This window comes from Dielma fastidiosa (assembly GCF_000313565.1).
Lineage (GTDB): Bacteria > Bacillota_I > Bacilli_A > Erysipelotrichales > Erysipelotrichaceae > Dielma > Dielma fastidiosa.
The window spans coordinates 57132-113852 of the sequence record NZ_HE578933.1 but is presented as its reverse complement, the minus strand read 5'-3'; the positions used below and the strand labels follow the sequence as shown (position 1 = coordinate 113852).

Here is a 56721-nt window from a genome sequence, read left to right as displayed (position 1 = left end):
TGTGAATCAGGATGGTACCGCGTAATTATTACGTTCCTGGACGACAGGAGCGTTTTTTTATGCTTCAATTAAAAGGAGGAAATTTTATGAAAAATTTAACTGGCAGTGAAATTAGACAAATGTTTTTAGATTATTTTAAAAGTAACGGTCATATGGTTGAACCGGGAGCGTCTTTAGTGCCGCATAACGATCCTACGTTGTTATGGATCAATTCAGGGGTTGCCGCTTTAAAGAAATATTTTGACGGCACGATCAAACCAGCCAACAATCGGATTACCAATGCGCAGAAATCAATCCGTACCAATGATATTGAAAATGTCGGCAGAACGGCTCGTCACCATACATTCTTTGAAATGCTCGGCAATTTCTCAATTGGTGATTATTTTAAGCGTGAGGCGATCACTTATGCTTGGACTTTTTTAACAAGTCCTGAATATATCGGTTTTGAAAAGGAAAGAATGTATGTGACGGTACATCCTGATGATACTGAAGCTTATAATATCTGGGTGAATGAAATGGGTGTTGATCCTTCGCATATTTGTAAGACAGAACACAATTTCTGGCAGATTGGTGAAGGTCCGTGCGGTCCGAATACGGAAATGTTCTATGACCGCGGTGAAGCGTATGATCCAGAGCATATCGGTGAACGGCTGTTTTTTGAGGATTTGGACAATGACCGCTATATTGAAATCTGGAATGTGGTTTTCTCACAGTATGACGGCAAAGAGGGCGTTGACCGCAAGGACTATAAGGAATTACCGCAGAAGAATATTGATACCGGGATGGGGCTTGAGCGTTTAGCCTGCATCTTACAAGATGGTGAAACTAACTTTGATACCGATCTCTTCCTGCCGCTGATTCATGCGACTGAAAAGTTTACTTCTATTCCTTATGCTGAGAATAAGATGGCATACCGTGTTATTGCTGACCACATCCGTACAGTGACTTTTGCATTGGCTGACGGTGCGCTGTTTGCCAATGAAGGCCGCGGCTATGTGCTTCGCCGTGTGCTTCGCCGGGCGGTAAGATTCGGCAGAAAGCTGAAGATTGAAGGTGCCTTTATGTATCAGCTGGTACCGGTTGTTTATGAGATCATGAAGGATTACTATCCTTATATCGGTGAAAAGATCGAATATATTCAAAAGCTTGTGAAGGCTGAGGAAGAACGCTTCCATGCTACTTTAGCTGATGGCGAGCGTCTGATGAATGAAGTAATCGCATCTACCAAGGATAAGGTAATCAGCGGGGAAACAGCGTTTAAGCTTTATGATACTTATGGTTTCCCATTTGAATTAACTGTTGAAATGGCTCAGGAGTCAGGCTTTGAAGTAGATAAAGATGGCTTCGACAAGGAAATGGAGAAACAGCGTGAAAGAGCTAGAAACAGCCGTGAAGCGCTGGAATCAATGAACTCGCAGTCAGCCGATTTAATGAACTTTACAGAGGCCAGCAAATTCATCGGCTATGAAGAGACAATTTGTCATGCAAAGGTCATTGCTTGCTTCGTAGACGGTCACCAAGTGGATGTGATTGATGAAGAAGGCGATGTTATCTTATCAGAAACTTGTTTCTATGCGGAAAGCGGCGGACAGGTGGCAGACAGCGGTGTGCTGCTGAACGGCGCGATGAAGGCAAAGGTTAGTGATGTGAAGAAGGCTCCGCATAAGCAGCATCTGCATCATGTTAAGCTTGTGAATGGTACGATTAAATGCGGTGATGATGTTACCGGTCAGATTGATACCGAAAAGCGTTTGATTATCACCAGCAATCACTCTGCCTGTCACTTGCTTCAAAGCGCTTTAAAGGCTGTTGTAGGCAGTCATATCGCGCAAGCCGGATCATTTGTCAGCGATGAATATCTGCGTTTTGACTTCACCCACTTTGAAAAGGTGAGTGAGGAACAGCTCCAGCAGATTGAAGATTTAGTCAATCAATATATCGCTCAGAAAAATCCGGTAATGATTCAGAATATGAATATTGATGAAGCCCGCAAGACAGGCGCGACCGCCTTGTTTGATGAAAAGTACGGCGATGTTGTCCGCGTTGTCAGCATGGGTGATGTTTCTAAAGAATTCTGCGGCGGCTGTCATGTTCACAACACACAGGAAATCGGTGTCTTTAAGATTGAATCTGAAGAGAGTATCGGATCAGGTGTGCGCCGTATCGTAGCCAAGAGCGGTTATGCTGCTTATCGTGATTTTGTCGCATTGGAAAATCAATTGAAGGAGATTGCCGGCATGCTGAAGCTGAACGGTTTAAGCAATGTGGTGGCAAAGAGCACGCAGATGCTTGATGAATTAAATGCCGTGAAGAAAGAAAATGCGGCGCTCAATGCTTCGATGCTTGTCCTTAAGGCTGATGAGCTTGCTAAGAATGCGGTTGATGTAAATGGCACAGCTATGTTAGTTGAACGCATTGATAATGTTGAAGGCAATACGTTAAAGGATATGGTAATGACTTTGCGTGATAAGATCGACGGGGTTGTCTTTATCGGCGGCAGTCATAATGGCAAGGTTGTCTTTGTCAGCGGTGCGAGTCAGAAGGCGGTCAAGGCTGGCTGTCACTGCGGTAATCTGGTTAAGCAGGCAGCGCTGATTTGCGATGGTAAGGGCGGCGGCCGACCAGATCTTGCTCAGGCGGGCGGCAAATCGGATGAGAAGCTTGATGAAGCACTTAAAGATGTTAAAAATAAACTAGGTTTAGGACTTTAATTTTAATATAAATTAAGGTAAAATAAATGAAAAGGAGGTACTCCTATGAAAAAAGATGTTACTGAAACGATGGCCTTTAAATCCGATGATCTAAGACGTGACAACATTCGTCATATTTTAAGAATCGTCGATGAGGCATTAAAAGAAAGAGGTTATAATTCTGTCAATCAATTAGCCGGTTATTTGATTTCTAATGATCCGGCATATATTTCCAGTCATAACAATGCCCGCTCAATCATCCAGAGCGTTGAGCGTTACGAGATCATCGAAGAGATGGTGCGTACATATCTGGAAGATCTTAAGCAATGAAGCGGATCTTAGGACTGGATCTTGGCAGCCGCACCTGCGGGGTAAGTGTCAGCGATGTTATGGGGATGATTGCCCGGCCGGTAGAAACACTGCGTTTTCAGGATGATGATTATGATCAGTGCCTGGTATTGCTTCAGAAGTATATCGATGAATTTCAGATTGAAACGGTAGTTCTCGGACTGCCAAAGCATATGAATGGCGATATAGGCATCCGCGGTGAGGTTTCAATTGCTTTTAAGGAAAAGCTTGAAGCTCAGGGCTTAAAAGTCGTATTATGGGATGAGCGGCTGACCACCGTTGCGGCGGAACGCATTTTGATTGCGGCAGATGTATCGCGTAAAAAGCGCAAGCAGGTCATTGATCAAATGGCGTCGGTGCAGATTCTGCAAGGTTATCTTGATAGTAAAAGTTAAGGGCTGATTGCCCTTTCTTATTAATGGAGGAAAAAGTATGTTGGAATCAAACAGTTTATTTATTACTGATGAAAATGGCAAAGAAGTAGAGATGGAGATTCTTTTTACCTTTGATGATGAAGGCCGCGGAAAGAAGTATGTTGTGTTCTGTGACCCTAAGGATGAAAGCGGTGAAGTCTTCGCTTCCTGCTATGATGATGAGGGCAATCTGCTGCCGATTGAAACGGATGAGGAATGGGCAATGGTAGAAGAAGTGCTTGGCGCTTTTGGCGAAGATGAAGAAGCTTAATAAAAAGGGTCTTGTTCTTGCCTTTGTTCTATTACTGGCAATCCTTGTCGGCTTGGGTGGTTTTATGTATTACCGCTCAGGGCTTGAACCGGTAAGTCATGTAGAAAATCCTATTGAATTTGAGATCAGTGAAGGTGAAAACGCGGATCAGATTCTTAAAAATCTAAAGGATAACTATATCATTAAAAATGAACTTGTTGCGAAGCTGGTGATGAAGCAGAAGGGCCTGAGTGATTTTAAGGCGGGTACTTATACACTTGATAAATCATGGACACCTGAGGAAATACTGACGGTCTTAAATGATCCAAATGCGGCGATGAGCAATCAGGTATTGATCACGATTCCTGAAGGCTATTGGGCTAAGGATATCGCTGAAACAGTGGCTGAGAATACAAATGTAAGCGCCGAGGAGCTGATGGCGCTTTGGAATGATGAAGCCTTTTTGGATGAGATGATCGCAAAGTATGAATTTTTAGATGAAAGCATAAAAAATCCAGAGCTGACAGTAGCACTGGAAGGATACCTTTATCCGGAAACCTATTTCTTTTACCGTGAGACTAATGCCCGGGATGTGACGATGCGTTTCCTTGATGAGTTTGACCGCAATTATCAGATGTTTAAGGGTCAGCTGGAAGGCAGTGAAATGAGCTTCCATGACTTGATAACCTTGGCATCGGTCGTGCAGTTTGAATCGGGGCATCCGGATGATATGAAACTGATTGCCGGTATCTTTGAAAACCGTCTGCGTGACGGCTATCGTCTGCAGTCAAGCGTGACGGTTTGTTATGCCCTCTATGAGTATGACAGCTGGCTGGACTGTGAACAGAATTATGAGGTAGAAAGTCCATATAATACATATATGATCGATGGCCTGCCGATTGGACCGGTATGTAATCCAGGTATCGATGCCATTGAAGCGGTATTGAATCCGACACCTTCCGATTACATGTATTTTATTGCCGATGTTTATGGTGATAAAACAGTTTATTATGCAACTACTTATGAAGAGCATCTAGCGAATATTGAACAGTATCTCAATTACTAAGAGGTGACAGCAGTGAAAAAATCAGTAATTATCGGTATTGCCGGCGGCAGTGCTTCTGGGAAGTCATCGATTTCCCGGCGCTTAAAGGAAAGATATGAAAATACCAATTCAGTAGTTATTATCCGTCAGGATGATTACTATAAGGATCAGAAAAATAAGACGATGGAGGAACGTGTAAAAACGAATTACGATCATCCATTTGCTTTTGATAATGATTTATTTGTAGCCCAGCTGAAACAGCTGATGGCGGGTGTCGCTATTGAAAAGCCGGTTTATGATTTTGTTGTTCATACCCGCAGTGAGGAGACTGAACATATAGAGCCAAGCGATGTAATTGTGATTGAGGGCTTGTTTATTCTTGAGGATGAGCAGCTGCGTGATCTTTGTGATATCAGGATCTTTGTGGATACGGATGATGATATCCGCTTTATCCGGCGTTTGATCCGTGATGTGAAAAAACGCGGCAGAACGATTGATTCAGTGATTGAACAGTATACGACAACCGTAAAAGTAATGCATAATACTTTTATTGAACCGAGCCGAAAATATGCGGATATCATAATTCCGGAGGGCGGTCACAATCAGGTGGCAATCGATCTGCTGACGACAAAAATCAGTAGTATAATACAGGAAAATATGCTATAATAGCCGAGTTAAGGAGTGATAAAATGGCTTCAGAAGATAAGAAGGTACTTGTAACCAAAGAAGGTTATAATGAGTTATTGCAGGAACAGGAAAATTTAATTCATGTAGTTCGACAGGATGTAATCCGTGAATTACAGGAAGCGCGCGCACAGGGTGACTTGAGTGAAAATGCGGACTATGATGCGGCTCGTGACCGTCAGGCACGTGTTGAAGCACGTATTCGTGATTTGGAAGCAATGCTGGCAAATGTTGAAATCATTGATGATGAGGCTGCCAGCCGGAAGAAAAACAGCAAGACGGTAAAGCTGGGTTCAACAGTAAAAATCTTGGATTTGGAATCCAATGAAGAAGAGACTTATACGATCGTCGGTTCAGTAGAATCAGATCCTTTGCAGGGTAAATTATCAAATATCACCCCGCTTGCGGCAGCAATCATCGACAGCAAGGTCGGCGATGTTGTAACGGTGAATCAGGTTGAAGAACCTTATGATGTTAAGATTTTGGAATTGATCGGATAATCAAACAAAATCATATAGATAAGCGTAGATCCAATTGGAATTACGCTTTTTTTCTTGTTCGGCACAGAAAGTGATATTTTGCATTTTCTTGTGCCTTTTTTCTTTTTCTACATAGTATAGGCATGAAAGGATGATAAAGTGATAGGAATTTTTAATTCTGATCAGCGGATGCTTGAAGCACAGCGGTACTTAAGTACATCCACATCGACTTATTTAATTAATAATGTCAATGATGCCTTACCGATATTTGATTATTTGCTGCTGCCGATGAGCGGTATACGTTCTAATCAGGTTAAGCTGCAGAATGCATGGGTGAATCTGCCGGATGATTTTTGGCATCACTGCCGTAAGGATTGCATCATCTTCACGGCTACGGTGAATGAAGAAATCAATCAGCTGCCTTTTAAATGTGTGAACTTATCCGATGATGATCTGTTTCTCAGCGCTAATTCACGGCTGACGGCCGAAGGTGTGCTGTTTTTGCTGCTGGATAACACAACAGTTGGATTGAGTGAATGTAAGGTTGATTTGCTGGGCTTTGGTCACAGCGGTAAAGAAATTTACAATTTGCTGAAGGCATTGGATGTAAAAGTGCGGGTCATTCGCCGAAAGGTGGATCATGAAACAAGTGATTTTATGTCGGTGAGCACATGGAAGCAGCTGCCGGTCAGCGATATAGTTATCAATACCTCATTAACTAATTGGGTCGATGAGAATTTGGTAAATCATTGGCCGAAAGCACCGTTGATTTTGAATATTGTATCAGCCTACCGTATGCCGGAGAGCCGTATAACCTCAAAAGGCGGTCATGTGATTAACGCTGGTGTGCTGCCGGCCTTGATCGCCTCAAAAAGCGCTGGCCGGATACTTGCCGAATGTGTGATGAAGGAGATGGAGCATGGAGAATAGAAAGATATTATTTGGTATTACAGGTTCATTTTGTAATCATCAGGCGATCATTCAGGTTCTGAGAGATTTGGCGGCAGACAATGAAGTACAGGTCGTTTTAACCAAGAATGTGGCAGCTTGTTCAACGCGGTTTTATAACGCGATTGATTTTCAAAATGATTGTGAACACATCACGAATCAGCCATTGATCAAGGATATTGTGGAAGCGGAGAAGGTTGGTCCGCGGAAATATTTTGATTGTATGGTAATCGCACCGATGAGTGCCAACAGTGTTGCTAAGCTGGTAAATGGTGCTTATGACTGTCCGGTTGCCTTAGCGGCTAAGGCAATGCTGCGCAATCAGAAACCGATCATCTGCGGTATCGCAACCAACGATGCATTAGGAATCTCAGGCCGTAATATTTTTAGTTTGCTGGCGCTGAAAAATATATATTTTGTACCGTTTGCACAGGATGATCCCATGAAAAAGCCTAACAGCTTAGTGGCAGATTGGTCTTTGATCGCGCAGACATGCGAGGATGCTTTAATGGGCAGACAGCTTCAGCCAATCCTCAGACAGGTGGTGTTCTATGAAAAGTAAATGTTATGTGGCGATGATAACCCCGTTTACAGAAGCCAATGCAATTGATTATGAAAGTGCTGAACGGATCATTGAAAAGCTGATCAGCGAGGGTGTCAGCGGATTGATGGTATGCGGAACGACCGGGGAATCACCAACTCTTTCAGAAAATGAAAAGCTGGATTTCCTTGAATTTGTCATTAATCAGGTGAATAAGCGCTGTGAGGTATGGTTTGGCGCCGGCAGCAATGCTACCTGCGATTCAGTCCGGTTGATTAAATTAAGTGAACAGCTTGACTTTGACGGCTATCTCATTGTGGTTCCATATTATAATAAACCGTCACAATACGGCTTGTATGAGCATTTTGCGGTCTTAGCGGAAAACGCGCGCAAAAATATCATGCTTTATAATGTGCCGGGCCGCTGCGGAGTAGCGCTGGAAAGTGCGACGGTAATCCGTCTGGCTAAAGATTTTAAGAATATCGTTGCCTTAAAACAAGCGGATCATAATCTTCAGATGGTCAGTGAAATCCTTGCGGAACTCGATGATTTTAATGTTTACAGCGGTGAGGACGGTTATCTGCTCGAAGGGATGATTGCCGGCATGAGCGGCGTTGTCAGTGTGATCGGTCATTTGTATACCCCCGAATTAATTGCTTTTTTTGAGGCGTATGAGCAGGGGGAAGACTGCACCGGCAAAGACATCTTTTTTAAGCTGATCGCTCGTTTGTTTTTCCTTGAAAGCAATCCTTCCTGTGTTAAATATTTATATTCAAAGATGGGGTTATGCAAAAATATTCTGCGGCTGCCCATGAGTACGATTTCTGAAAAGACATGCGCTCAGCTGGATACCTACTTTAAATGACAAAATAATTAAAGGCTTCATGTTAAACTTCAATGGGTGATAAGATGAAGGTAAAGGTTTTTGATGAACAGCATGAGGATGATCTCAGTGATGCAATCAACGAATTTATTGAAAGCAAGCAGCCTAAGATTTTGGATATCCGCTTTGCAACCGCGGCTTTTGAGGGTGAAGATGAACAGATCTTTTGTTTTTCTGCCCTGATTCTCTACGAATAGTTTTGTCCGTGAGGGCTAGACTAAGTTTGGGAGGAAATGACCATGGAAAAGAAAACAAACATCAACTGCCGGGTTGATAACTGTATTTTTAATGAACATCAGTGCTGCTGTGCTCATGAAATTACCGTTGGCTGTCAATGCGGCAAAGCGGATTGCTGTCAGCAGACAGAATGCGATTCATTTAAGCGCAGAGGCTAATGAAAAGGCTGGGTCAAAAGTGATCCGGCCTTTTTATTATTAAATATGAATTCAATTAATTTTATGTTATACTAATTTGTGAGGTGAGTTTATGCATAAAATCATAACCCTTTTATTCTGTCTGTGTCTTATAGGCGGATGCGCTAAATCGAATAATGCGGCTTCCGATACGAATACTAAATATATCGGCTATGTAGAAGCGATTATTAATAATAATTCTACGGTTTCCAGCGAGATTCCTTTTGATTATGATCTTTCAGTTACGAAGGACAGCAAGGGACAGTATGTTTATGAAGTGACAATCAGTAATCCTAAACAGGCAATGTATAATGTTGAAATGATGGTTATCGATGTTTCTAAGGTTGGATCAGAGAATATATTTCCGTCAATTGGTGTCATTGATGAGGAGCAGTTTAATCTGATTCCTTTTCAAAGCAATGCGCAGCGTGGTTTTTATGCGGCTTTGGCATGCAATGGGGTTTCTGATGTACCGCAGTTTACACTCAATGTTTTTGTCGTCTACCGTGATTATTCAGGCTTGAATGAAACACGTATCTTCTTTAATCTCGATGCGGAATACGCAGCGGATGTAGCGGCTCCTGCAGAGGGTAAGGTACTCAATGAAGTCGGTACGGATGAAACGCCGGCAAATGATGAAAATAATGATGAGAATGGTGAAGGCGACGATACCGAGGATTATTCAGAGGATGACTATTATGAGGATGGTTATTATAATGAATATGGTGAATGGGTAGAGGGCGAGAGTTATTAGAATGAAAAATAAGAAGCAATCAATTATTATCGGCGGGCTGATCAGCTCAGCCGGTATCTTTATTTCAAAGCTGCTGGGGCTGCTTTATGTAATTCCACTCAATGCGATTGCCGGCGCGGATAATATGCAGTATTACGGCTTTGCGTATGAGATTTATTCGTATATTCTCAATGTCTCAATTGCCGGTATCCCCTATGCCATCGCAACACTGGTTGCCAAGTATTCAAACATTGGTGATTATCGTACAACGCTGGTAATCAAGCGGATTGCGCAGGGACTGATGGTCGCTTTGGGCTTTATCGGCATGTCTTTTTTAATTTTATTTGCGACCCCGCTGGCCTCAATCGTTTTGGGTGTTAATTCAAGTCCGGAATCGCTGCAGATCACCCGCAATGTGATTGTGCTGATTTCCTTTGCCCTCTTTTTTGTGCCGGTTTTAAGTGCCTTCAGAGGCTTTTACCAAGGCTTGAAGGAAATGGAAATCTATGCATTTTCACAGGTGTTGGAACAGCTCTCAAGGGTCATGTTTTTGCTGGGGGCGGGTGCAATAGCGGTTTATGTATTTAAACAGGATCGCATCTGGGCGGTATATTTTGCTGTATTTTCGACTAGCGTAGCAGCCATCTGCGCGTTGGTGCATATCTTTATATTTGATAAAAAAAATATGCCGGAAATTAAACGGCTTGCGAATGAACAGGAAGTTTATTCGGTGGATGATCATAAGCTGCTGTTTAAGGAATTAGTGCGTATCGCGATTCCTTATCTTTTAGTCGCTATTGTCGGCTTTTCAAATAATATGATTGACTGGCTGTTTTATACGAAGGCATTAGAGGCAACCGGGGTTGCGGCTGATCTTTGCAACTATATCTTTGGTTCAATTATTTCGGTACAGGTGAATAAGGTAACATCGATCCCGCAGATTCTTGCTCCGGGTTTTTCGATTTCGATAATTCCTTATATTACGGTATCAGTCATTGACCGCAAGTGGAAGGAACTGCGCAGACATGTGTATGACTGTGTTGATTCAGTATTATATCTGGCGATCCCGCTTTCATTTTGTCTCTTGTTCTTTTCAAGACCGATTATGTATCTGCTTTATGGCGAGAGCTTGGTAACTTATCCGGGTGCCGGCAATGTGATGCTGATTACATCTTCGCTTGAATTAGGCGGTGTATTGCTGAAATGGCATACGATTGACGCGCTTTTTGGTACGCTGACACCTATTTTTACTTCCTTGCTGATGGCGGTAGGACTGCGTAAACAGAACTTTATCAATTTGATTATCGGCGCGGCTGTAAAGTTGGTTTTTGAAATTCCGTGCATTCATTTCTTTGGTATGCAGGGGGCTTCAATTTCCAATCTGCTTTCAATGCTGACGATTATCTTGTTAGATGCTTATTTCCTGAAACGCAATTACAAGGTGCAGTGGAAATATACGATCCGCAAGATGGTGCTGATGATGCTTGGTGTTGGCGGCATGGCGCTGTTATGTCTGGTATTTAATTTTATCGGCTTTAATGCTGTTGGTCATGGCCGTCTGCTGTGTGTGCTCATATTGGGTATTCAGGGACTGCTGAGTGTCGGTGCTTATTTGGCAATTACGGCATTCCTGCAGCTGCCGCAGACAATTTTTAAGATTGATATTAATAAGATGATGAAACGATTAGTGCGAAGAGGGTAGCTCATGATGCGATTAGATAAATTTTTAGCCCATGCGGGTTTAGGTACGCGCAAGGAGGTTAAGCAGCTGATTCGCAGCAAGCGGATCAAGGTAAATGGTCAGCTGGTGCGTAATGATGATTTGAAAATTGATGAGACAAACGATGTTGTACTGCTGGATGATGAAGCGGTGAGCTATGAGAAATATATTTATATGATGCTGAATAAGCCAGCGGGGGTGATCAGCGCGACCTTTGATGAAAAACAGGCGACGGTCATGGATTGCTTCGATCAGTATATACCGATGGATGCCTTTCCGGTCGGCCGGCTTGATATCGATACTGAAGGACTGTTATTGATTACTAATGACGGTGCGTTGGCGCATGAGCTTTTAGCGCCTAAGAAGCATGTGGATAAGATTTATTATGTAAAGGTGGCAAAAGCGATTACACAGGCCGCTATTGAGGCTTTGGAAGCAGGCATTCAGATTAATGAAGAGGAATGCTGTGAACCGGCAGCGGTGCGGCAAATCAGCGATGATGAGATGGAACTGACGATTCATGAGGGGAAATTTCATCAGATCAAACGGATGATGCATGCTGTTGGCAATGAGGTCGTTTATTTAAAGCGGCTGCAGATGGGCAGCTTAAAGCTTGATGAATCACTGGCTTGCGGTGAATACCGGCCGCTGAGTGAAGCAGAAATACATGCGTTAAAGAACAGGGAGGCAGATTTATGAAACAATATTTAGATTTATGCAGACACATTATGGAGAATGGCGAGCTGCGTCAGGATCGTACCGGTACTGGCACAAAGTCTTGCTTTGGTTATCAAATGCGGATTGATCTGCGTGAGGGATTTCCATTGCTGACCACTAAGAAAGTCTTCTTTAAGGGAATTGCGGAAGAATTGCTTTGGTTTATCAGCGGTTCTACCAACATTCAGCCATTAGTATTAAAAAATGTTAAGATCTGGAATGAATGGCCTTATGAGAAATACACTCAGTCATCCGCTTATCAAAATGAGAGCTTGGAAGAATTTATTGAGCGGATTAAAACTGAGGATGATTTTGCTAAGCAATGGGGTGAGCTGGGACCGGTTTATGGTCATCAATGGCGTGACTTTTTTGGGGTTGATCAATTGGAAAATCTAATTCATGATCTAAAGGAAAATCCTTTCTCAAGACGTCATATCATCAGCGCGTGGAATCCTGCGCAAATCAAGGATATGGCTTTGCCGCCATGTCATGCCTTCATGCAGTTCTATGTATCGGCAGATAAGAAATATCTCTCCTGTCAGCTGTATCAGCGCAGTGCGGATGTATTTTTGGGTGTACCGTTTAATATTGCTTCTTATTCCTTGCTGACGCATATGATCGCTTCAGTGTGCGGCTATGAAGCTAAGGAATTTATCCATACCTTTGGTGATGTACATATTTATCTCGATCATTTTGATCAGGTGGAAACGCAGCTGGCAAGAGAACCTAGAGCTTTGCCGAAGCTGATCATCAATCCGGATGTGAAGAGTATCTATGATTTTAAATATGAGGATTTCAAAATTGAGGGATATGATCCATATCCGGCTATCAAAGCGAAGGTGAGCGTATGATTTCGCTGATTGTAGCTCATGATGAAAAGCTGTGCATCGGCAAGGATGGCTGGATGCCATGGCAGTTAAAAGAAGATTTGAAGCAGTTTAAGGAAAAGACGCTGCATCAGTATATCGTGATGGGCCGGACAACCTTTGAGGCATTAAAAAAGCCGCTGCCGCAGCGTACAACTTATGTTATTACGCACCAGCCGCTGCATTATGAGGCTGAGCATGTTCATGTTATCAATGACTTTAAGGGGTTATTAAAAAAATACCAGCAATGCGACGAATTGCTGATGATCTGCGGCGGCGCTAAAATCTATCAAGCGGCGCTGCCTTATGTGGATGAGATGTGGATTTCATTAGTGCCTGGTGATTATGCCGGCGATACTTATTTTCCAGCCTATGATGTGAATGAATTTATCGTTGTAAGCAAGGAACAGTTTGATGGTTTTCTGTTGATTCATTATCGAAGAAAAGAGGGAACACGATGCGATTTGTAGATATCATTGAAAAGAAACGCGACGGCGGACGATTAAGCCGTGAAGAAATTAATTTTTGGATCAGTGAGTATGTAGCTGAGCGCATTCCTGATTATCAGGTCAGCGCGCTGTGCATGGCCATTTATTTTCAAGGAATGGATGGTGAAGAGATTGCGGATCTGTGCAATGCGATGCTGCACAGCGGTGATATCATTGATTTGTCATCGATTCAGGGTATTAAGGTAGATAAGCATTCTACCGGCGGTGTCGGTGACAAAACGAGTCTTTCCTTAACGCCGATGGTGGCTGCCTGCGGTGCTAAGGTCGCTAAAATGTCAGGCCGCGGCTTAGGCCATACCGGCGGTACACTGGATAAAGTAGAATCTATAAAAGGCTTTAATGTTTTTCTTGATGAAGATGCTTTTGTGAAGCAGGTGAATGATATCGGCATTGCCTTAATCGGTCAGACTAAGAGTCTGGTGCCTGCGGATAAGAAGCTTTATGCGCTGCGTGATGTAACAGCTACCGTTAATTCGATTCCTTTAATTGCGTCAAGCATCATGTCGAAAAAGCTGGCGGCGGGTTCAGACGCCATCCTGCTGGATGTGAAATTTGGTGAAGGCGCCTTTATGCAGAGTGTTGAGGACGCGGAAGAGCTGGCAGCAACGATGATTACGATTGGCAAACATTTAGGCCGTGATACAAGAGCGATGATTTCTAACATGAATCAGCCATTGGGTAATGCGATTGGTAATGCGCTTGAGGTTAAAGAGGCAATCGCTACATTAAAGAACGAAGGCCCGGCTGATTTTACTGAGTTATGTCTGCAGGCCGGCAGTATCATGCTGGTACAGGCTAAAATTGCGGAAAATGAGGAAGCGGCCATGGTCATGCTGAAAAAGAGCATTGAGGATGGCAGTGCATTAGCCAAGCTGATGGAGCTGGTAGCGGCTCAGGGCGGTGATGTCGAACAGATCAAGCATCCTGAATTATTGCCAACGTCAAAAACCGTCGTTGAAATAAAAACGCATAAAAACGGTTGGATTCGTGAGCTTAAAGCGCTGGAATTAGGCACATTAGCAATGCAGATCGGCGCGGGAAGAGCGGTTAAGGAAGATACGATTGATCCGGCTGTCGGTATCGTATTAAATAAAAAAGCCGGCGATGCGATTCATGACGGTGATGTGCTTGCTTATGTTCATATCAATGCGCCATTAAGCGATGAATGGATCAATCATTTCCATGAATGCTTTGTGGTTTCTGATACTGTCTGTGAGAAAATGCCGTTAATTGTAAAGGTTTTATAAAACAAGTCTGAGGGTTCTCAGGCTTTTTTGCATATTTCTGCCTTTGAGTCCATAGAATGCATTGAGGTGAATCAATGAAAAAGGGTTGGATAGCTATCCTGATCTGCATGCTGACCTTAACGCTGAGTCCAATTAAGGCTGAGGAAGAACAGGAACAGCCGGCTTTAGCAAATCAGGCACAGAGCGCTTATGTGATGGAATATTCTACAGGCCAGGTAGTTTTTAAAAAGAATGAAACCGAAAAACTGTTTCCGGCTTCCATGACTAAAATGATGGGGCTGATCCTGATTTTTGAAGCGTTGAATAATGGCAGTTTAAGCATGGAGGATACGGTTACCGTCAGTGAAACGGCGGCTTCTATGGGCGGCTCACAGATATTTTTAGAAGTGAATGAGGTAATGAAGGTTGAGGATATGATTAAATCAATCTGTATCGCATCAGCCAATGACGCAATGGTGGCGATGGCAGAAAAGCTGGGCGGCAGTGTAGAGAATTTTGTGAAGAAAATGAATGATAAAGGAAAGGAAATCGGTTTGGAAAATACCCATTTCGTGAATACGACCGGACTCCATGATCCCGAGCATTATTCCTGTGCCAAGGATATGGCCCGGATTGCCCAAGTGCTGATTCAAACCGGCGGTGATCAGCTGCTGGCCATTACTTCAACTTATGATACGTATATCCGTGAAGACAGCGAAAAGCCGTTCTGGCTTGTGAATACCAACAAGCTGATCAAGCAGATGGAGGGTGTCGACGGCTTAAAAACCGGTTTTACCCAGGAAGCGATGAGCTGTATCACGGTTACCGCAAAACGCGACAATCTTCGACTGATCAGCGTGGTGATGAAGGAGCCTAGCAGTCAGGTAAGAAATGCGGAAACCAAGCAGCTGCTGGACTATGGCTTTGCGATGTTTGATCAGAAAATAATCTATGAAAAGGGCAGTGTGATCGACGCGCTTAACATCGATTTGGCAAAGCCGGAAACGGCTGAGCTGGTTACTTTAAATGAGGTGCCGATTGTCTTTAAAATAGGGGAAGAACCGCAGATTACAGAACAAAAGGTAGTGCTTACTAAAAATGAACTGCCGTATGCCGTTGATGAAAAAATTGCTGAGCTGGTGATCACGCTGGATAATCAAACGACGCTTACGGTTGATTTGGGCGTAAATGTACCGATGGAAAAAGTATCTTATTTTGATCTGTTTTTAAATCTATGGAAACAAGTACTTGCGTAAGGACGCGGTGCTTGTTTTTTTTGTCGAAGCTTAGGAGTGTTTGTCGTAAATCAACTTTCATTTTAAAAGCTGTGATAAGATAAAAAACGAAAGGAAGGTCTTATGCGAACAGAACTAAAAAACAATCGACTGATCATTTATTTCAGCGAAGAATTAGATAACTATGCAATCACTCAGCTTAAGGATGAATGCATAAAGCTTATTGAGAAGGAGAAACCAGCTGCCCTGTGCTTTGACTTCAGGGATGTCACTTTTGTAGACAGCACCGGCATCGGATTTTTATTGGCCCGTTATAAGCAATGTCAAAAACTGGGGATAGCCATGAGTGTTGCTAATCTTTCCAAAAACAACCGTGCTTTATTTGCTATGTCCGGTATCTTCCAGCTGATCCGTGAAGAAAGAAATGAGGGAAACTATGAATAAGATGTGTTTGACTTTTAAAAGCAGAATTGAAAATGAAGCTTTTGCGAGAACATCGGCAATTGCTTTCCTGATGCCGCTCAATCCAAGTGTTGATGAGGTGATGGAAATTAAAACAATTGTCGCGGAGGCAGTTACCAACGCGATCATCCATGGCTATGAAGGCAGCCGGGAGGGAATCGTAAAGCTGGAAATCGGCTATGAGGTAAATTCATTGGTGACGATTATCGTTACTGATAAGGGGTGCGGTATCAATGATATTGATCAGTGTCTGCAGCCTTTGTATACAAGCAAGAGTGAACTTGAACGCTCGGGTATGGGAATGACAATCATGGATACATTCTCAGATTCCTTTGATGTTATATCGACACCGAAAGAAGGTACGACCGTTGTTATCCAGAAACAGCTCCACAAATCCGCTGACAACGCTTGATAATGAAGCGCTGATCAAAGCGGCTCATGAGGGCAATGAGGCGGCCAAGGAAGCCTTTGTGGAAAAGAATCAGGGTTTGGTCTATTCATGTATTCAGCGTTTTGTTTCTAAGAAAATCAGCCGTGAGGATCTTTTTCAAATCGGCTGTGTGGGATTGATGAAGGCGCTGAATAATTTTGATCTCTCAATGAATGTTCAGTTTTCTACTTATGCGGTGCCGATCATCTTTGGTGAAATCAAACGTTTTTTTAGAGATGACGGTTCCATGCGCATCTCACGCTCACTGAAAGAAGGCTTTCTGGTCATGGTGAAGGTCAAGGATGAATTGTTTCAGAAATTGAACCGGGAACCGACGTACAGTGAGATTGCTGCTGCCAGCGGCTATGATGTCAGTGATGTATTGCTGGCTTTTGACGCGAATCAGTTTATCTATTCCTTAGATGAGCCAATCTATGAAAAAGATGGCAATTCATTGTATCTTGAGGATAAGATATCGGATCGTGAGGTGAGTGATATCACACTGCGCTGTGCGATGCAGAAAGAAATTAAGGCTTTGGATGCCCGGGATCAGCTGTTGATTCATTATCGCTATGAATGCGGTCTGAAGCAGGATGAAATTGCCAGAAAGCTGAATATATCTCAGGTACAGGTCTCCCGTTTGGAGAAGAAAATTTTGAAGCAGCTGAAAGAACGTTTTGTCAGTGATTAATTGTTTAAGCATCTCCTTGTCTGCACATACTATGGACAAGGAGGTTTTTTTATGAACGAAATCCATTTAAAAAAGGTTGCTGAACGTCATGAGCCAAAGCGGCATAAGCTTCGCAATGCGCTGCTGGCATTTGTGTTTGGCGGCTTGCTTGCCGTTATTGGTCAGTTTGCGGCAAATTTTTTAGTTGAACAATTTCAGATGAAGGCTGATGAATCGGTAACAGTGGTTGTGTTAGCCGTCATCTTGATTACTGCTTTATGTACTGGCTTAGGTATTTATGATAACCTGGCGCAATGGGTAGGCGCGGGGTTATTTATTCCAATCAGCGGGTTTGCCAATTCATTGGCTTCTGAGGCATTGGAGAGTAAGAGTGAAGGTTTGATCATGGGCATCGGTTCGAATATGTTTAAGCTTGCCGGCTCGGTGCTGACTTATGGCATTGTGGCAGCCATTGTATTCAGCGCGATCCGCTATGGGGTGAGTTTATTATGACAACGCTGCAATTTAAAAATGTTTATGTGCAAAGCAGCGGCTGCGCGGTAGGCCCACTGGAGAAGGCAGGTCCATTGGGCGAATATTTCACGAATGCTTTTAGTGATAACTATTGTGAGGAATCAACCTTTGAAAAAGCTGAACGGCGTCTGATTAAAGAAGCTGTCAGCGATACTTTAAAAAAGGGTAAACTGACAACCCATGACATTGCATTGGCATACGGCGGTGATTTAATCAATCAATGCGCGTCTTCCAATTATTTTGCAAAGGATCTCAAGGTTCCTTTTGTCAGCTTATACGGGGCTTGTTCCACCTCAGCTTTAGCGATGGGACACGCGGCAATTGCTGTTGAGCATTTACAAATGAAGCATGTGCTGGCATTTACTTCATCACATACAGCAACGGCGGAAAGGCAGTTTCGTTATCCCAATGAATATGGCACACAGAAAAAGGAAACGACAACTTCGACGGTTACCGGTGCCGGGGCAGTGGTGTTAGGCAGCAAGCCAGCAGCAATCGCGGTGACTGCTTTTACGATTGGTCAGGTGATCGATTGGAATTTCAGCGATGCCAATGATATGGGCCGTGCCATGGTGCCTGCTGCCTATGATACGCTGATGACTCATTTTAAGGATATGAATCGTACTTTTGATGATTATGATCTTGTTGTAACCGGTGACTTATCGAAGCTTGGTTATGCGATGCTGAGCGACTTGTGTCTGAAACAGCGTTTTCAGCTTGATAATAAGCTGAATGACTGTGGCTTAATGATCTATGATGTCAACAATCAGCCGATTTTCTGCGGCGGCTCAGGCTGTGCCTGTTCAATGGTTGTAACGGTTAGTAAGCTGTTTGAACTGCTGCAGAGTAAGCGGATGAAGCGTATTCTATTGATTGCGACCGGCGCTTTGCTGACACCGGTAATTTTAGCGCAGAAGGAAGCGATCCCTTGTGTCGCTCATGCGATCTGTTTTGAAAGGAAGGATGCTTAATGGTTTACATCTATGCGTTTTTAACGTGCGGCACACTCTGTCTTGCCGGTCAGCTGATCTATGATAATACCAAGCTGACACCCGGTCACATAACCTCGTTATTTGTTGTGCTGGGAGCGTTTTTGGAAAGCTTTAATATTTATGATAAGCTTGTTGATTGGGCAAGTGTCGGAGCCTCACTGCCGATTACCAGCTTTGGTCATTCTTTGGCTCATGGTTCCTTTGCCGGTGCGATGGAGGATGGCTGGCTGGGACTGATTACCGGTGTATTTGATAAATGCAGCGCCGGTATTGCCTTCGCAATCTTCATGGCTTTTATTGTCGCAGTCCTCTTCAAACCTAAATCATGAACGAAGTACGTCTGGCATCCATCAGACAAAAGCTTTCCGCGTCCTTTGATGTATCCTTTACCACCTATGAGCTGCACGGCCGTACAATCAGTATGATTTTTTTATCGAGTCTGTCCGCTCAAAGCGCTGTTAATGCTTTGATTCAAGGCTTTACACAAAGTCCTAAGGAGGACCCTTTAACCTTTTTTAATGGTTCCGTCAGTGCTCTTTTGGATGAACAGGCAGCAATTACTCAGATCTTAAGCGGCCAATGCGTTGTGCTTCTCGATCATGATCCGGCTTATTACAGCGTTGAAACCCGCGGTTATCCGACCCGTTCAGTGCATGCACCGGAAAATGAAAAAAGCATCCGCGGTTCGAATGATGCCTTTGTAGAGAATATCATTCAGAATGTTGGCTTGATCCGCCGCCGTATCCGTGATGAACGGCTGGTGGTGGAGCTGGATAAGGAAGGCAAGCTGACTAAAACAGATTTAGCCCTTGTCTATATGCGCGGGATCGTTGATCAGGATGTGCTTGATGATTTTAAGCATCGCCTGCAGGCAAACAGTCAGGTTGAAATCTACAATGACCGCAATCTGGTAGAAGCGCTTTATGGCAAAACATTGAATCCTTATCCTCATGTCCGTTATACTGAACGCCCTGATCTATGCGCCTTGCATCTGCTGCAGGGAAGCTTAGTCGTATTGGTAGATACGATACCTTCCGCTATTCTGCTGCCAACCACTTTCTTTGAACAGATCCAGCAGGCAGAGGAATACACCCAGACACCGCTGCTGGCATTCTGTACCCGGCTGTCACGCTATATCGGCATCTTCTTATCAATCTACCTGATGCCCTTGTGGATTGCCCTGCGGGTCAGCGAGAATCCAACGATGCTGAATCTGCCGGTACAGGGCGTTCATCCGTTTGAATTTGGCTTCCAGATACTATTTGCTGAGCTGGTCGTTGAATGGATTCGCCAGTCACTGATTCATGCTCCCAATATGCTTTCCGGCATCATGGGCTTTCTTGTCGTCTTTGTGCTTGGTGATTTTGGGATTGAATTCGGAGCATATACCAAAGAAATACTGATTATGATTGCCATCAGCAACCTCGGTAACTTTCTAACCCCCGGTTATGAAATCTCACTGGCAAATAAATTTTCCCGTATCTGTTTGAATTTAATGACATTGTTCTTTAAGATACCCGGTTTCTGTATCGGTATTATCGCACATTTTCTATTGCTGTTATCGACGGATACAATTAAGTATCCTTATCTTTATCCCTTGATTCCTTTTTCCTTCAAGGAGATGCGCCGTCTGCTGTTTGGCTCATTGATCCACTCAACTAAAAAACAAAATGATCAGATGAAAGCGAAATGATTGAATAATTTCGCTTTTTTCCTTTTCATCGGATATAATGGAAATACTTATGATTAGACGGAGGTATTTATGACTAAACAACTATCCGATATGAACCTAGAAGAATTGTGGCACTTATTTCCAATCTCACTGAGCGCTTATCAGCCATGCTGGCAGACATGGTATGAAGAGGAAAGGCAGTTTTTGTGCATGCTTTTACCTGATTTGTCCTTAAGAATCAATCATATCGGCTCTACGGCAATTAAAGGGATATGGGCTAAGCCGATCATCGATATCTTGATTGAAGCGGCTGAACCGTCTGACCTGAAACAGATTAAAACATTGCTGATAAAGAATGGCTATATTTGTATGTCAGAGACAGAAAATCGCATTTCATTAAATAAAGGGTATACAGAGCGTGGCTTTGCGGAAAGAGTCTTTCATATTCATTTAAGACTTAACAATGATCATGATGAAATATATTTTCGTGATTATCTGAATAAACATTTTGAGATTGCGAAAGAGTATGAGCAATTAAAGCTGAAATTATGGAAGCTGTATGAATTTGACCGTGATGGGTATACCTTGGCAAAAACCAGTTTTGTATCTAACTATACCCGATTAGCTAAAGAAGCGGCTATGAATAATGAAAAAGGAGACAAAATGAAAATCGTAGAAATTATGGATCGCAGTGACTTATTAATTGAACAGCTTATGGCTGTTTGGGAAAACTCAGTGTCAGCAACTCACTTATTTTTATCAGCTGCTGAAATATCAAAAATTAAAGAATATGTTCCTCAGGCGCTGCTTTCCGTGCCGCATCTCATCGTGATGATGAATGATTGTAATACTCCCATCGCTTTTATGGGGATTGCGGAAAAGCGGCTTGAAATGCTGTTTATTTTAAATGAAGAGCGCGGCAAAGGCATCGGCAAAAGACTACTTCAGTTTGGCATTGATCACTATGCAGTAAATGAATTGACAGTGAATGAACAAAACCCTCAGGCTGTCGGTTTCTATGAACACATGGGATTTCAAACTTATAAGCGCAGCGAGTGTGATGAGCAGGGGAATCCCTATCCGCTGTTGTATATGCAATTAATTTAAGCTCACAAATGAATCCATCATCACGATCCATACTGTGAGTGTAAGTAAAGTTTAAAATAATTTGATGCAGCTTTTAATTTACATTGAATACGAATGATACCTTGTTCTATGTTAAAATATAAAATAGAAGGCAGGGGTCAGTGATGATAAGAATCGCAATTTGTGATGATGATGTTAAAGTATTAGCAGCTTTAAAAGACTATTTACATTGCTATGCGAAAGAAAAAAATATGCAGCTTAATGTAATATTGTTTCAAAATGGTATAGAACTATTAAAACATGATATTAAAAACATAGATATGATTTTTCTGGATGTAGAAATGCCGGAAATAAACGGAATAGAATTAGCTAGACAGATACGGCAAGTAAATACGCAAGTAATGATTTTATTTGTGACTAATTATATTCAATATGCATTGCAGGGTTATGAAGTACAGGCTTTTCGTTATTTGATTAAGCCAATAAACCAAGCTGAATTTAATCAAACAGTGACAAAGGCATTAGACCAGATTTGGCATCAACAAAATGCTTATCTTGCAGTTAAAACTCGTTTTGAAACCATACGTGTCCGTATTGATACGATTTATTATGTTGAAACTGAAAAAGGACATGTTATGATTCACACTGAAGATGAAAAAATCGAATGCTATTCAACAATGGAAAAAATAGAAACGGTTCTGCGGGAAGAAGGTTTTTTTAGATGTCATAATGCTTTTTTAGTTGCCTTAAAAGCAGTGAAAAAAGTTCAATTAAATGATATCGTTTTAAACAATGGCACGGTAATAGCTCTCAGTAAAAATAGAAAGAAGCAATTTAAACAAGTATACACTGATTTTTTAGGAGGTAATTTCCTATGATTGATTGGTGGGTTTGGTTATTTCAGGCTTTTGTATTTTCATTTAGTTTTGTATATTTGACACGTTCATTGCCAATAAAATATAAAAGAAATATCTGTTTTATTATATTATTTTGCGTTTATTTAGTGTTTTATTATCCCACTTCAAATAATTCATTGCTGGAGCCTGTTTTTCGCTATGGTAAATTTATTTTATTTTACTTTTGCTGGGCTTTATTATTTCTTAAAATTAATCTGAACTATGCTTTGTTTCTAAGTGTTTTTTGTACAGCTTTAATGGGAACTTGGTATAGTTGTTTTCAACTCTTGTTTTGGCTTTTAGGAATACAAAACCGTAATTTACTTGTATTGATATCCGGCATTGCACGGATTCTCTCTGTTGTTTTCTACAAGCAGAAAATCATTCGCATTGAAGAGGACAGAACGATTCCAATACCAGAGTTACTGATTAGTATTCTTCCTGCATTAAGTTGTTTTCTAGCCAATCTAGTGATGTATAGCTTATTGTTGAATACGGTTGCTTTGTCTCAATCGCAAAGCTTTCTTTTCTTTTTATTGGCTGTTTTTTTTGCTGTATCAACCTTGGCTGTTCTTGCATCTACTGAGAGTTACTTTAAGTCAGTCCTGTTACAAGCAGAATCTAAACGTGCTGAGAATCAGCTTTATTTACAATATCAATTGTTTTTAATTGAAAGAGAAAAAGATGAACAGCTTAAGGCACTGCATCATGATATGAAAAATCATTTATCTGTTTTAAATCAACTGTCAGAAATTGAACAAGTGCATGAGTATGTCAATCAGTTAAAAGAGTCTGCGGAAATGGCCATGATGATACCAGACACTGGTAATCCGATTTTAAATGTGATTTTGAATCAGAAAAGTAAATGCTGTGATGAAAAAAAGATTATATTCAAAATGGGTATTCGATTTGATAATTCGGATTTTCTTTCATCAATGGAAATATGCACACTTTTTGTCAATTGCTTGGATAATGCAATTGAAGCGGCAGAGAAGTGTGAAATTAATCAACGTTTTATTGAGATTGCTGGCGGTTGGGTAAATGGGTGTTTGGTTGTGCGTATCCAAAATACATTTCATGATCACCCAATTATAAACGAGAATCAATTACAAACGAGTAAGAAAGATGCTGCGAATCATCGGTATGGATTAAAAAATGTACAAGCTGTATTGAAAAAGCATCAAGGTACATTAACTTTAAAAGAAGAGGATCAACGTTTTGTAGTTACATGGATGATTCCAAGTCCAAGCAATGACTAACTAAAGCTTGAAACTGCCCAGTTATCATTAAGACCTTGTCAGTAAAATCATAGCTTGATAAAGTGTAAGAACAAAGAACTGGATGTTCTTATGCAGGAGGGACAAGATGAAACGATTTTTTAATTTAATACTGACAAGTATATTATGCTTAGCACTGGCAGGCTGTAGTTCAGCCGAACAAACAACCGAAATCCTTGACGAACCAGTGGCAAAAACCAGCGCTGATGTGATTGTTGTTGGCGGCGGCGGCGCAGGTTTGGCAGCTGCTGCAGGTGCAGCTGAAAGCGGTGCGAGTGTCATTATTATAGAGGCAGCTGGTTTTACTGGTGGTGCGGCAATGACTTCCGGCGGTCACATGGCAATGCTTAATGAAGAAATGAATGCGGCTGCTGAAAGAAATGATGAGGACTTATATAAGTATTTAGATTATCAAGAAGAAGATTTTAACGAATGGGCACCTTCATTGACGATATTGAAACAACAAGTTACACAATATTTGGCATCAGATCAAAAAGGACGTTTTGATAGTGTTGAGAGGATGATTGTCGATCACTATATTAAAGGTAAAGGAATGGATTTAGATGGTAATGAAGTAAGTCAAGATTATGAATTAGTGAAAGAAGCACTGGAAAACAATTGGGAAATTTTCACATGGCTGCAAAGCGGCGGTATGGAAATTAAAGATACGTTTTATAATGTGCATGCGAATAATCCGGTAGATGGTGGTGTCGGACTTGCCAATGCATTGAAAAATCTTGCTAATAAAGCTGAAGTGGAAATCATTTTAGAAACACGAGCTATTGAATTAATTGAAGAGGATGGCAAAGTTGTTGGTGTCATCGCTTTGAATAAAGAAGGAAATGAAGTTGAATATCGTGCAGAAAAGGGTGTTGTTTTAGCAACTGGATCTTTTTCAGGAAATACAGAAATGTGTGCTGAATATCAAAGAATCGGTACAGGATTGACGGCTAATAACGCGAGCAATAATTTTGCATCAAATCAAGGTGATGGTATTGTTATGGCACAGCGTTTAGGTGCTGAATTGCGTGATATGCAATTTATGATGACGGTATTAAAAGGGTATCAGGGCGGCTGCACACTCTCTCAATCAGGGATAATCACAGGTAAACAGCAGCTGGTTGTTAATCAAGAAGCAAAACGTTTTGGTGATGAATCAAAAGGAACACTGAGTGCTTTGATAAACAATCAACCAAACGGACTAGCTTATTATGTGGGCGATAGTAAGATGATTGAGGCAATCAATGCTGCTGATGAGGATTTCTTGGAAGAAAAGAAGGATAACGGATTTCTCTTTTTTGGTGATTCATTAGAAGAAGCAGCACAAGCAGCAGGATTGGATAGCGATGTATTTATTGAGACAGTGACACAATTCAATCAAGCAGTTCAAAATGGGAAAGATGAAGAATTTGGCAGAGAAGATTTTAATGGAGAAGTAAACGAAGGACCTTACTTAATTGCTAAAATGGAAATGGCTTATCATTTGACCTATGGCGGCTTAGTCATCGATAATGAGACACATGTATTAAAAGAAGATGGCAGTTGGATACCTGGTTTGTATGCAGCCGGTGATGTTACAAGCGGTTTTGAAGGCGCTGCTCATCAAAGCGGTGATTGCTTATCCATTGTTGTCTATTATGGGAAAGCAGCAGGTCAGAATGCTGCACAGGCCAAATAATTAATGTTTTAAATATAGAAGATTCATATTTGTTTTTTAAGGAACTGCTTTGTTTGGCAGTTCCTTTTCTTGTCTGACAGCTGATATAAGTAAAAAACGAGTGTTTTTGAACTTTAGATTTAGCAGTATTTAAAAAGAGAGTAATCGATCGTATTCATTAATTGATGCAGACCCTGTCTGATTAAAGGGGTGAGTTTTAATTGGAACTTCTTTATTTCAGAAGTGATTTTTGTTATAATTACCCCTAGAGGTGATTCCATGGCATTTGAAGTAACGACCCATTCCTTTGAGGGACCTCTTGATTTGATGCTGCATCTGATCAAGGAAAATAAATTGGATCTTTTTGATTTGGATATGGATATATTAACGGAACAATATCTGACTTATCTGAATGCGATGGAAGCCTACCATCTTGAGATAGCCAGTGAGTATTTATCCGAGCTGGCAGGCTTGATAGAATATAAAAGCAAAAAGCTGCTGCCTCGTGAAAAGGTATTGATTGAAGAGGAGTTTGAAGAGGATCAGCGTGATAAGCTGGTAGCGCGGCTGCTTGAATATCAGCGCTATAAAGAGGTCTGTCAGACATTTGAGGATTATTATAATCAGCGTCAGATGTCTTATACAAAACCGCCGAGTGAAGAGACGAATCAATGGATCACTTTAGTTAGAGAAGAAGAGCTTCAGGGGAATCCTTATGATTTGGTAAAGGCGATGAATAAAATCATCCGCCGTTCATTTTTGCAGCGTCCTCAGCAGACAAGGATGACGATTAAGGAATTATCACTGGATGAGCGTGTCGTACAGATTCAGGATCGTCTGCGGTTTTGGAGCGGTAAAATGAATTTTGAAACATTATGTGAGGATTGTACGGATCTGCATATGGTGATTGTAACGTTCTTGTCAGTATTAGATCTGATTAAGCATGGGGAGATTAACTATGCTGTTGATGACGATGATACGATCTGGATCATTAAAGGAGATGAATAAGATGGAATTAAAGCCAGTCATCGAGGGACTGCTCTTTTTAAGCGGCGATGAGGGATTGACGATTGAACAGCTGAAGGAAAGCTGTGAATGCAGTGAAAATGAGGCACAGCTTCTGCTTGATGAAATGATGAAAGATTATCTTGAGGATCAGCATGGCATTGAGCTTGTATGCTTTGGCGGCTGTTATAAATTTATCTCTAAGGAAAAGATTCATCCTTATGCGGAGAAATTGTTTTCTTCAACTAAGATGGGAACCTTATCTCAGGCAGCGATGGAAACCTTGGCAATCATAGCTTATAAGCAGCCGATCACGCGGGTTGAGATTGAAGAAATCAGAGGCGTCAGCTGTGATATGATGATTCGTAAGCTGTTGGCTCGCTCACTCATTAAAGAGTGCGGGCGTACCGATGCACCGGGCAGACCTTTTCTTTATGAGGTTACTGAAGAATTCATGGATGCTTTTAAATTAAAGAGTTTGAATGAATTGCCGGATCTGCCGGTTATTGAACAGAATATGGATGAGGAGTTATTCAATGAATAAGGATAATTTAAGGAAAGCGCATGACTTTTTAAAAACACATTTATATTCCTTTGAACAGCTTGATATTCTTGATTTAAATTATCGGTATGAGCATTCACTGAGAGTATATCAGCTCGGTTTAAAGCTATGCGCGGCTGAAGCTTATGATGATGAGGTGCTGCCTTTGGCATGTCTGCTGCATGATTATGGTAAATTTGACGCTGAAAAAGAGATTGACCATGGCCGGGTATCCGCCGCGCTGGTACAGCCTTTTTTGAAAACTTTAGCCTTAAGTGAAAAGCAGCAGCATGATATTCTGTATTGTATTGCCATGCATGTAGATGATCAATGTCCGGGCGATTATCCGCATATCCGTGAGGCGGATGCCTTGAGTGACTGTGACAACATTGACCGGCTGGGTGCTTATCGGATTGCAGAGACGTTCTTGTATGAAATGAGCGCGTTCAAATCAATGCCGGCATTGCGGGAAAGGATTGTCTGGCGCTTAGCGAATGTGAATCGAATGCTTGATGAGGGCATGGGCGGCAGCGCGTGTGCTAAAGAGCTGTTTAAAGAACAGCTGACATTGCTGAAAGCTTATAATGAAAAGCTTTTGGAACAAATTGATCTTTCCGTTTTTGAATAATCAGCTTCGGCTGATTTTTTTCTTGTCTGAAATGTGTTGCTGCTGCATACAATGATAAGGGTGAAGCTTATGAAAAAATGTCTGCTGTTGCTATTAGCGTTGAATTTACTGGCGCCAATGCCTATTCGGGCCAGTTATGTAGTGATTAGTTCAGATGGCAGTGTGATTGAAGAAAAGGATAGCCATGATGTACAAAGTGTAGCATCCATCAGCAAAATCATGACCGCGCTGGTGGTTTTGGAACACAGTGAGCTCAATGAGATCGTTACCATCAGCTATGATGCCTCTCATCAGGTCGGCAGCTCAATTTATTTAAAGGAGGGGCAGCAGGTGACCTTGATTACATTGCTGCATGGCTTGATGCTTAGAAGCGGCAATGACGCGGCTTACGCGCTGGCTGAGCATGTCGGCGGCAATGTGGCAACCTTTGTTGACATGATGAATGAGAAAGCCGCTGAATTAGGCATGAAAGACAGTGTGTTCCGCAATCCCAGCGGTTTAGATGAAGAAGACGGCGGCAATCTTTCAACCTGCTATGATATGGCTTTATGCATGAAAGCGGCGATGGCCAACGATGTATTCAGAAAGATTGCCGGCACGCAGAATTATCATGGTGAGCTAGGTGTCTGGAAGAATAAAAATCGTCTGCTTGCGGAATATGACGCGTGTAACGGCGGCAAAACCGGATATACGATGAACTCCGGCAAAACCTTAGTGACCAGTGCTCAGGCAGGGGACAGCGAAAGTATTGTTGTCAGTTTTCGTGAAAGTGAATATTTTGAACTGCATAAAGCCAAACATGAGGCGTTTTTTGAACAATATCAGGAATATGTAATTCTTGATCAGGGACTGTATAAAACGCAGGGAATTGAATTCAGTGTTGCTGAACCGTTTGTCTTTCTTGCTGCCAAAAGTGATCAGCAGCCTTTTAAAATCGTAACCAGTATCGATAAGAATACGGTTACGGTTATGGTCAGCAGCGGCCAAGTAAGCAAGACACAAAGTTATCCAATCATCAAACAATCTTTGTTAAGGAAGGTGTTTTCATGAACAAGCTCTGGAATGTGATGATTTTATGTTCATTGGTCTATGGCATAGCTACCGGCAAAGTTGATGCTTTGTCACAGTCAATGGTTACCGTTGGTGAAGAAACATTAAATTTTGTACTGCCATTATTAGCAATCACTTGCTTTTTCAACGGTATTTTAGAAATTGCTCAGGCTGGCGGCTGTCTGGCTTTTCTGGAACGCTGTCTGCGGCCATTTCTCCGTTTTATCCTGCCTGATATCAAGGATGATACAGAAACTCTCGGTTATGTTGCCAGCAATATTGTAATCAATATGTTTGGCCTTGGCTCAGCAGCAACACCAGTGGGCTTAAAGGCAATCAAGGGAATGCAGAAGCATAATCCGGATAAGGAAACCGCCAGCCGGTCTATGGTTACTTTTCTGGTGCTTAATACTGGCGGCGTAACGATCTTTCCTACCACGATCATCGCGCTGCGGGCGGCCTATGGATCTTTAGATCCTACTACTTTTATTCCCTTTGCCGTCGTATCGACGCTCTTCGCTTCTTTTGTCGGTTTAGTTGTAGACAGGTGGTGGAACCGTGCTTAGCACAAACATCATTCTGCCGGCCTTTTTGGGCATTATTCTGATTGTTGCTATTATTAAGAAAGTAGACGCATACAGTCATTTTGTTCATGGCGTACAGGATGGCTTCGGCTTATTTAATGATGTCTTTCCAGCAATGCTGGGGATGATGTTCTCCATTGCGATGATGAAGGAAAGCGGTCTTTTAGATGCCATTGCCAATCTGTTTACTTCTTTTGCTGGTGTCATACCAAAGGAAATCTTTCCGATGATGCTGTTCAGACCCATCAGCGGCAATGCGTCGCTGGCAGTGATGATCGATATTTTTAAAACCTTGGGTGTCGATTCCTTTGCCGGTCAGATGGCAAGTATCATTCAAGGCTCAACCGATACGACATTATATGTTATTACACTTTATTTTGCCAGCGTCGGCGTGAAAAAGATCAAAAATTCACTGGTAATCGGTTTAATCAGTGATTTAGCCGGTATTACGATGGCAATTCTTTTAACGTTCTATTTCTTTTCATAGCTTTTTAGGGTAAAATAAGGAATAGAGAGGATGATTTTAAATGGAACGCTTACAAAAAGTAATTGCTGCAAGCGGCATCACATCAAGAAGAAAAGCGGAAGTGATGATTAGTGAAGGCAGAGTAACAGTGAATGGTGAAACCATTACTGAACAAGGATATAAAGTAAAACGCGGAGATATTATTGAGGTTGATGGTGAGCAGATTCAAAAGGAGAATAAGGTTTATTTTGTTATGAATAAACCAAAGAAATCCGTCTGCACATTAGATGACGAATTTGACCGCAAAACAGTGGTATCACTGGTTAAATGTGATGAGCGCATTTTTACGGTCGGCCGTCTTGATTACGATACAAGCGGTGTACTTATTTTAACGAATGACGGTGAATTTGCCAATCAGCTGATTCACCCTAAGTATCATATTCCTAAAACCTATGAGGTAATCATTGATGGAATTTTGACAACTGAACAGATTAAAGCCCTTGAAAAGGGTGTTGTACTTGATGACGGCATTCAGACGCTGCCAGCTAAGCTGAGAGTTAAGAACAAGGATTTTGATCATCAAAAGACGCGTTTTGATATTACAATCAAGGAAGGCCGGAACCGCCAGATTAAACGGATGATGGAGGTTTATGGGCATACGGTTACCAGTCTGCATCGAAAATCACTCGGTTTTCTTACGGTCAGCGATATGAGTCAGGGTGAATACCGGATTTTAAAACCGCATGAGGTTAAAATGCTACGCCGTCTTGCTTTAGAGGGTGAACAGAAAACTAAATAGTATTAATTGATTAATCATTCCAAAATATTCAGCGGTATGGCTGCTGAATATGGCAGAGTGATTTTTTCTTATGTCAAAAAATATGAACAAGTGTAAAAAAAATATAACAAAATAATAATTTCACAATGCTAAAATGAAGGTGAAAGAAGAGGGAATCATATGAAAAAATTACTAAGGTGTGTTTTAGCTTTGTGTATGATTGCAACAATTGCTGGCTGCAGTAATAAGCCGGCGGATACCAATATCAGCGATGGTGTCTATACAGAAAGCGCAAAGGGGAATAATGGAGATGTTAAGGTTGAGGTAGAGGTTAAGGATGCGAAAGTAATTCGGGTAGAGGTTGTTGAGCATATGGAAACCGCGGGGATTGCTGATGTGCCGATTCAAAGCATTCCGGAGGCGATTGTTGAGCATCAAAGCTTGAAGATAGATACCATTGCCGGCGCTACTAATACAAGCAAGGCGATTTTGGAAGCTGCTGAGCTGGGACTTATGGCAGCAGGCTTTGATGTTGAAGCAATGAAAAATAAGGAAGTAATTGAAGCGGTGAAATCTGAGGCCGAGGATGTCATTTGTGATACCGTAGTTATTGGCGCCGGCGGTGCTGGTATGACTACTGCCATTGAACTTAAAAAAGGCGGTCAGAATGTGATTCTTGTTGAGAAGCAAGCTATGAATGGCGGTGCTACAAGTCTTGCGGCCACTTACTTTGTAGCTGTTAATACCGAATATCAAAAGCAGGCTGGATTGGGCTTAAGTATTGATGAATACATCGCTGATCAAGTAAGTAAAAATCCAGATATGAATGCTGATAATTGGAAAACGCTGCTTGAACGCTCTGAGGAAAGTGTTGAATGGCTGAATAGTCTGGGAACTAAAATCAACCGTCCGCTCTCAACTTATCAGGTGGCAACTGAGGACGGCAGTTCTCTTGGCGTTGCTATCGTTAAGGCACTGAATGCTGAAATTGAACGCTTGGATGTAGATATGCGTCTGTCAACAAAAGCTGTTGAATTGGTCACTGAGAATGATCAGGTAAAGGGTGTTAAGGTTGAAAGTCAAAATGAGACTTATACAATTTATGCTGACAACATTGTTATTGCGACCGGCGGTTTTGCATCAGGTAAAGAAGCGTTGCTGGAATATGCGCCTGAATGGGCAGATTTACCATCTACATCTGCTGCTGGTTCAACAGGCGATGGCTTTGAATTGGTAAAAGCGGTAGATGCTAATTTGGCTTTTATGGATGTTGTACGTCTGAATCCGTCCGTTCATAGTGAGAATGGTGTGAATTCAAGTCTGAGCGCGGCACGGGCAGAAGGCGGCATCATGGTAAATTTAGAAGGCAAACGTTTCTGTAATGATTATTATCCGGATTATACAACACTTTCTAAATGGATGATGGAACAGGAAGGCGATCATGTGTATATTCTGATCGATCAAAGTGCTATGGATAAGTCAAAACGGCTTCAGGGCTTTAAAGATCAAGGCTATTTTATTGAAGCTGATACAATTGAAGAGCTTGCTGAAAAAATGGGTGTTCCTGCTGATAATCTAACCGCAACGATTGAGAAATACCAGTTGGCTGTAAAGACAGGTATCGACGAGGAATTTGGCCGTTCAGCTAATCTTACGATTGATTTTACGCAAGCCCCTTATTATGCGGTTTCAACAAAACCGGGCTTACAAGTTACTTTGGGCGGTATTGAGGTAGATTCATCCATGCATGTGGTAACCAAAGCAGGTCATGCGATTAATAATCTTTATGCCGTTGGTGAATGCGCGCATGATGGATTATTTGGCGGTGCGCCTACTAATGAAAATGTTACTTTTGGCAAGCTCGTTGCCGAAGATATTTTAAATAAATAAAGCTGAGGCAGTCTGGATAATTTAGACTGCCTGCTTTATAATAAAAAAGAGGTACTTATGGATAATTTCAAGCAGCAGCAAATTGAAACTTGCAAACGATACATTATAAATGAAAGTCTTTTTGGTCAGCAATATGATCAGCTTTTAGAAATGATGCAGGAAATGAATGTTGAGCTGAAAATAGATTTTAATAACTGCTATTTGATTCTTGCCGGTATTGAAAAGCGTTTTTATAATAGTAAATTAAACTTAAACCGTGAAAATTATCTGGATATTTTTGCCGCTGTTAAATACTTGCTGGTATCCCTTGAACAGACTTATGAATTTGAAAAGGAAATGAGTGCGGTCAATTATGACTCATCAAAATTAATTGCGGTCATGATTACACCTAAAACAAGCAAGGAATTGCCAATACCCATCATTGCTGATCAGATTCAAAAAAAGCTGCAGCAGCAATTCATTGAAGCAAGGCAGGTTAAGCATCCATATTTAAGCAGCATAACGCTGTATTCAGAACCAATTGTTTCATATGCGCACTTTCAGTCAGCATTTAAACAGTTAAGGAATAGCCATCGGCTGGCTTTTTATAAAATGCGTCCGTGTTCGATGCAGGCGTCAATGTTTATCAAAGACCGTCAGAATGTGAAATTGATTGATTTGATACCGATGGTTCAGAAGCTGCAGCAAAATCTGCTTGACGGTAAACTTGAAAATATGCGATTCATCGTACATGAAATAATGCTGTCACTGAAAAGAAGCATGGATGTTATCCTGACATATGATATTATTTCTGAACTTAAGAAAATGCTGCTGATTTTGAATTTGCAGTTTCGTCTCGATTTTGAAGAACGGATCAATGAGGTGCTGCGGTTAGAACAATACTGCGCTATTGAAGAATTTGAGGCATCGCTGTTTAATCTGCTGCTTACCTTCTGCCAATTTAAAACAGAACATAAAGCCGCTATCAGCCCGCTGATTATTAACACTATTCAATATGTTAACCGTCATTATCAGGAGAGTATCAGTCTATATGAGATTGCTGATGCAATGAATGTCTCCGCTTCTTACTTAAGCCGTGTCTTTAATGCGGAAATGGGTGTCAGTCTGCCATATTTCATCAATGAGCTTAGGATTCGCAAGGCAAAGCATTTATTATGTGAGACAAATTTAAAAATTGGTGAGATTGCTCTGCAGTGCGGTATGCAGAACGTTCAATATTTCTGTATGAAATTCAAACAGCTGACCGCCATGCGGCCGCAGGAATACCGTCAGATTAATCAAAAATAATAAAAAAATATCTTACGAGACAAATTTATTTGTGTTATACTGACACACATGAAGACTACGACTGCAGCTTATATGCGAGGGTCAATCGCGTGGCAAGCTAAAGCTGTGGTCTTTTTATTATGTGAAAATGGAGGTTTTTATGAAAAATAGTATGAATCATTATTTGGCAGAGGAATCAGTTGTTAAGCTGATGCTGAAGTTTTCTATACCCTGTACAATGTCCTTGTTAGTATCCGCTTTATACAATATCGTGGATCAAATTTTTATCGGTCAAGGCATCGGTTATCTGGGCAATGGTGCGACTAATGTCGTATTCCCGGTAACAATACTAGCCTTATCTATTGCATTGCTCATTGGTGATGGCTGTGCAGCCTATCTGAGTATTTGTCAAGGGAGTAAGGATGAGGAGAATGCACATCGCAGTGTAGGAAATGCGGTTGTGTTTACTTTGATTGTTTCAATCGTTCTTACCACATTATTAATTATTTTCAAGAATCATATTTTAATGAGCTTTGGCGCAACGGCAAATACCCTTGCTTATGCATCAGAATATTACAGCTATATTGTTATCGGTATTCCTTGCTTTATGTTTGCTAATATGATGAATTCAATCATTCGTGCTGACGGCAGTCCGCAATTTGCAATGTTATCAACTTTGGCTGGCTGCATCATTAATGTCATTCTTGATCCAATCGCCATCTTTATTTTTGGCTGGGGTATGATGGGAGCCGCATTAGCTACTATCCTTGGGCAATTTGTTTCCGCAATTTTAGCCTTGTATTACCTAAAGCACACTAAATCAATTCAGTTACACAAGGGCAGCTTTATGCTTCGCACAAAATTACTGAAAAGAATTCTGCCATTAGGTATCAGCAGCTTTCTGACACAGATTTCAATTGTAGTGATTATGGGTGTCATGAATAATGTATTGGTAACTTATGGCGCACAATCAAAATATGGCGCTGATATTCCATTAACGGTAGTGGGCATTGTCATGAAAGTATTCCAGATCGTTATTTCCTTTGTGGTTGGTATTGCGGCAGGTTCACAGCCAATTGTTGGTTATAACTATGGCGCCAAGGAAATGAAACGCGTCAAACAGATATTTAAAACGATGATTCTTGCGGAAATCACCGTCGGAATTATCGCGACAATTTGTTTTGAGTGCTTCCCCTTACAGATCATTCGCATCTTCGGCAGTGAAAATGAATTATACAATGAATTTGCGGTTATGGCCTTTAGGTGCTATCTAGGAACGATTCTTTTATGCTGTATCCAAAAAGCGACCAGCATCTTCCTGCAGTCATTAGGCAAACCGATGTTATCAATGGGCTTATCCTTACTGCGTGATTTTGTTTTAAGTGTACCGTTGGTATTGGTTTTACCGATATCCTTTGGGGTTGAGGGCGTCTTGGTTTCGGCTCCAATTGCCGATGTAATATCATTTATCGTGGTCATCTTCATAAGTACGTATCTTTTAAGGCATTTGGATAAGGAACATGAGACTTCGCTCATTGAACTTCATGAATTGAAAATCCAGGGGGCTTGATTGAACAAGGGCAGAAGCTGCCCTTTTTTCTTGCCTTTAATTGCAGTTTATTGGTAAATACGTTAAAATGGTTGCAGGTGATGTTATGCAGCAGTATTTTGTACAAGGTAAATTAAATATCGATGAACGGTTTGTTTTTAATAAGGAACAGGCACATCATATAAAGAATGTATTGCGGATGAAACAAGGCAGTCAGGTGCGGGTGGTGGATACGTGTGAACAGCCCTATTTGACAGCCATTGAATTCGCCGATGATCAAGTGGCCGGCTTGGTGCTTGAGGCCCTCCCTTTAAATGCTTCAAGGGTTAAAACAACGCTTATTATGGGATTGATTAAGGGGGATAAATGGGATTATCTGCTGCAGAAGGCATGTGAATGCGGTGCCTATGAGATTCAGCCGATGATCAGCAGCCGCTGTGTCGTGAAAGCCAAAGAAGAGAAGGCGGATAAAAAGCTGATGCGTTGGAATAAGATTGCTTTAGAGGCTTGTGAACAATGCAAGCGGGCTCATCAGACACCGGTGCTGGCTAGCGCTGATTTTGATCAGGTACTGGGCGTGCAGGCCGACTTAAAGCTGATAGCCTATGAGGATGCGGATTTAAAAGCCTGCAATCTGGCGGCGGTGTTTAAGGAACATCCGGATATTTCATCCATTGCGGTAATGATTGGACCGGAAGGTGGTTTTAGCTTGGAAGAAGTGGCTAAGGCTGAGGCTTTTGGTTTTGTGCGGGTAAGCTTAGGCACAGCAATTTTCCGTGCTGAGACAGCTGCGTTATTTGCCTTAAACGCCATCAGCTATCATTATGATCTGTCAGGTGAAGTAAAATGAAACAATTGATTAAATTATGTGAAAAGGATCAGCGTGAACCGCTGTTTAAAACTCAGGGCTGCCGAGAACAGCTGCCGCTTATTCAATCACAGTTTAAAGCGGATAAATTAAATCTGCCCATCAAGAGTGATCTTGAATTCTTTTACGCGCAATTTCTGTATCGCTGTATTTTAAGCAAACAGGCGTTTGAAACTGTTTTTTTTAAAGCCTGTTACGAAATGAATGATTATTGGTCAAGCTTAAATTATTTAGAGAAGAAAAGACTGATTAATATTGAAATCGATGCGCTGAAGGCAGCCTTGCCGTATGTGATGCGCAATCATAAGCAGGTGTTCATACCGATGTTTGATGAGCGGATGAATGATATTTACCGTGATGAGATGGTTCTTTTTGAATTAAAACAGTATGCGCAGCTGCGTTATGAGTATGCTTCTTTAATCACTCAGAAAAGCTTAAGCGCGGATGTAATCGCTGCCGGTTTTACTGAGCTTGAACTGATTGGCGAGGCAGAAGAGCAATGTTTCTGTTTTTGTAAACTGAATCATCGGCTATATGTTCTTTCAAATGGGCAGGCATCGTATTCATTGTCTTTATCTCAATGTGCTGAGCCTTCAGAGCTTGCCGAGCTTTTGCCTTATCTGATACAGGCTGATGAGCGTGGGGCACTGCAGCTGATTCTCAGCCGGCAATGGCTTTCGGAAAAGGCCTTGCGCAAGGGTGAGAAGCTGTTAAGTAAATGGCAAAGATGATTGTATTTAAGATGAAATAGTGTATAATAAGTTAGTTTGAGGTGATTAAAATGACTACATTTGCTATGAGTACACTCGGCTGCAAAGTCAATACATACGAATCCCAGGCTTATGTTCAGGGGCTTTTAGAGCTGGGATATACAGAAGTGGATTTTAAAGAAAAAGCGGATATCTACATTATTAATACATGTGCGGTTACCAATACGGCAGGCAGTAAGAGCCGTCAGAAAATTCATCAGGCAATCCGTACAAATCCAGAGGCATTTATTGCTGTGGTAGGCTGTTACGTTCAGACCAGCAGCAAAGAAATCGCTGAGATTGAAGGTGTTGATCTCATTTTAGGCAGTGATGGCAAAGCTGGCTTAGCTTTAGAAGTAGATCAAGCCTATAAACAAAAGAAGCGCTTGAATCTGGTTCATGAGATTGACAATGTTAAGGTGTTTGAGGCGCTGCCAATCCATCGCTTTACGGATCATACGCGGGCTTTTCTTAAGATTCAGGATGGCTGCAATCAGTTTTGTTCCTATTGTATCATTCCTTACGCGAGAGGACGGGAGCGTTCATTGCCGATGGATGATGTGATTAAAACAGCTAAGGAGCTGGTAGCTAATCAGCATTATGAAATCGTCTTATCCGGGATTCATACCGGCCGTTATGGTCATGATTTAGGTACTGATTTGACCGCTTTATTGAGACGGCTGTTAAATGAGGTCGAGGGCTTGCAAAGAATTCGTTTATCTTCTATAGAAATCAATGAGCTGAGTGATGAGTTTCTTACTTTAATGCAGCAGGATGAGCGGATTGCCCGGCATTTACATATTCCGATTCAAAGTGCCAGCAATCATGTGTTAAAGGCCATGAATCGTCCTTATACGATTGAAGCATTTATCGAGCGAATCGATGAGATCCGCGCACTATTGCCTGATTGTTCAATATCTACCGATATTATTGTTGGCTTTCCTGATGAATCAGAAGAAGATTTTAATGAGACGCTGTCAAATCTTGATCGCATTCAGTTCAGCTTTATGCATGTATTTCCATTTTCTAAACGCGATGGTACAAGGGCGGCAGGCATGTCGAATCAAATCAGCGGTTTAGTAAAGAAAGAACGTGCCAAACTATTAAATGTAAAAAGCGGGAATGATTATGCGCTGTACCAGCAAGGCTGGATCGGCAGACGGGTCAGCGTGCTTTTTGAAAAACAGGAGAATCAGCTGGCAATAGGACATGCCAGCCAGTATTTTCCAGTCACTGTCATGTGCGATGCGTCAGTTGTAAATCAATTTCATACGGTTGTCATTACAGGTTATGAAAATGGGATGCTGCAGGGCAAAATCGAGGAGGTAAAAGGATGAAGCTATCAGAGATGTTTGATCACGCACCGGAAATAGAAATCGAAGAACTCAGTTTCGATTCTCGGATCAAGACTAAAAACAGCATCTTTTTCTGTGTTTCAGGAATCAATAGCGATGGCCATGATTTTGTTGATCAGGCAATCGATAACGGTGCTCTCTGCATTGTTCACAGCAAACCAATAGAAAATAAGCGTAAATGTATCGTCTATATCAAGGTTGAAAATGTTTTAGCGACAATGAATCGTCTGGCTAATAAGTTCTATGATTATCCAAGCCGCAAGCTTCAGGTTTACGGCGTAACCGGCACTAACGGCAAGTCAACGATTGCGAAAATCATCCGTGATGTTCACTCCCGGTTTGAGCCATGCGGCTATATGGGGACGATTTCTATTTCTTATGGCGATGTTACTTTACCGCCTTCACTGACAACACCGGATGTCTTGACGATTCATTCAACGCTTAAGGATATGGTGGATCACGGGATGAAGGCAGTGGCCATGGAAGTAAGCAGCCACGGTCTTGAATTAGGCCGGGTGAATACCGTTGATTTTAATACGGTAATCTTTACCAATCTGACCTATGATCATCTTGATTTTCACGGTACTTTTGAGAATTATTTTGAAGCTAAGAAGAAGCTGTTTAAGATGGTAAATAAGAACGGTGTCTGCATATTAAATGCTGATGATGAGTGCTGCCGCGCATTGATGGAAGTATGTAACGCGCGGGTGGTAACTTATGGCGTACAAAATGATGCGGATTATCGGGCCGATGATATTCGCTTGGGCACTCAGCATTCCAGATTTAAGCTGCTGCATCAGGGCCGTGAATATGAAGTGAAAACGAATCTGATCGCTTTGTATAATATTTATAATTTGCTGGCGGCAATCGCAGCCATGCATGAAAGCGGCTTGGAGCTTGAAAAAGTATTGGATTGTCTGGATACGCTGGATCAGGTTGACGGCCGTTTAGAACGCATTGATGAAGGTCAGCCATTTAACGTATTCGTTGACTTTGCGCATACGCCTGACGGCTTACAGAAAGTATTTGAATACGCCAAGCTGATTACTCAGCCGCAGCGTAAGATCATTGCCGTATTTGGCAGCGCCGGCAAGCGTGACCGTCATAAACGCAAAGTTTTCGGTAGTGTTGCCAGTGAATTTTGTGATATGATTATTCTGACAGAGGATGATCCGCGTGATGAAGATCCAAGAGAGATTGCCAATGAAATTAAAGCGGGGATCGTAGATACCAACAATATTTATATTGAAAACCGTTATGACGCTATCAGGCAGGCAATCGAGATGGCCAATGTCGATGATACCGTGCTGATTCTCGGCAAAGGCGATGAAACCTTCATTTACCGTGAAAATGGCCGGGAACCTTATATTGGCGATCATCGGGCGGCACGGGCAATCATCCGCAGATATTACTTGGGCATCGAGGAGGATGGAAAAGATGAATAAGTTAATTGATCATACATTATTGAAGGCTGATTCTACACAGGCACAGATTCAAAAGCTGTGTGAGGAAGCGAGAACCTATGACTTTGCGTCAGTTTGTGTGAATCCGACATGGGTTAAATATTGCGCGGAAGCGCTGAAGGGCAGTGACGTAAAGGTTTGTACGGTCATCGGTTTCCCGTTGGGCGCAGCGACTTCAGCAGTAAAAGCATTTGAGACTAGAGATGCTCTTGCTAACGGCGCGGAAGAATTTGATATGGTCATCAATATCGGCGCTTTAAAAGATCATAACTATGCATTGGTGGAAGAGGATATCCGCAGTGTGGTAGCGGCAGCCGATCATCATTGTGTTAAGGTCATACTTGAAACATGTCTTTTAAGCAAAGAAGAGATTGTCAAGGCTTGTGAATGCTGCGTGAACGCAAAAGCAACCTTCGTTAAAACTTCTACTGGTTTCTCAACAGCGGGTGCTACGGTGGAGAATGTAAAGCTGATGAAAGAAAGTGTTCACGGGGCTTGTAAAGTAAAGGCTGCCGGCGGTGTGAGATGCTATGAAGATCTTCAGGCAATGGTGGAAGCCGGGGCTGATCGTATCGGTACAAGTGCCGGTGTAAAACTTCTTCAAAAAGAAAATGTAAATTCTTCATATTAAGCTTGCAAAATATCACATAATTATGTATAATGTTAATGCTTGCATCAGAAGGGAGGGTAAGTAATGCCAAAAGTAGTAATAAAAGAAAATGAAGTTCTAGATGATGCTTTACGCAGATTCAAACGTCAAGTATCTAGAAATGGAACCCTTGCTGAAGCTCGCAAAAGAGAGTTTTATGTAAAACCAGGCGTACGTCGTAAGCTTAAATCAGAAGCAGCACGTAAGGCTCGCCGCAGTAAATAACTAAATACTTAGGGACACTTCTTAAACGGGGTGTCTTTTTGATTGATAAGAAAGGGGATTGGATATGGATACATATGAGGAACAAAAACGGAATGAAAAGCATAAAAGGATGACGGAAGCACCCGTTGAGCGTTTGATTCTTGCCATGTCAGTCCCAACGATCATCAGTATGCTGGTATCATCTTTTTATAATATGGTTGATTCAGTTTATGTTGGACATCTTGATAATACTGAATCTTCGGCAGCTGTCGGAATCGCTTTTTCAATCATGGTGCTGATTCAGGCGATCGGCTTTTTCTTTGGTCATGGTTCAGGCAATTATATATCCCGTGAGCTGGGCAGCAAGAAGTATGATGAAGCAGAAAAGATGGCAGCGGTCGGCTTTTTTACGCCGATTGGCTTAGGGGCGGTGATTGCCGCGGCAGGGCTGCTTTTTCTGACACCGCTGGCTAAGCTTCTGGGGGCTACCGGCACCGCTCTGCCTTATACTGTTGATTATCTGAAATATATTTTGATCGGCACACCTTTTATGATGTCATCGCTGGTCTTAAATAATCAGCTGCGGCTGCAGGGGAACGCGCAATTTGCGATGATTGGCATAACCGCCGGTGCAATCTTGAATATCTTTTTAGATCCAATCTTTATTTTTACATTAGGTATGGGTGTGGGCGGTGCTGCGCTGGCAACCATTATCGCACAATTCGTCAGCTGGCTGCTCCTGCTTATCGGCAGTATGCAGAAGGGAAATATTCACATACGGTTTAAACATTTTAAGCCGACCTTTGAACGCTATCGTCAAATCACCAAGGGCGGTTTGCCAAGTCTATGCCGGCAAGGCCTTACCAGTGTGGCAGTTATCGCATTAAACTGGGCGGTCAAGGACTATGGTGACAGCGCGATTGCCGCCTTTTCCATCGTATCCAAGATCACAGCGTTTGCCAGCTCAGCGTTAATTGGCTTCGGTCAGGGTTTTCAGCCAGTCTGCGGCTTTAATTATGGCGCCGGTCTTTACCAAAGAGTTAAAGATGCTTTTATTTTCTGCATCAAGGTTTCAACGATCGGCTTGATTATCATATCGATTCTCGGCTATCTGGGGGCGCCGGCATTAGTCGCTTTATTTAGAAGTGAAGATCCGCTGCTGCTTGAAATCGGCGCGCAGACATTGCGCTATCAATGCTTATCCTTTCCTTTTATGGGTGTTGTGATCTTAACGAATATGCTGCTGCAAAACATTGGCAAAACGCTGCCGGCCAGTCTTTTGGCAATGGCACGTCAAGGCTTGTTTTTTATTCCTGCACTCTTCCTTCTGGTTTCATTATTAGGCTTAAAGGGAGCGGAGTGGGCACAGCCGGCGGCGGATATAGCTTCATTTTTGCTTGCGGTACCGCTGTGTCTGCTTGAAATCAGAGAATTGAATCGGCTTACTCAATAATCACAGCTATAAAAGAACTGTTCTATAATAAGATTCACCTCATAAAATAGAATGAGGTGAGTGAATGATTACATATGATGATCGTCAGTTGATGATTGAGAAATATAAAGCCATTCTCAGAGTCAGAAAGAATGAAATCAAGATTCAGTGCGCACACTATACACTGACTATCCAGGGCAGTGATCTGATGATTTCAGCACTGACGCGGGATGAAATATTGATCGGCGGCACGATTGCCACCGTTGTGTTTAATAATGAATAAATTCGGCTTGGATTACTGGTCCCTGGATTTTAATCTGAATGTTTTCCTGCAGACGGTGAAAACCCATAACTGGACCGTTTATGGGATTCGTCAGCAAAAGGATACGATCACTTTTTATGCTTCAGTATTAAACCGCAATGATCTAATCAAGACATATCCGCACATTATCCATCTGAAAACAACCGGTGTCATCGGTATGCTGCTGCGCACATTCAAGCAGCTTGACCGGCTGATTGCCGCCGGTGCGGCTGCGGCTTTGTGGCTCTTATTGTCATCGACGGTTTTTAATATTGAAATCTTAGGTGAGGGAACTGTTAACCGTGCTTTGATTGCAGATACGCTCGTACAGCTTCAGGCTATGCCGCCCTTTCAGCTAACCGATAAAAATGTACTGAAGCAGCAGCTGAATGAGGAATTAAAGAGATCCTTTACTTGGATTGAGGTTGAACAGAACGGCAGCAAGCTGAAGGTGCGCTTTCTGCCTAAGAAAACCGTTGAAAAAGAAGAACTGACGCGGAATGAATTGATTGCCCAAAAAGATGGTGTAATTGCTTCTTTTGATCTTCAGCATGGTGAAAAATGCGTAAAGATTAATGATGTAGTTAAGAAAGGTGATTTATTGGTCAGCAATATTTTGCTGGACAGTATGAATCTGCCCGAGGAAATCTATGTCAAAGGCAGGGTGTTTGCTTATACGTGGTCGGACTTCAGCGTTGAAATGCCTAATAATTCATTGCCTGAGGGTGTGCAGTTTTTCCAGCTGCTGTTTCAGGCACGGCGGATCATCAGTGAAGAGCTGGGTGAGGATGAGAAGATCGTCAGTGAAAATATTTTGCAATTTTCGGTAAATGACGATAAAATAAAAATGGATTTACATTATACATTGCTTGAAGATATTTCAAGCCCAGGAGAATAAAATGTCAAAAGCGTTTTCTATTGATTGCAGTACATGGTCTTATGATGAAATTATGATGTTTTGCGGTACGCATGATAAAAATCTTGATTTGCTGCGTTCAGCCTTTGATGCTGAATTGATTTTTAATAATGGACAGCTTGATGTGCAGTGTGATAACCGGGAAGTGCTTGATTGCATTGAAAAGATTGTCAGGGCTGCCTATACGCTGATTCATGAGCAGAAGCATCTGAATGCGTCGGATTTGAATTATTTAATTCGGCTTGTGAAAGCATCGCCGTCGATTAATCTTGAACGGTTAAACAGTGAGCCGATTGCCAAGACGGTCAGCGGCAAGCTGATTTATCCAAAGACGATTGGTCAGCGGATTCTAATCGATGCGTTAACGCATGATGATATCATCTTCGCGACTGGCGTGGCCGGTACCGGTAAGACCTACCTGGCTGTTGTCTATGCGGTTGCTCAGTTAAAAAAGGGTAATTTTTCACGGATTGTATTAACCCGTCCCGCGGTGGAGGCAGGTGAAAACCTCGGCTTTCTGCCTGGTGATCTGAAGGAAAAGGTTGATCCTTATCTGCGGCCGCTTTACGACGCGCTGTATGATATGCTCGGTGTGGAAACCGTAGAGAAGCTGTTGGAAAAGGAAGTCATCGAAATTGCACCCTTGGCATATATGCGCGGCCGTACTTTAGACAATGCATTTATCATCCTTGATGAAGCACAGAATACGACTAAAAATCAAATGAAAATGTTTCTTACCCGCATGGGCTTTAATTCTAAGGTCGTGATTACCGGTGACGGTACGCAGATCGATTTAGTGAAAAAGCAGGACAGCGGCTTGCTGCATGCCCGTAAAATCTTACAAGGGGTTGATAAGATTGGCTTTGTTGAACTGAGCGGTCTTGATGTCGTGCGTAATCCATTGGTTCAGAAGATTATCGAATGTTATGAGAGGGCAGAGGGAAATGAATAAAATATTAATCATTGAGGATGAAGATAATATCCGTAAGATCATTGCCTATGATTTAAAGCGCGATTATGAGCTGAGTGAAGCTGCCGACGGTGAAACCGCCTTGAATATGGCGCTGAATGAACATTTTGATGTCTTGATCATTGATTGGATGATTCCGCGACTTTCCGGCCTTGAACTGGTCAGCCGCCTGCGTAAGAAGAATATTGACAGCATCATGATCATGCTGACTGCTAAAGATGATGAGGCCGATATCCTGCAGGCCTTTGAAGAGGGCGTCGACGATTACATAACCAAACCTTTTTCACCGCGTGAATTAGTTGCCCGTGTGAATGCTCATATTAAAAGACTGCCGAAGGCAGATCATGAGAAGCTGACTTTCGGCAATGTCAGTATCCATTTAAAAAAACGTGAAGTGCTGATCGGCAATGAGGCTGTGGGCTGCACAAAGAAGGAATTTGATTTGCTTGTTTATCTGATGATGAATCATGAAATCGTGCTGTCCAGAGACCAGATCTGCAGTGAAATCTGGGGTTTTGAATATGACGGTGATACCCGCATCGTCGATGTGCATATCTTTAAGTTAAGGAGTAAATTAGCAAAAAGCAATGTGACCATCCAATCCAACCGCGGTGTCGGCTATTGTATGGAGCTGAAAGATGGACAGGCATAAACTGAGTGCGCTGTTTGCCCTGCTTATTGTTTCGATGGCTTTGGAATCATTATTTAATCTGCCTGTTTATCTGGTAATTCTGCTGCTGATCATTGCCTTTGGCTTTATTTGGTACAGCAGTGAAATCAGGCTGGCGGCGGATGTGCGTAAAAATAATGAGAATCTGCTGCATGAATTAAAAACCAGCAGCTCGGATTCACATTTAAAAACCAAACAGCTGCTGACGATCGTATCATCGATTCCTTTTCCCTTATTGCTGCTTGATGAAATGGGGAAGATTGTAATCTATAATACACAGGCTTTGGCTTTTCGTCATTCTGACGCTAAAATTGAACTGGATTATCTGCGTAATGATTTTGATCCGGCCATTCAAGAGGTTATAAAGGATGCCTTTATTCTTGAAAAAGAACAGGAAGAACGCATCCGTATCGATGATGTAGATTATCAGGCGTATATGGTGCCGGTGACCAGCCATGGCAGATTCAGCGGCTGTTTGATTCTGCTTCAGGATATGACCAAGGCATTGAGCGGTGAGAAAATGCAGAAAAGGTTTATTGCTGATGCGTCCCATGAATTAAAAACTCCTATTTCAGTGATCAAGGGCATGAGCGAGATATTGATTCGGGATGATTTTAATGATCCTGAAGCACAGAAGGATTTTCTGAATCAAATCAACAGTGAGGTGCAGCGCTTAGAGAGTATTGTCAAGGATCTGCTGGAATTAAGTAAATTGTCTGTGGAACAGCCGATTCTGCACCGCACACGCATTGATTTTCATGAACTGGCACAGAATGTATGCAAACCGCTGATGCCGTTGATCAATGAGAAAGGCCTTAAGCTTAATCTGGATTTAAAAGGAGAAGCACGGCTTTTCTGTGATGCCCAAAAGATGTCTCAGGTATTGAATAATTTATTAGTCAATGCGGTGAAGTACAGTGACAGCGGCACGATTACGCTGTGTACTTTCACAACGGATGATGATTATTATATCCAAGTCCAAGATGAGGGCTGCGGCTTTAATGTCAATGAACAGAGCCGGATTTTTGAGCGCTTTTATAGAGTCAATCAGTCAAGGGCAAGGGCTGAGGGCGGCAGCGGTTTAGGCTTAGCGATTGTTAAATCGGTGATTGATGCTCACGGCGGTGTGATTGAGGTACGATCAGAATTAAATGTAGGTACAGTGTTTACGATCAAACTGAATAAACTTTAGGTTTCGCTTGACTTTGATCTGAATAGCGCTTATACTTAAATAGTAATACGAAGCAATAACTATAATTCACATTTAAGGAATTGTATTTATGTCTCAAGGTACAAGGAATTAATGTGATTTTTTTATACCTAATGACTTCAGCTTGTTTACAGACAAAATGGAGGTACTAACAATGAGTACAGGAACAGTTAAATTTTTTAATGCAGAAAAAGGTTACGGATTTATTAAAGCAGAAGATGGCAAAGAAATCTTTATCCATTATTCAGCTATCCAGTCTGATGGATATAAGACTTTAGAAGAAGGCCAAAAGGTTCAATTCGAAATCGTTGAAGGCAACCGCGGTCCTCAAGCTGCTAACGTTAGCTTAATCTAGTTTCTGAAAACACCCACTGGGTGTTTTTTTCTTGCAGGTGCTAGGCATCTGCTTTTTTTTATGCAAATTTTGCTTTTTTAACAGAGAATTAACAAAATCTTTCTATTTCTTTAACAATCACTCTTTATACTGGCAATGTAATAAAACAAGGAGGATTTCTGATATGAAGAAAATCACTGCATTGCTGATAGCATGCTTATTATTAGGAGGATGTACATCAACACCGGCTGCGGATCAAAATAACGGGAATACGGATAATCCGGTAAATACTGGCGTAACAGGACAAATCAATGTCTATACCCGTGATTCATCAAGCGGTACGCGGGAAGCTTATGAAAAGGCATCTGATTTTGTTGATCAATTGCTGGATACAGCTATTGAAGTTTCAAGCAACGGCGATATGGCAGCTAAAGTTGGTGCGGACAAGAATGGAATCGGCTATGTTTCACTAACTACTGACTTTGCGGCAAATGGTGTAACACCAACTCAATTTGAAGGTGTAACACCAAGTGAAGCGGCAGCTTTAGACGGTACTTATAAGTTACAAAGACCTTTTGATTTCGTAACCCGTGCCGCCGGCGATTTTGGCGATGAGGCAAAAGAACAATTAGTCGCAGCCTTTTTAGATTATATGCAAAATTCTGAAGAAGGTATGTTAGTCGTTGAAAAGGCAGGCGGTGTCGTAGATAAATCTAAAGCAAAGCCATGGGCTGAATTAGCTGCAAATCATCCAATCGTGGAACAGGATAATTCCTCAATCACAATTACCACTGCAGGTTCTACTTCGGTTGAAAAGACATTGAAGGCAGCGCTGGAGAGCTTTGTCCCAATGGCTGGCAACTTCCAATTCACAATGAATCAGACAGGTTCAGGCGATGGCTGGAAACGTGTTCTAGGCGGTGAAAAAGACGGCGCTAATAAAGCGGATATCGGTTTTGCTTCACGTGCATTCAATAATGATGAAGATACATCATCAGCCATGATGAGCGGCACTTATTGCTTGGATGCGGTGGTTACGATTGTAAATGCTGAAAATACAGCGGTTACTGATTTGAGCGCGGCACAGATTAAAGCTATTTTCACTGGTGAAACAACAAAGTGGGAAGATATTCAATAAGCTGAAGGTACTTAAAGATGCTAAGCGGTGGCAAGGCATCTTTCTTAATGATAGGATGTGAACAGAATTATGGATAAATTTGTCAGAAAACAAATCAGCACGGAAAAAAATGAACGGAAATTAAGGAATGACAGGATTTCAAAACGATGCTTTATGGCGGCAGCCTTTCTGTCCGCTTCGGCAATCATCGTCATTCTGCTGTTTGTCGGAATTAAAGGAATTGCGCCTTTTCTGCCGGGATACGCGAACGGTCAGGTAAATGCTGTTGATTTCCTGCTAGGTACAACGTGGCGGCAGGATCAGGGAATCTATGGCGTGGGCTATATCATTATCAATACTTTGATTTCATCTTTTGGCGCATTGCTGCTGGCATTTCCAATTTCAGTGCTGACCGCTTTGTTTATTGCCAAGATTGCGCCTAAGTCTATTTCGCAGATCATGAGTACGGTTGTTGAATTGCTCGCGTCAATTCCATCAGTTGTCTATGGAGTATTTGCGGCAGGATCAATTACCGCGTTAGTAAAAATGCTGGCATCGCAATTGGGTATTGTTACAGCCGGCGGCAGCTCGCTGCTGGCAGTGATTCTGCTTTTGGCAATCATGATTTTTCCGACTATCACATCCATGGCAGTCACAGCCATTCGCTCGGTAGACAAAGAGATGGAATTGGGTTCTTTAGCTTTGGGAGCAACCCAGACACAAACCAATTTTAAGGTCATTTTAACCAGTGCCAAATCAGGTATCTTCGCTGGTGCCATTCTTGGTATCGGCAGAGCCTTCGGCGAGGCAACAGCGGTTGCGATGGTAGCTGGTAATAAGCTGATGGGGCCAACCTTTGACCTTTTCGATATTACCCGCACCTTAACCTCAACAATGCTGGCAGGCTTAAAAGAAACGACTGGACTCGATTATGATATTCGTTTCTCAGTAGGTATTGTGCTGATGGCAGTGATTTTAGTTTCTAATTTTGTTTTAAATCAAATGAAGAAAAAGGTAGGGAATCAATCATGATCAGGGAAAACCGACGTTCCAGTAAAGTCAGTGATGGTCTGCTGAATGGCATCACATATCTGTCTTCACTGATCAGTGTGACAGTATTAATCAGCATTTTTATCTTCATCTTTTCAAAAGGCTTTTCATTAATCAGCTTTGATTTATTGAAAAATGATTATTGGTCAAAAAATTACTTGGTGGAAGTAAAAACAGAGGTAAATCATTCAGGAAGCTTTACGGCTCCTGATGACTTAACCCCACAGGCCAGCTTTTCTGAAAAATGGGGAATCGCATTTGTTGATGCGCTGTCCAATGACAAGCATGAGCTTGTGCTAGTCGAATATATTGATCCGCTTTCACCTTTTGCGCATACGATCGATAAGAGTGCGGGGGCAAATAAAGGATTAGATCTAACGCTGGAAGTAGGCGTACAGATTGAAAAAATAGATTTTAAAAGGCTTGATGGCAGCGCTGATTTCGCTGGTAATCTGGCCAGTCAGAACGCGGCTGAAATCGCGGCGGCTTTAGATCAGGACGCGGCATCAATCACCTCAGCCTATGTAAAAACACCGGGCGGCGGTATCCGCGGCAGTTTGCTGACTACCGGTTATTTGATTGTGGTATCCTTGCTGATTGCTTTGCCGATTGGTATCGCGGCGGCAATCTATCTGAATGAATATGCCAATAAATCAAGACTCAACCGAATGATCCGTTCCGGTATTGAAACGCTGACCGGCGTTCCTAGTATTGTCTATGGTTTGATGGGTGTATCGGTACTGTTTCCTATTACGAGAGCCTTTGGGGCGACGACAACTAATATTTTATTAGGTTCATTAACCATGGCAATTATCTTATTGCCGACCATCATTCGTTCTACCGAGGAAGCTTTGCTTGTTGTGCCTAACAGCCTGCGTGATGCGAGCCTGTCGCTAGGTGCCAATCAGTCACAGACGATCTTCAAGGTCGTGCTGCCTTGTGCGGTGCCGGGTATTCTGACCGGCGTACTGCTGAGTATCGGCAGGGTCATCGGTGAGTCAGCAGCACTGATTTATACAATGGGTACGTTTATCAACGATTCACCAACCCTGCTGTCGCAGGGAACTTCCCTGGCCGTTCATATCTGGTCAGTGATGAGCGGTGAACAGCCTAATTTTGAGCTGGCATCCGCTATTTCAATTATTATATTGATTTTTGTTCTTTGTTTAAATATTATCGTCAAGCTGCTGAGCAAGCGGCTGAATAAAGCGTGGTATTAGGAGGTACTTATGGAAGAAACGATTTTTAAGATCAAGGATCTTGATCTGTACTATGGTGAGAAACAGGCTTTGAAAAAAGTAACGATGGATATTAATAAAAATCGAGTAACTGCTTTTATCGGCCCTTCCGGATGTGGTAAGTCTACTTTTCTGCGCTGCTTAAACAGAATGAATGATTTAATTGAAGGCTGCCGGATTGAGGGCAGTATCACGATTAATGATACAGATATTAATTCGGGCAAGATGAATGTGGTGGATCTGCGTACCCGGGTAGGTATGGTTTTCCAAAAACCAAACCCATTTCCTATGAGTATCTTTGACAATGTAGCCTATGGCCCGCGCTGTCAGGGAATCAAGGACAAGCATCTGCTTACGCAAATCGTTGAGACATCATTAAAGCAGGCAGCCCTATGGGATGAAGTGAGTGATCGGCTTAATGATTCAGCGATGGGGTTGTCCGGCGGTCAGCAGCAGCGTTTATGCATTGCCAGAGCGATTGCGATGGAGCCGGAGGTTATCTTAATGGATGAGCCGACCAGTGCCCTTGATCCAATAGCCACCGCTAAGATTGAAGATCTTATTGAAGAGCTTAAGCATGACTATACAATCATCATTGTCACTCACAGCATGCTGCAGGCGGCAAGAGTCAGTGATTATACAGCTTTCTTCTTATTGGGAGAAGTTATTGAATTTCAGGAAACATCAAAATTATTTAAACAGCCATTAGATAAGCGAACGGAAGATTATATTACAGGCCGTTTCGGATAGGAGAGGGTTATGGTTAAAATTGATAAAGAAGTTGAAGTGTTAGAATATTCGGTTGTGAAGATGGGCAGCCGTGTTATTTCCATGCATGAAACGCTGCAGCGGCTTTATGTGTCAAAGGACCGCGCGCAGGCCCTGGAACTGATTAAGGCAGACAGCTTCATCAATAACATGGAAGAGGAAATTAATGATATCGCTATTTCGGTATTTGCGCTGCTGTCACCGGTAGCCAGTGATCTTCGGCGGGTTATATCCGCTATTAAAATTGCCTCAGAACTTGAACGAATCGGTGACTATGCGAAAAATATCGCTTCCTATATTATCAGAAATGATTCAATTAATCCTACAGTTGAGGCATATATTATTCAAATGGAAGAAAAGATGGTTGAGATGCTGAAGGCAGCAATGCTTTGCTATGAGGAAAAGGATGTAGATATGGCCTTTGATATTCCTGAAAGAGATAAAGAAATTGATCTGTTAATTGAGGAATGCTATCAGACATTAGAGGAAAACGCGGATCAGCAGTCACTGCGGATCATGCTGAGAGGCTCGCAGATTTTAAGAAGCATTGAACGTGCCGGTGACCATACGATTAATATCTGTGAGCATGTAATTTATTGTGTGAAGGGTCAGCACTATGATTTTGGATAAGCCATGCAAATGGCTTTTTTTCTTGCTTGAAACCAGGGAGTGAGCTATAATGGTTAAAATTAAAGGAGTGAAGATTATGCATCATAAAGGAACCGCCTTGCTGACAACCAAACGTTTGGTTTTGAGAAAATTTAAGATTGAGGATGCTGAAAATATGTATCATAACTGGGCCAGTGATCCCGAGGTTACCCGTTATCTGACTTGGCCGGCACATTCATCGGTTGAGGTGACTAAAATGATTTTGAATGAATGGATCATTCAGGATCATGATCAGCAGTATATGTGGGCTATTGCTTTAAAGGATAATGATGAGGTAATCGGCAATATTTCAGTGGTTAAAATTGAGGAAGACATCAAGTGTGTGCATATCGGTTATTGCCTGTCAAGAAAGTGGTGGCATCAGGGAATTACCACGGAAGCTTTTGCGGCAGTGATTCAGTTCTTGTTTGAAGAAGTGCAGGTAAACCGCATTGAGGCTCATCATGATGTATTAAATCCTAATTCTGGAAAGGTAATGGCAAAGTGCGGCCTGCAGTATGAAGGAACGTTGAGGCAGACCGGCATTAATCAAGCGGGATTAGCCGATATGGCGGTCTATGCGCTGCTTGCTCAGGATTATCCAAAAGCTGTTTAATGGCTGCGTCAATGGATAAGGAATATGTGCTGATTACCGGTGCGACAAGCGGCATCGGTTATGCGCTGGCGGAGGTATTCGCAAGCCATGGCTATGGTTTAATCTTGGTTTCATCGGTTATGAGCCATCTGCTTGCAGCGCAGTGTAAATTAAAGGCAGAGTATGCGGTTCCAATATTGATTTATGAACAGGATCTGGCAGTCAATGACGCGGCATTTAAGCTTTATGCGTCACTTAAGGCAGATGATGTGCGATTTAATATTTTGATAAATAATGCCGGCTTAGGTTTAATCGGGAAAAGTGAGACACTGGATGCTGACAGGGAGCTGCAGATGCTGACGCTGAATATAATTTCATTAACGATGCTTTGCAAGCTGTTTATCGCTGAGCATCAGCAAAGCGGCGGCCGCATTTTAAATGTGGCATCGATCGGCGCCTTTCAGCCAGGACCTTATACAGCCTCCTATTATGCCAGCAAGGCCTATGTTTTAAGCTATACTCAAGCTATCCGCTATGAAGCTAAAAACAGCGGGATCCATATCTCTGTACTCTGTCCTGGTTCAACCCATACAGCTTTCTTCACGAAAGCAGGAAAACCAACGCCCAAATTTGCTGGATCTCCAGAAAGGGCCGCCAAGGCCGCCTATCATGGATTGATGAAAGATCAGGAAATCATTATTCCTGGCACGATGAATCAGCTGATACGCTGGCTGCCAAAGCGATTGAAAATGGCAGCTGTCGCAAAAATGAAAATATAAAAAAAAGAAAGCTTTTTGGCTTTCTTTTATAAACTGTTATGTAATGGCAATTCGATATTACAGTTGCGTACGATGTTGCAGGCATGATCGCCGACACGTTCAAGATTGGATAGAATATCAATATAAACACTGCCGGTAATCGCTCTTGCACATTCTGATTGGGCCATACGTTTAAAGTGACGCTGACGGGCTTTTTCTTCAATCAGATCAAGATAGTTTTCTTTATCCTGAATCATGTCGATCAGCTTTTCATCACGGGTATTAAAATAATCAATGGCCAGCTTTGTCATCTCAAGGATAATATCATACATTTCATTGACATCTGCAATCGCGCCTTCAGAGAATTTACCTTTTTCCTCAAAAGCCATAGAATAAAATTCTCTTAGATTCATTGCTAAATCGCCCATACGTTCAATATCTTTTAACGATTTAAGATTGGCGATCAATTCATCTGTATCGTTCGTGCCAAGATTGTGATGGGCAATTTCCATCAGATAATCGGTAATCTTACTGTCCAGTGAATTAATTGCTTCCTCACATTGATGCGTAGATTCTGAATAACGTTTTTGTTTTGTATTAAAATAATCCTTTGTGTTTTTCAGGGAATCATAGGCAAGCATTCCCATTTTAATCGTAGCCTGCTTAGATACGCCCAAGGCACCGGCCGGTAAGGTCGCGGCAATCTTAGGATCAAGATTTTCCATGTTGACTTCAATGCGCTGATTCTCATCACCGGGAATCAGTGTTTTAACCGCTTTGACCATTAGATTAATAAATGGATAGGCGAGAATCGTCGTAGATAAGTTAAAGACGATATGCGCAAAGGCAATCTGCATCATGCTGTTAATGGCAAAATGCGTGGAGACAGTGCTGATAAAACCGGTAAAAGGTTTCAGAATCAGCATGAAGAGCAGGGTACCGAATACGTTAAACATTACGTGAATGCCAGCTGCCCGTTTACTGGAAATGGAACCTCCGATAGCCGCAAAGATCGCGGTGATAGTAGTACCGATGTTGCTGCCGAAGACAAAGGGCAGGGCAACAGCAATAGTAATCGCGCCTGAGCTGTACAGCTTTTGAATAATACCGATGACAGCACTTGATGACTGTACAAGACCGGTCATCAGGGTACCGCCCAAAAGCGCCAGAATCGGATTCTGCGCCATAGCGGTTACTACCGCTTCAAACTGCGGATATTCACCGATCATCGATAATTCATCACCCATCAGCTTTAGTCCGAAAAACAGGATACCAAAGCCGAGAATGATTTCTCCCATGTAGGTTGTTTTGCGCCGTTTTGAGAAAACAATAAACAAAACACCGATAAATACAAAATATAATGAAAACTGTTCGACATTCAGACCAATCAGGAAGGCGGTTACGGTCGTACCGATGTTAGCTCCCATAATAACCCCGATGGCCTGATCGAGCCGCATGATTCCAGCACGCACAAATCCGATGGCAATGGCTGTGGTTGCTGAGCTTGACTGAATTACTACGGTAACCAAGGCACCGATAATAATTCCCATCCATGGTTTTGATGTGTATTTGTCAATAAAGTAACGCAGCTTATCACCGGCAATGCTCTTTAATCCGTCACCCATATACTGGATGCCAAATAAAAAGAAGGCAAAACCACCAATGATCAGGTCCCATTGGACGGCAGCTTCTGGCATGAGTTCAGTAGGCATAGTTTATCCTCCATATATAGACACTCTTATTTTAACATTAAATTAACAAAATTATAAATATTTTTTTACATTTGATTAAGAATTTTTATAAAATAGGCTAAGAATAGGATAAAAACAAATTTTTACTTATATATAAAGGGGTGATTCTATGGAAAAACAAGATTGCGCAGTCAAAATCTTATATGCACTGCAAGAAAAAATGGCGATTGACCTAAGTGCGGCCATTAATTATTGTGATTCGTTAATCGATGAACACGGCTTGAGTATCTATGATTTATGTGCCGGTTTGGCTTTGAGTCATGTCGATGCGCGGGCTTATCATACTTGGCGGATTCCAGATACTTATTTCATCGCCTTTGTCGGTTCACGCTGGCTGGGGCATTTTATGCTTGCAAAGCGGCAGGGAAGAAAAATCTGGGTTTATGATCCTTTAAAGGGTGAAGCGCTGCTGTCATTGTTTCATTTCTTTATGATTTGGCATAAAACGCTGATCCTTCTCTATGTTAATTGAAAATAATTATGGTATACTTATTAGGAATAACAAGCTTATAAAGGAGATTCTATGGAAATTAATATGATCAATCAAACAGAAGAAAGTGAATGGGAAAGTTACGCTGAAGATTTTCAAAAGATCAGTGGAAAAACAAGTAAGGTGCTGCGGACGGCTTATGAGTCCAGCTGCTCTGTTGTTTTTGTGACGCCAGATGCCATTCAGGAAATAAATCGGGATTATCGCTCCATCGACAAGCCTACCGATGTGATCTCTTTTGCCCTGAAAGACAGTGAAGAAGATTATATGATCAGTGAAGAAATTGATGAGGAACTGGGTGATATCTTTATCAATGTAGAGGCAGTAAGAAATCAGGCACAGGAATACGGGCATTCTATCCGCCGTGAGGTATGTTTTCTGTTTACCCATGGTCTGCTTCATCTTCTCGGCTATGATCACATGCAGAGCGAGGATGAAAAAATTATGTTTGCCTTACAGGATGTGATCCTTAATGATCTCGTACCTAAGACGGCTGATTAATAAGTTTGCCAATGCTTTCAGCGGCATTGCTTATGGTCTCAAGCATGACCGCAGCATCGGCTTTCAGTGTCTGATTGGGGCAGCGGTGCTGCTCTTTGGCGGGCTGTATGGCTTTACCTTAAGTGAGTGGCTGTTTATCCTGCTGCTGATCTGTTTAGTGATCGCTGCTGAGTTTTTTAATTCAGCGATTGAAAAATGTGTGGATCTGATTTCTCCCCAGTACAATGAACTGGCTAAAATTATTAAGGATTATGGTGCGGCAGCGGTGCTTGTCGTATCACTGGCCGCCTTGCTGGCAGGCCTGTTAATTTTGAAAGGAGCTTTACGATGAATAAAAATGAATTAGTTAATCTGGCATTTAAGGCGATGGAGAATGCGTATGTGCCTTATTCCCATTACCGTGTGGGAGCCTGTGTATTATGCAAGGATGGCCGTACTTTCTATGGCGCGAATATTGAAAATGCGTCTTATGGACTGGCTAACTGTGCAGAGCGCAGCGCGATTTTCTCGGCTTATTCCAACGGGGTAAGAAAGGAAGATATTGAGGCGCTGGCCATTGTCAGTGAAGGCAAAACGATTGCGGCGCCATGCGGGGCATGCCGTCAGGTATTGTGTGAACTGATTGGCTTTGATACACCGATCTATCTGGCAAACCGTGAGGCAGAGACGACGACTTCAATCAGAGAATTGCTGCCGATGGCGTTTACTAACGAGGATCTCTAGGATGAAATCTGGATTTATTGCGATTGTGGGCCGGCCCAATGCCGGTAAATCAACCCTGCTGAATGCGATTATGAATCAAAAACTGGCCATTATATCGCCGAAGCCGCAGACGACCCGCAACAATATTCAGGGGATTTTAACTACTGAAGACGCGCAGATGGTATTTATTGATACACCGGGGATTCATAAGCCGCATCATGAATTGGGGCGGACTTTGAATAAAAGTGCGTTTTCATCGTTGGCGGGTGTGGATCTTGTTTATTATATGGTTGATGCATCGGTGCCCTTTGGCAGCGGTGAGGAATTTGTATTAAATAATTTGAAAGAAAAACAGCTGCCGATTTTTCTGATTCTGAATAAGGTGGACTTATTAAGCAAGGAAGCGCTGATGAAGCTGCTTATTGAGTGGCAGGAAAGACTGGACTGCAAGGAAATTTTTCCCGTTTCTGCTCTAAAGCATGACAATATACATGAGCTGCTTGAAGTCAGTAAAAACTATCTCAATGAAGGCCCTAAGTATTTCCCTGATGATATGATCTGTGATCATGATGAAGATTTTATGATTACCGAGCTGATTCGGGAAAAGGTGCTTTATAAGACGGAAGAAGAAATTCCGCATTCCGTGGCAGTAGTGCTGGAAAAGAAAGTAAATAAGAAAAGCTCGGTGGTGATCAATGCTTTAATCATCGTAGAGCGGCCTTCTCAAAAAGGTATTCTGATTGGTAAGCAGGGCAGTATGATTAAGGATATCGGTATTGATTCACGCCGTGATCTGGAGTTGATTTTAGGCAAGAAGGTTTATCTGGAACTTTATGTCCGCGTTGAGAA

General features: G+C 42.1%; 66 protein-coding genes and 1 other annotated feature (2 of these 67 running past the window's edge). Of the genes, 65 read left to right on the top strand and 1 reads right to left on the bottom strand.

Annotated elements, in window-relative coordinates:
• Positions 1-41 (top strand) — a binding site (T-box leader) (it extends 149 nt beyond the left edge of the window).
• Positions 42-86: 45 nt separating this feature from the next.
• The 60 genes from alaS (at position 87) to DAHG_RS17560 (ending at position 52449) form a co-directional block, all read left to right on the top strand.
• Positions 87-2711 carry an alanine--tRNA ligase gene (gene alaS, locus DAHG_RS17855; RefSeq protein WP_022939720.1) on the top strand — a complete coding sequence of 875 codons (2625 nt, stop codon included), beginning with the start codon at positions 87-89 and terminating at the stop codon, positions 2709-2711.
• Between the two features lie 45 nt (positions 2712-2756).
• Complete coding sequence (locus DAHG_RS17850; protein WP_022939719.1) at positions 2757-3020, top strand: IreB family regulatory phosphoprotein; 264 nt, start codon at positions 2757-2759, stop codon at positions 3018-3020.
• Positions 3017-3433, top strand: coding sequence for a Holliday junction resolvase RuvX (gene ruvX, locus DAHG_RS17845; RefSeq protein ID WP_022939718.1), 417 nt, complete (start codon positions 3017-3019; stop codon positions 3431-3433). The genes DAHG_RS17850 and ruvX overlap by 4 nt, the downstream gene beginning before the upstream one ends.
• Positions 3434-3470: 37 nt before the next feature.
• Complete coding sequence (locus DAHG_RS17840) at positions 3471-3722, top strand: DUF1292 domain-containing protein (protein ID WP_022939717.1); 252 nt, start codon at positions 3471-3473, stop codon at positions 3720-3722.
• Positions 3709-4767, top strand: a complete 1059-nt coding sequence (gene mltG, locus DAHG_RS17835; protein ID WP_022939716.1) for an endolytic transglycosylase MltG — start codon at positions 3709-3711, stop codon at positions 4765-4767. The genes DAHG_RS17840 and mltG overlap by 14 nt, the downstream gene beginning before the upstream one ends.
• 12 nt (positions 4768-4779) lie before the next feature.
• The gene (udk, locus tag DAHG_RS17830) at positions 4780-5412 is read left to right on the top strand and encodes a uridine kinase (protein ID WP_022939715.1); all 633 of its coding nucleotides are present in this window, start codon (positions 4780-4782) and stop codon (positions 5410-5412) included.
• Positions 5413-5435: 23 nt separating this feature from the next.
• Positions 5436-5930, top strand: coding sequence for a transcription elongation factor GreA (gene greA / locus DAHG_RS17825; protein WP_022939714.1), 495 nt, complete (start codon positions 5436-5438; stop codon positions 5928-5930).
• A gap of 138 nt (positions 5931-6068) precedes the next feature.
• Entirely contained in the window at positions 6069-6839 is a 771-nt protein-coding gene (locus DAHG_RS17820; RefSeq protein WP_022939713.1) for a hypothetical protein, read from the top strand.
• Positions 6829-7419 carry a dipicolinate synthase subunit B gene (locus DAHG_RS17815; protein WP_022939712.1) on the top strand — a complete coding sequence of 197 codons (591 nt, stop codon included), beginning with the start codon at positions 6829-6831 and terminating at the stop codon, positions 7417-7419. Before DAHG_RS17820 ends, DAHG_RS17815 begins: the two co-directional genes overlap by 11 nt.
• On the top strand, positions 7409-8263 hold the full coding sequence (gene dapA / locus DAHG_RS17810) for a 4-hydroxy-tetrahydrodipicolinate synthase (protein WP_022939711.1): 855 nt from the start codon (positions 7409-7411) through the stop codon (positions 8261-8263). Before DAHG_RS17815 ends, dapA begins: the two co-directional genes overlap by 11 nt.
• Before the next feature lie 44 nt (positions 8264-8307).
• Positions 8308-8478 (top strand): sporulation protein Cse60, encoded by a 171-nt coding sequence (locus DAHG_RS17805; RefSeq protein ID WP_022939710.1) that lies wholly within the window; start codon positions 8308-8310, stop codon positions 8476-8478.
• 42 nt (positions 8479-8520) lie between these two features.
• Positions 8521-8676, top strand: coding sequence for a DUF1540 domain-containing protein (locus DAHG_RS21020; protein WP_022939709.1), 156 nt, complete (start codon positions 8521-8523; stop codon positions 8674-8676).
• A gap of 91 nt (positions 8677-8767) precedes the next feature.
• Entirely contained in the window at positions 8768-9448 is a 681-nt protein-coding gene (locus DAHG_RS17795; RefSeq protein WP_022939708.1) for a hypothetical protein, read from the top strand.
• A 1-nt stretch (position 9449) separates the two neighbouring features.
• Complete coding sequence (locus tag DAHG_RS17790) at positions 9450-11129, top strand: oligosaccharide flippase family protein (protein ID WP_022939707.1); 1680 nt, start codon at positions 9450-9452, stop codon at positions 11127-11129.
• 3 nt (positions 11130-11132) lie between these two features.
• The gene (locus DAHG_RS17785) at positions 11133-11846 is read left to right on the top strand and encodes a pseudouridine synthase (protein WP_022939706.1); all 714 of its coding nucleotides are present in this window, start codon (positions 11133-11135) and stop codon (positions 11844-11846) included.
• Positions 11843-12715 (top strand): thymidylate synthase, encoded by an 873-nt coding sequence (locus DAHG_RS17780; RefSeq protein ID WP_022939705.1) that lies wholly within the window; start codon positions 11843-11845, stop codon positions 12713-12715. The genes DAHG_RS17785 and DAHG_RS17780 overlap by 4 nt, the downstream gene beginning before the upstream one ends.
• Positions 12712-13200 carry a dihydrofolate reductase gene (locus tag DAHG_RS17775; RefSeq protein ID WP_022939704.1) on the top strand — a complete coding sequence of 163 codons (489 nt, stop codon included), beginning with the start codon at positions 12712-12714 and terminating at the stop codon, positions 13198-13200. Before DAHG_RS17780 ends, DAHG_RS17775 begins: the two co-directional genes overlap by 4 nt.
• Entirely contained in the window at positions 13188-14486 is a 1299-nt protein-coding gene (locus tag DAHG_RS17770; protein ID WP_022939703.1) for a pyrimidine-nucleoside phosphorylase, read from the top strand. Before DAHG_RS17775 ends, DAHG_RS17770 begins: the two co-directional genes overlap by 13 nt.
• Positions 14487-14560: 74 nt before the next feature.
• Positions 14561-15721: a D-alanyl-D-alanine carboxypeptidase family protein gene (locus tag DAHG_RS17765; protein WP_022939702.1), complete on the top strand. Its 1161-nt coding sequence runs from the start codon at positions 14561-14563 to the stop codon at positions 15719-15721.
• Between the two features lie 102 nt (positions 15722-15823).
• Positions 15824-16144, top strand: a complete 321-nt coding sequence (locus DAHG_RS17760; protein WP_022939701.1) for an STAS domain-containing protein — start codon at positions 15824-15826, stop codon at positions 16142-16144.
• A complete protein-coding gene (spoIIAB, locus tag DAHG_RS17755) occupies positions 16137-16574 on the top strand; it encodes an anti-sigma F factor (RefSeq protein WP_022939700.1) in 438 nt (145 codons plus the stop codon). The genes DAHG_RS17760 and spoIIAB overlap by 8 nt, the downstream gene beginning before the upstream one ends.
• Complete coding sequence (locus DAHG_RS17750; RefSeq protein ID WP_022939699.1) at positions 16531-17283, top strand: sigma-70 family RNA polymerase sigma factor; 753 nt, start codon at positions 16531-16533, stop codon at positions 17281-17283. Before spoIIAB ends, DAHG_RS17750 begins: the two co-directional genes overlap by 44 nt.
• A gap of 51 nt (positions 17284-17334) precedes the next feature.
• The gene (locus DAHG_RS17745; protein ID WP_022939698.1) at positions 17335-17775 is read left to right on the top strand and encodes a SpoVA/SpoVAEb family sporulation membrane protein; all 441 of its coding nucleotides are present in this window, start codon (positions 17335-17337) and stop codon (positions 17773-17775) included.
• Positions 17772-18767 (top strand): stage V sporulation protein AD, encoded by a 996-nt coding sequence (gene spoVAD / locus DAHG_RS17740; protein ID WP_022939697.1) that lies wholly within the window; start codon positions 17772-17774, stop codon positions 18765-18767. Before DAHG_RS17745 ends, spoVAD begins: the two co-directional genes overlap by 4 nt.
• Complete coding sequence (gene spoVAE, locus DAHG_RS17735) at positions 18767-19117, top strand: stage V sporulation protein AE (RefSeq protein WP_022939696.1); 351 nt, start codon at positions 18767-18769, stop codon at positions 19115-19117. Before spoVAD ends, spoVAE begins: the two co-directional genes overlap by 1 nt.
• Positions 19114-20481, top strand: a complete 1368-nt coding sequence (locus DAHG_RS20210; protein WP_022939695.1) for a spore germination protein — start codon at positions 19114-19116, stop codon at positions 20479-20481. The genes spoVAE and DAHG_RS20210 overlap by 4 nt, the downstream gene beginning before the upstream one ends.
• Before the next feature lie 69 nt (positions 20482-20550).
• Positions 20551-21567: a GNAT family N-acetyltransferase gene (locus DAHG_RS21950; protein ID WP_022939694.1), complete on the top strand. Its 1017-nt coding sequence runs from the start codon at positions 20551-20553 to the stop codon at positions 21565-21567.
• Between the two features lie 143 nt (positions 21568-21710).
• Positions 21711-22424 (top strand): LytR/AlgR family response regulator transcription factor, encoded by a 714-nt coding sequence (locus DAHG_RS17720; protein WP_022939693.1) that lies wholly within the window; start codon positions 21711-21713, stop codon positions 22422-22424.
• A complete protein-coding gene (locus tag DAHG_RS17715) occupies positions 22421-23701 on the top strand; it encodes a GHKL domain-containing protein (RefSeq protein WP_022939692.1) in 1281 nt (426 codons plus the stop codon). Before DAHG_RS17720 ends, DAHG_RS17715 begins: the two co-directional genes overlap by 4 nt.
• A 106-nt stretch (positions 23702-23807) precedes the next feature.
• Positions 23808-25397 (top strand): FAD-dependent oxidoreductase, encoded by a 1590-nt coding sequence (locus DAHG_RS17710; RefSeq protein ID WP_022939691.1) that lies wholly within the window; start codon positions 23808-23810, stop codon positions 25395-25397.
• A 258-nt stretch (positions 25398-25655) separates the two neighbouring features.
• Positions 25656-26384, top strand: a complete 729-nt coding sequence (locus DAHG_RS17705; protein WP_022939690.1) for a segregation and condensation protein A — start codon at positions 25656-25658, stop codon at positions 26382-26384.
• A complete protein-coding gene (scpB, locus tag DAHG_RS17700; protein ID WP_026881065.1) occupies positions 26377-26925 on the top strand; it encodes an SMC-Scp complex subunit ScpB in 549 nt (182 codons plus the stop codon). Before DAHG_RS17705 ends, scpB begins: the two co-directional genes overlap by 8 nt.
• On the top strand, positions 26918-27550 hold the full coding sequence (locus DAHG_RS20750; protein ID WP_022939688.1) for an HD domain-containing protein: 633 nt from the start codon (positions 26918-26920) through the stop codon (positions 27548-27550). Before scpB ends, DAHG_RS20750 begins: the two co-directional genes overlap by 8 nt.
• A 69-nt stretch (positions 27551-27619) precedes the next feature.
• Positions 27620-28600: a D-alanyl-D-alanine carboxypeptidase family protein gene (locus tag DAHG_RS17690; protein WP_022939687.1), complete on the top strand. Its 981-nt coding sequence runs from the start codon at positions 27620-27622 to the stop codon at positions 28598-28600.
• On the top strand, positions 28597-29166 hold the full coding sequence (locus tag DAHG_RS17685) for a hypothetical protein (RefSeq protein WP_022939686.1): 570 nt from the start codon (positions 28597-28599) through the stop codon (positions 29164-29166). The genes DAHG_RS17690 and DAHG_RS17685 overlap by 4 nt, the downstream gene beginning before the upstream one ends.
• Entirely contained in the window at positions 29159-29671 is a 513-nt protein-coding gene (locus DAHG_RS17680) for a spore maturation protein (protein ID WP_022939685.1), read from the top strand. The genes DAHG_RS17685 and DAHG_RS17680 overlap by 8 nt, the downstream gene beginning before the upstream one ends.
• A gap of 40 nt (positions 29672-29711) precedes the next feature.
• A complete protein-coding gene (locus DAHG_RS17675) occupies positions 29712-30449 on the top strand; it encodes a pseudouridine synthase (protein WP_022939684.1) in 738 nt (245 codons plus the stop codon).
• Between the two features lie 159 nt (positions 30450-30608).
• Positions 30609-32318 carry an FAD-dependent oxidoreductase gene (locus DAHG_RS20195; RefSeq protein WP_022939683.1) on the top strand — a complete coding sequence of 570 codons (1710 nt, stop codon included), beginning with the start codon at positions 30609-30611 and terminating at the stop codon, positions 32316-32318.
• A gap of 57 nt (positions 32319-32375) precedes the next feature.
• Entirely contained in the window at positions 32376-33605 is a 1230-nt protein-coding gene (locus tag DAHG_RS17665; RefSeq protein ID WP_022939682.1) for a helix-turn-helix transcriptional regulator, read from the top strand.
• Positions 33606-33744: 139 nt separating this feature from the next.
• Complete coding sequence (locus tag DAHG_RS17660) at positions 33745-35154, top strand: MATE family efflux transporter (protein ID WP_022939681.1); 1410 nt, start codon at positions 33745-33747, stop codon at positions 35152-35154.
• A gap of 85 nt (positions 35155-35239) precedes the next feature.
• Positions 35240-35983 carry an RsmE family RNA methyltransferase gene (locus tag DAHG_RS17655; protein WP_022939680.1) on the top strand — a complete coding sequence of 248 codons (744 nt, stop codon included), beginning with the start codon at positions 35240-35242 and terminating at the stop codon, positions 35981-35983.
• Positions 35980-36732: a hypothetical protein gene (locus DAHG_RS17650; RefSeq protein WP_022939679.1), complete on the top strand. Its 753-nt coding sequence runs from the start codon at positions 35980-35982 to the stop codon at positions 36730-36732. The genes DAHG_RS17655 and DAHG_RS17650 overlap by 4 nt, the downstream gene beginning before the upstream one ends.
• Positions 36733-36782: 50 nt before the next feature.
• Positions 36783-38087, top strand: coding sequence for a tRNA (N(6)-L-threonylcarbamoyladenosine(37)-C(2))-methylthiotransferase MtaB (mtaB, locus tag DAHG_RS17645; RefSeq protein WP_022939678.1), 1305 nt, complete (start codon positions 36783-36785; stop codon positions 38085-38087).
• Positions 38084-39550 (top strand): UDP-N-acetylmuramoyl-L-alanyl-D-glutamate--2,6-diaminopimelate ligase, encoded by a 1467-nt coding sequence (locus DAHG_RS17640; RefSeq protein WP_022939677.1) that lies wholly within the window; start codon positions 38084-38086, stop codon positions 39548-39550. The genes mtaB and DAHG_RS17640 overlap by 4 nt, the downstream gene beginning before the upstream one ends.
• Positions 39534-40199: a deoxyribose-phosphate aldolase gene (deoC, locus tag DAHG_RS17635; protein ID WP_026881064.1), complete on the top strand. Its 666-nt coding sequence runs from the start codon at positions 39534-39536 to the stop codon at positions 40197-40199. The genes DAHG_RS17640 and deoC overlap by 17 nt, the downstream gene beginning before the upstream one ends.
• A gap of 63 nt (positions 40200-40262) precedes the next feature.
• Positions 40263-40442 (top strand): 30S ribosomal protein S21, encoded by a 180-nt coding sequence (gene rpsU, locus DAHG_RS17630; RefSeq protein WP_022939675.1) that lies wholly within the window; start codon positions 40263-40265, stop codon positions 40440-40442.
• 64 nt (positions 40443-40506) lie between these two features.
• Entirely contained in the window at positions 40507-41874 is a 1368-nt protein-coding gene (locus DAHG_RS17625) for an MATE family efflux transporter (RefSeq protein ID WP_022939674.1), read from the top strand.
• 64 nt (positions 41875-41938) lie between these two features.
• Entirely contained in the window at positions 41939-42136 is a 198-nt protein-coding gene (locus DAHG_RS17620) for a YabP/YqfC family sporulation protein (RefSeq protein WP_022939673.1), read from the top strand.
• Positions 42129-43052, top strand: coding sequence for a sporulation protein YqfD (locus tag DAHG_RS17615; protein ID WP_022939672.1), 924 nt, complete (start codon positions 42129-42131; stop codon positions 43050-43052). The genes DAHG_RS17620 and DAHG_RS17615 overlap by 8 nt, the downstream gene beginning before the upstream one ends.
• A 1-nt stretch (position 43053) precedes the next feature.
• Positions 43054-44022 carry a PhoH family protein gene (locus DAHG_RS17610; protein WP_022939671.1) on the top strand — a complete coding sequence of 323 codons (969 nt, stop codon included), beginning with the start codon at positions 43054-43056 and terminating at the stop codon, positions 44020-44022.
• A complete protein-coding gene (locus DAHG_RS17605; RefSeq protein WP_022939670.1) occupies positions 44015-44692 on the top strand; it encodes a response regulator transcription factor in 678 nt (225 codons plus the stop codon). The genes DAHG_RS17610 and DAHG_RS17605 overlap by 8 nt, the downstream gene beginning before the upstream one ends.
• Entirely contained in the window at positions 44679-45902 is a 1224-nt protein-coding gene (locus DAHG_RS17600; RefSeq protein ID WP_022939669.1) for a sensor histidine kinase, read from the top strand. Before DAHG_RS17605 ends, DAHG_RS17600 begins: the two co-directional genes overlap by 14 nt.
• A gap of 172 nt (positions 45903-46074) precedes the next feature.
• Positions 46075-46275 carry a cold-shock protein gene (locus tag DAHG_RS17595; protein ID WP_022939668.1) on the top strand — a complete coding sequence of 67 codons (201 nt, stop codon included), beginning with the start codon at positions 46075-46077 and terminating at the stop codon, positions 46273-46275.
• 163 nt (positions 46276-46438) lie between these two features.
• Complete coding sequence (locus tag DAHG_RS17590; protein WP_022939667.1) at positions 46439-47392, top strand: substrate-binding domain-containing protein; 954 nt, start codon at positions 46439-46441, stop codon at positions 47390-47392.
• 69 nt (positions 47393-47461) lie between these two features.
• Entirely contained in the window at positions 47462-48403 is a 942-nt protein-coding gene (gene pstC / locus DAHG_RS17585; RefSeq protein WP_022939666.1) for a phosphate ABC transporter permease subunit PstC, read from the top strand.
• Positions 48400-49641 carry a phosphate ABC transporter permease PstA gene (pstA, locus tag DAHG_RS17580; protein ID WP_022939665.1) on the top strand — a complete coding sequence of 414 codons (1242 nt, stop codon included), beginning with the start codon at positions 48400-48402 and terminating at the stop codon, positions 49639-49641. Before pstC ends, pstA begins: the two co-directional genes overlap by 4 nt.
• A gap of 9 nt (positions 49642-49650) precedes the next feature.
• Positions 49651-50409: a phosphate ABC transporter ATP-binding protein PstB gene (gene pstB / locus DAHG_RS17575; RefSeq protein ID WP_022939664.1), complete on the top strand. Its 759-nt coding sequence runs from the start codon at positions 49651-49653 to the stop codon at positions 50407-50409.
• Positions 50410-50418: 9 nt separating this feature from the next.
• On the top strand, positions 50419-51057 hold the full coding sequence (gene phoU / locus DAHG_RS17570; protein WP_022939663.1) for a phosphate signaling complex protein PhoU: 639 nt from the start codon (positions 50419-50421) through the stop codon (positions 51055-51057).
• A gap of 49 nt (positions 51058-51106) precedes the next feature.
• Positions 51107-51691: a GNAT family N-acetyltransferase gene (locus DAHG_RS17565; RefSeq protein ID WP_022939662.1), complete on the top strand. Its 585-nt coding sequence runs from the start codon at positions 51107-51109 to the stop codon at positions 51689-51691.
• The gene (locus tag DAHG_RS17560) at positions 51691-52449 is read left to right on the top strand and encodes an SDR family NAD(P)-dependent oxidoreductase (RefSeq protein WP_022939661.1); all 759 of its coding nucleotides are present in this window, start codon (positions 51691-51693) and stop codon (positions 52447-52449) included. Before DAHG_RS17565 ends, DAHG_RS17560 begins: the two co-directional genes overlap by 1 nt.
• A gap of 26 nt (positions 52450-52475) precedes the next feature.
• Here DAHG_RS17560 and DAHG_RS17555 read toward each other — a convergent pair whose 3' ends face one another.
• Entirely contained in the window at positions 52476-54140 is a 1665-nt protein-coding gene (locus tag DAHG_RS17555; RefSeq protein WP_022939660.1) for a Na/Pi cotransporter family protein, read from the bottom strand.
• Positions 54141-54288: 148 nt separating this feature from the next.
• On the opposite strand from DAHG_RS17555, the gene DAHG_RS17550 reads away from it, so the two are divergent.
• The 5 genes in view from DAHG_RS17550 to era are tightly spaced (at most 51 nt apart) and all read left to right on the top strand, a layout consistent with a single transcriptional unit that may run on beyond the window.
• On the top strand, positions 54289-54651 hold the full coding sequence (locus DAHG_RS17550) for a cysteine peptidase family C39 domain-containing protein (RefSeq protein WP_022939659.1): 363 nt from the start codon (positions 54289-54291) through the stop codon (positions 54649-54651).
• A gap of 51 nt (positions 54652-54702) precedes the next feature.
• Positions 54703-55170: an rRNA maturation RNase YbeY gene (gene ybeY / locus DAHG_RS17545; protein ID WP_022939658.1), complete on the top strand. Its 468-nt coding sequence runs from the start codon at positions 54703-54705 to the stop codon at positions 55168-55170.
• Positions 55142-55501: a diacylglycerol kinase family protein gene (locus DAHG_RS17540; protein ID WP_022939657.1), complete on the top strand. Its 360-nt coding sequence runs from the start codon at positions 55142-55144 to the stop codon at positions 55499-55501. Before ybeY ends, DAHG_RS17540 begins: the two co-directional genes overlap by 29 nt.
• Positions 55498-55893, top strand: a complete 396-nt coding sequence (locus DAHG_RS17535; RefSeq protein WP_022939656.1) for a cytidine deaminase — start codon at positions 55498-55500, stop codon at positions 55891-55893. The genes DAHG_RS17540 and DAHG_RS17535 overlap by 4 nt, the downstream gene beginning before the upstream one ends.
• 1 nt (position 55894) lies before the next feature.
• Positions 55895-56721: the 5' portion of a GTPase Era gene (era, locus tag DAHG_RS17530; protein ID WP_022939655.1), read on the top strand. 70 nt of this gene lie beyond the right edge of the window; 827 of the gene's 897 nt are visible here — the first part of the coding sequence; it begins with the start codon at positions 55895-55897; the stop codon falls past the right edge of the window.

Bases quoted from the DNA above. Each gene is read 5' to 3' on its own strand.
- alaS (WP_022939720.1), top strand. From the start codon at position 87: ATGAAAAATTTAACTGGCAGTGAAATTAGACAAATGTTTTTAGATTAT.
- DAHG_RS17850 (WP_022939719.1), top strand. From the start codon at position 2,757: ATGAAAAAAGATGTTACTGAAACGATGGCCTTTAAATCCGATGATCTA.
- ruvX (WP_022939718.1), top strand. From the start codon at position 3,017: ATGAAGCGGATCTTAGGACTGGATCTTGGCAGCCGCACCTGCGGGGTA.
- DAHG_RS17840 (WP_022939717.1), top strand. From the start codon at position 3,471: ATGTTGGAATCAAACAGTTTATTTATTACTGATGAAAATGGCAAAGAA.
- mltG (WP_022939716.1), top strand. From the start codon at position 3,709: ATGAAGAAGCTTAATAAAAAGGGTCTTGTTCTTGCCTTTGTTCTATTA.
- greA (WP_022939714.1), top strand. From the start codon at position 5,436: ATGGCTTCAGAAGATAAGAAGGTACTTGTAACCAAAGAAGGTTATAAT.
- DAHG_RS17815 (WP_022939712.1), top strand. From the start codon at position 6,829: ATGGAGAATAGAAAGATATTATTTGGTATTACAGGTTCATTTTGTAAT.
- dapA (WP_022939711.1), top strand. From the start codon at position 7,409: ATGAAAAGTAAATGTTATGTGGCGATGATAACCCCGTTTACAGAAGCC.
- DAHG_RS17805 (WP_022939710.1), top strand. From the start codon at position 8,308: ATGAAGGTAAAGGTTTTTGATGAACAGCATGAGGATGATCTCAGTGAT.
- DAHG_RS21020 (WP_022939709.1), top strand. From the start codon at position 8,521: ATGGAAAAGAAAACAAACATCAACTGCCGGGTTGATAACTGTATTTTT.
- DAHG_RS17795 (WP_022939708.1), top strand. From the start codon at position 8,768: ATGCATAAAATCATAACCCTTTTATTCTGTCTGTGTCTTATAGGCGGA.
- DAHG_RS17790 (WP_022939707.1), top strand. From the start codon at position 9,450: ATGAAAAATAAGAAGCAATCAATTATTATCGGCGGGCTGATCAGCTCA.
- DAHG_RS17785 (WP_022939706.1), top strand. From the start codon at position 11,133: ATGATGCGATTAGATAAATTTTTAGCCCATGCGGGTTTAGGTACGCGC.
- DAHG_RS17780 (WP_022939705.1), top strand. From the start codon at position 11,843: ATGAAACAATATTTAGATTTATGCAGACACATTATGGAGAATGGCGAG.
- DAHG_RS17775 (WP_022939704.1), top strand. From the start codon at position 12,712: ATGATTTCGCTGATTGTAGCTCATGATGAAAAGCTGTGCATCGGCAAG.
- DAHG_RS17770 (WP_022939703.1), top strand. From the start codon at position 13,188: ATGCGATTTGTAGATATCATTGAAAAGAAACGCGACGGCGGACGATTA.
- DAHG_RS17765 (WP_022939702.1), top strand. From the start codon at position 14,561: ATGAAAAAGGGTTGGATAGCTATCCTGATCTGCATGCTGACCTTAACG.
- DAHG_RS17760 (WP_022939701.1), top strand. From the start codon at position 15,824: ATGCGAACAGAACTAAAAAACAATCGACTGATCATTTATTTCAGCGAA.
- spoIIAB (WP_022939700.1), top strand. From the start codon at position 16,137: ATGAATAAGATGTGTTTGACTTTTAAAAGCAGAATTGAAAATGAAGCT.
- DAHG_RS17745 (WP_022939698.1), top strand. From the start codon at position 17,335: ATGAACGAAATCCATTTAAAAAAGGTTGCTGAACGTCATGAGCCAAAG.
- spoVAD (WP_022939697.1), top strand. From the start codon at position 17,772: ATGACAACGCTGCAATTTAAAAATGTTTATGTGCAAAGCAGCGGCTGC.
- spoVAE (WP_022939696.1), top strand. From the start codon at position 18,767: ATGGTTTACATCTATGCGTTTTTAACGTGCGGCACACTCTGTCTTGCC.
- DAHG_RS20210 (WP_022939695.1), top strand. From the start codon at position 19,114: ATGAACGAAGTACGTCTGGCATCCATCAGACAAAAGCTTTCCGCGTCC.
- DAHG_RS21950 (WP_022939694.1), top strand. From the start codon at position 20,551: ATGACTAAACAACTATCCGATATGAACCTAGAAGAATTGTGGCACTTA.
- DAHG_RS17720 (WP_022939693.1), top strand. From the start codon at position 21,711: ATGATAAGAATCGCAATTTGTGATGATGATGTTAAAGTATTAGCAGCT.
- DAHG_RS17715 (WP_022939692.1), top strand. From the start codon at position 22,421: ATGATTGATTGGTGGGTTTGGTTATTTCAGGCTTTTGTATTTTCATTT.
- DAHG_RS17710 (WP_022939691.1), top strand. From the start codon at position 23,808: ATGAAACGATTTTTTAATTTAATACTGACAAGTATATTATGCTTAGCA.
- DAHG_RS17705 (WP_022939690.1), top strand. From the start codon at position 25,656: ATGGCATTTGAAGTAACGACCCATTCCTTTGAGGGACCTCTTGATTTG.
- scpB (WP_026881065.1), top strand. From the start codon at position 26,377: ATGAATAAGATGGAATTAAAGCCAGTCATCGAGGGACTGCTCTTTTTA.
- DAHG_RS20750 (WP_022939688.1), top strand. From the start codon at position 26,918: ATGAATAAGGATAATTTAAGGAAAGCGCATGACTTTTTAAAAACACAT.
- DAHG_RS17690 (WP_022939687.1), top strand. From the start codon at position 27,620: ATGAAAAAATGTCTGCTGTTGCTATTAGCGTTGAATTTACTGGCGCCA.
- DAHG_RS17685 (WP_022939686.1), top strand. From the start codon at position 28,597: ATGAACAAGCTCTGGAATGTGATGATTTTATGTTCATTGGTCTATGGC.
- DAHG_RS17675 (WP_022939684.1), top strand. From the start codon at position 29,712: ATGGAACGCTTACAAAAAGTAATTGCTGCAAGCGGCATCACATCAAGA.
- DAHG_RS20195 (WP_022939683.1), top strand. From the start codon at position 30,609: ATGAAAAAATTACTAAGGTGTGTTTTAGCTTTGTGTATGATTGCAACA.
- DAHG_RS17665 (WP_022939682.1), top strand. From the start codon at position 32,376: ATGGATAATTTCAAGCAGCAGCAAATTGAAACTTGCAAACGATACATT.
- DAHG_RS17660 (WP_022939681.1), top strand. From the start codon at position 33,745: ATGAAAAATAGTATGAATCATTATTTGGCAGAGGAATCAGTTGTTAAG.
- DAHG_RS17655 (WP_022939680.1), top strand. From the start codon at position 35,240: ATGCAGCAGTATTTTGTACAAGGTAAATTAAATATCGATGAACGGTTT.
- DAHG_RS17650 (WP_022939679.1), top strand. From the start codon at position 35,980: ATGAAACAATTGATTAAATTATGTGAAAAGGATCAGCGTGAACCGCTG.
- mtaB (WP_022939678.1), top strand. From the start codon at position 36,783: ATGACTACATTTGCTATGAGTACACTCGGCTGCAAAGTCAATACATAC.
- DAHG_RS17640 (WP_022939677.1), top strand. From the start codon at position 38,084: ATGAAGCTATCAGAGATGTTTGATCACGCACCGGAAATAGAAATCGAA.
- deoC (WP_026881064.1), top strand. From the start codon at position 39,534: ATGGAAAAGATGAATAAGTTAATTGATCATACATTATTGAAGGCTGAT.
- rpsU (WP_022939675.1), top strand. From the start codon at position 40,263: ATGCCAAAAGTAGTAATAAAAGAAAATGAAGTTCTAGATGATGCTTTA.
- DAHG_RS17625 (WP_022939674.1), top strand. From the start codon at position 40,507: ATGGATACATATGAGGAACAAAAACGGAATGAAAAGCATAAAAGGATG.
- DAHG_RS17620 (WP_022939673.1), top strand. From the start codon at position 41,939: ATGATTACATATGATGATCGTCAGTTGATGATTGAGAAATATAAAGCC.
- DAHG_RS17615 (WP_022939672.1), top strand. From the start codon at position 42,129: ATGAATAAATTCGGCTTGGATTACTGGTCCCTGGATTTTAATCTGAAT.
- DAHG_RS17610 (WP_022939671.1), top strand. From the start codon at position 43,054: ATGTCAAAAGCGTTTTCTATTGATTGCAGTACATGGTCTTATGATGAA.
- DAHG_RS17605 (WP_022939670.1), top strand. From the start codon at position 44,015: ATGAATAAAATATTAATCATTGAGGATGAAGATAATATCCGTAAGATC.
- DAHG_RS17600 (WP_022939669.1), top strand. From the start codon at position 44,679: ATGGACAGGCATAAACTGAGTGCGCTGTTTGCCCTGCTTATTGTTTCG.
- DAHG_RS17595 (WP_022939668.1), top strand. From the start codon at position 46,075: ATGAGTACAGGAACAGTTAAATTTTTTAATGCAGAAAAAGGTTACGGA.
- DAHG_RS17590 (WP_022939667.1), top strand. From the start codon at position 46,439: ATGAAGAAAATCACTGCATTGCTGATAGCATGCTTATTATTAGGAGGA.
- pstC (WP_022939666.1), top strand. From the start codon at position 47,462: ATGGATAAATTTGTCAGAAAACAAATCAGCACGGAAAAAAATGAACGG.
- pstA (WP_022939665.1), top strand. From the start codon at position 48,400: ATGATCAGGGAAAACCGACGTTCCAGTAAAGTCAGTGATGGTCTGCTG.
- pstB (WP_022939664.1), top strand. From the start codon at position 49,651: ATGGAAGAAACGATTTTTAAGATCAAGGATCTTGATCTGTACTATGGT.
- phoU (WP_022939663.1), top strand. From the start codon at position 50,419: ATGGTTAAAATTGATAAAGAAGTTGAAGTGTTAGAATATTCGGTTGTG.
- DAHG_RS17565 (WP_022939662.1), top strand. From the start codon at position 51,107: ATGGTTAAAATTAAAGGAGTGAAGATTATGCATCATAAAGGAACCGCC.
- DAHG_RS17560 (WP_022939661.1), top strand. From the start codon at position 51,691: ATGGCTGCGTCAATGGATAAGGAATATGTGCTGATTACCGGTGCGACA.
- DAHG_RS17555 (WP_022939660.1), bottom strand. From the start codon at position 54,140: ATGCCTACTGAACTCATGCCAGAAGCTGCCGTCCAATGGGACCTGATC.
- DAHG_RS17550 (WP_022939659.1), top strand. From the start codon at position 54,289: ATGGAAAAACAAGATTGCGCAGTCAAAATCTTATATGCACTGCAAGAA.
- ybeY (WP_022939658.1), top strand. From the start codon at position 54,703: ATGGAAATTAATATGATCAATCAAACAGAAGAAAGTGAATGGGAAAGT.
- DAHG_RS17540 (WP_022939657.1), top strand. From the start codon at position 55,142: ATGATCTCGTACCTAAGACGGCTGATTAATAAGTTTGCCAATGCTTTC.
- DAHG_RS17535 (WP_022939656.1), top strand. From the start codon at position 55,498: ATGAATAAAAATGAATTAGTTAATCTGGCATTTAAGGCGATGGAGAAT.